General features: G+C 65.1%; 50 protein-coding genes, 4 tRNA genes and 1 pseudogene (1 of these 55 cut by a window edge). 38 read left to right on the top strand and 17 right to left on the bottom strand.

Going from position 1 to position 41,412, the window contains the following annotated elements; translation table 11 throughout:
* The 3 genes and pseudogenes from CV1CTNOD_RS14370 to CV1CTNOD_RS14360 all read right to left on the bottom strand — a co-directional run.
* Positions 1-550: pseudogene (locus CV1CTNOD_RS14370) on the bottom strand (transposase); the annotation flags it as partial.
* Between the two features lie 301 nt (positions 551-851).
* Positions 852-1,052, bottom strand: a complete 201-nt coding sequence (locus CV1CTNOD_RS14365) for a hypothetical protein (RefSeq protein WP_131786592.1) — start codon at positions 1,050-1,052, stop codon at positions 852-854.
* 598 nt (positions 1,053-1,650) lie between these two features.
* Positions 1,651-2,091, bottom strand: a complete 441-nt coding sequence (locus CV1CTNOD_RS14360) for a PPOX class F420-dependent oxidoreductase (protein WP_131786591.1) — start codon at positions 2,089-2,091, stop codon at positions 1,651-1,653.
* Between the two features lie 126 nt (positions 2,092-2,217).
* On the opposite strand from CV1CTNOD_RS14360, the gene CV1CTNOD_RS14355 reads away from it, so the two are divergent.
* Entirely contained in the window at positions 2,218-2,706 is a 489-nt protein-coding gene (locus CV1CTNOD_RS14355; protein WP_131786590.1) for a MarR family winged helix-turn-helix transcriptional regulator, read from the top strand.
* 617 nt (positions 2,707-3,323) lie between these two features.
* A complete protein-coding gene (locus tag CV1CTNOD_RS26680; protein WP_242606689.1) occupies positions 3,324-3,704 on the top strand; it encodes an AlbA family DNA-binding domain-containing protein in 381 nt (126 codons plus the stop codon).
* 73 nt (positions 3,705-3,777) lie between these two features.
* On the opposite strand, the gene CV1CTNOD_RS26675 is transcribed toward CV1CTNOD_RS26680, so the two are convergent.
* Positions 3,778-3,939, bottom strand: a complete 162-nt coding sequence (locus tag CV1CTNOD_RS26675; protein WP_242606686.1) for a hypothetical protein — start codon at positions 3,937-3,939, stop codon at positions 3,778-3,780.
* Positions 3,940-4,060: 121 nt separating this feature from the next.
* On the opposite strand from CV1CTNOD_RS26675, the gene CV1CTNOD_RS26670 reads away from it, so the two are divergent.
* A complete protein-coding gene (locus CV1CTNOD_RS26670) occupies positions 4,061-4,570 on the top strand; it encodes an ATP-binding protein (RefSeq protein ID WP_242606685.1) in 510 nt (169 codons plus the stop codon).
* A 387-nt stretch (positions 4,571-4,957) separates the two neighbouring features.
* Here the strand turns inward: CV1CTNOD_RS26670 and CV1CTNOD_RS28370 are convergent, their stop codons facing one another.
* Positions 4,958-5,257 (bottom strand): PIN domain-containing protein, encoded by a 300-nt coding sequence (locus CV1CTNOD_RS28370; RefSeq protein WP_165485515.1) that lies wholly within the window; start codon positions 5,255-5,257, stop codon positions 4,958-4,960.
* 462 nt (positions 5,258-5,719) lie between these two features.
* On the opposite strand from CV1CTNOD_RS28370, the gene CV1CTNOD_RS14340 reads away from it, so the two are divergent.
* From CV1CTNOD_RS14340 to CV1CTNOD_RS14330, 3 genes are all read left to right on the top strand, one after another.
* Complete coding sequence (locus CV1CTNOD_RS14340) at positions 5,720-6,019, top strand: helix-turn-helix domain-containing protein (RefSeq protein ID WP_131786588.1); 300 nt, start codon at positions 5,720-5,722, stop codon at positions 6,017-6,019.
* A gap of 267 nt (positions 6,020-6,286) precedes the next feature.
* Positions 6,287-7,237, top strand: a complete 951-nt coding sequence (locus tag CV1CTNOD_RS14335) for a site-specific DNA-methyltransferase (protein ID WP_131786604.1) — start codon at positions 6,287-6,289, stop codon at positions 7,235-7,237.
* Between the two features lie 81 nt (positions 7,238-7,318).
* Positions 7,319-7,648 carry a hypothetical protein gene (locus tag CV1CTNOD_RS14330; protein ID WP_207386440.1) on the top strand — a complete coding sequence of 110 codons (330 nt, stop codon included), beginning with the start codon at positions 7,319-7,321 and terminating at the stop codon, positions 7,646-7,648.
* Between the two features lie 187 nt (positions 7,649-7,835).
* Here the strand turns inward: CV1CTNOD_RS14330 and CV1CTNOD_RS14325 are convergent, their stop codons facing one another.
* Positions 7,836-8,222: a hypothetical protein gene (locus tag CV1CTNOD_RS14325; RefSeq protein ID WP_131786586.1), complete on the bottom strand. Its 387-nt coding sequence runs from the start codon at positions 8,220-8,222 to the stop codon at positions 7,836-7,838.
* Positions 8,223-8,427: 205 nt separating this feature from the next.
* Here CV1CTNOD_RS14325 and CV1CTNOD_RS14320 point away from each other — a divergent pair, with 205 nt between their 5' ends.
* The gene (locus tag CV1CTNOD_RS14320) at positions 8,428-10,395 is read left to right on the top strand and encodes a cutinase family protein (protein WP_131786585.1); all 1,968 of its coding nucleotides are present in this window, start codon (positions 8,428-8,430) and stop codon (positions 10,393-10,395) included.
* Between the two features lie 275 nt (positions 10,396-10,670).
* Here CV1CTNOD_RS14320 and CV1CTNOD_RS27875 read toward each other — a convergent pair whose 3' ends face one another.
* Positions 10,671-11,072, bottom strand: coding sequence for a helix-turn-helix domain-containing protein (locus CV1CTNOD_RS27875; RefSeq protein ID WP_131786584.1), 402 nt, complete (start codon positions 11,070-11,072; stop codon positions 10,671-10,673).
* Between CV1CTNOD_RS27875 and CV1CTNOD_RS14310 the strand changes: the two genes are divergently transcribed.
* Positions 10,981-11,442 carry a hypothetical protein gene (locus CV1CTNOD_RS14310; protein WP_165485506.1) on the top strand — a complete coding sequence of 154 codons (462 nt, stop codon included), beginning with the start codon at positions 10,981-10,983 and terminating at the stop codon, positions 11,440-11,442. The two genes, CV1CTNOD_RS27875 and CV1CTNOD_RS14310, sit on opposite strands and share 92 nt — an antisense overlap.
* Here CV1CTNOD_RS14310 and CV1CTNOD_RS14305 read toward each other — a convergent pair.
* Both CV1CTNOD_RS14305 and CV1CTNOD_RS25765 read right to left on the bottom strand, forming a co-directional pair.
* A complete protein-coding gene (locus tag CV1CTNOD_RS14305) occupies positions 11,430-11,951 on the bottom strand; it encodes an NUDIX domain-containing protein (protein ID WP_131786582.1) in 522 nt (173 codons plus the stop codon). The two genes, CV1CTNOD_RS14310 and CV1CTNOD_RS14305, sit on opposite strands and share 13 nt — an antisense overlap.
* Entirely contained in the window at positions 11,951-13,426 is a 1,476-nt protein-coding gene (locus tag CV1CTNOD_RS25765) for a hypothetical protein (RefSeq protein ID WP_207386438.1), read from the bottom strand. The genes CV1CTNOD_RS14305 and CV1CTNOD_RS25765 overlap by 1 nt, the downstream gene beginning before the upstream one ends.
* 179 nt (positions 13,427-13,605) lie before the next feature.
* Between CV1CTNOD_RS25765 and CV1CTNOD_RS14295 the strand changes: the two genes are divergently transcribed.
* Genes CV1CTNOD_RS14295 through tmk form a run of 6 tightly spaced genes read left to right on the top strand, consistent with a single transcriptional unit; the run spans position 13,606 to position 17,800 of the window.
* Positions 13,606-13,800, top strand: coding sequence for a hypothetical protein (locus CV1CTNOD_RS14295; protein ID WP_131786581.1), 195 nt, complete (start codon positions 13,606-13,608; stop codon positions 13,798-13,800).
* 29 nt (positions 13,801-13,829) lie between these two features.
* Complete coding sequence (locus tag CV1CTNOD_RS24775; protein ID WP_165485513.1) at positions 13,830-14,294, top strand: recombinase family protein; 465 nt, start codon at positions 13,830-13,832, stop codon at positions 14,292-14,294.
* Positions 14,236-14,865: an ATP-binding protein gene (locus CV1CTNOD_RS14290; protein ID WP_131786580.1), complete on the top strand. Its 630-nt coding sequence runs from the start codon at positions 14,236-14,238 to the stop codon at positions 14,863-14,865. The genes CV1CTNOD_RS24775 and CV1CTNOD_RS14290 overlap by 59 nt, the downstream gene beginning before the upstream one ends.
* A 52-nt stretch (positions 14,866-14,917) precedes the next feature.
* On the top strand, positions 14,918-15,724 hold the full coding sequence (locus CV1CTNOD_RS14285) for a hypothetical protein (RefSeq protein ID WP_207386437.1): 807 nt from the start codon (positions 14,918-14,920) through the stop codon (positions 15,722-15,724).
* Entirely contained in the window at positions 15,708-17,177 is a 1,470-nt protein-coding gene (locus CV1CTNOD_RS14280) for a B12-binding domain-containing radical SAM protein (RefSeq protein ID WP_131786579.1), read from the top strand. The genes CV1CTNOD_RS14285 and CV1CTNOD_RS14280 overlap by 17 nt, the downstream gene beginning before the upstream one ends.
* Positions 17,174-17,800 carry a dTMP kinase gene (tmk, locus tag CV1CTNOD_RS14275; RefSeq protein WP_131786578.1) on the top strand — a complete coding sequence of 209 codons (627 nt, stop codon included), beginning with the start codon at positions 17,174-17,176 and terminating at the stop codon, positions 17,798-17,800. Before CV1CTNOD_RS14280 ends, tmk begins: the two co-directional genes overlap by 4 nt.
* On the opposite strand, the gene cyaB is transcribed toward tmk, so the two are convergent.
* On the bottom strand, positions 17,792-18,334 hold the full coding sequence (gene cyaB / locus CV1CTNOD_RS14270; RefSeq protein WP_131786577.1) for a class IV adenylate cyclase: 543 nt from the start codon (positions 18,332-18,334) through the stop codon (positions 17,792-17,794). The two genes, tmk and cyaB, sit on opposite strands and share 9 nt — an antisense overlap.
* A 441-nt stretch (positions 18,335-18,775) precedes the next feature.
* Between cyaB and CV1CTNOD_RS14265 the strand changes: the two genes are divergently transcribed.
* Positions 18,776-19,180 (top strand): hypothetical protein, encoded by a 405-nt coding sequence (locus CV1CTNOD_RS14265; protein ID WP_131786576.1) that lies wholly within the window; start codon positions 18,776-18,778, stop codon positions 19,178-19,180.
* Between the two features lie 92 nt (positions 19,181-19,272).
* On the opposite strand, the gene CV1CTNOD_RS14260 is transcribed toward CV1CTNOD_RS14265, so the two are convergent.
* Positions 19,273-19,737 (bottom strand): hypothetical protein, encoded by a 465-nt coding sequence (locus CV1CTNOD_RS14260; RefSeq protein WP_131786575.1) that lies wholly within the window; start codon positions 19,735-19,737, stop codon positions 19,273-19,275.
* A 278-nt stretch (positions 19,738-20,015) separates the two neighbouring features.
* On the opposite strand from CV1CTNOD_RS14260, the gene CV1CTNOD_RS14255 reads away from it, so the two are divergent.
* From CV1CTNOD_RS14255 to CV1CTNOD_RS28365, 13 genes are all read left to right on the top strand, one after another.
* A complete protein-coding gene (locus CV1CTNOD_RS14255; RefSeq protein ID WP_131786574.1) occupies positions 20,016-20,267 on the top strand; it encodes a hypothetical protein in 252 nt (83 codons plus the stop codon).
* Positions 20,267-20,638, top strand: a complete 372-nt coding sequence (locus tag CV1CTNOD_RS14250; protein WP_131786573.1) for a hypothetical protein — start codon at positions 20,267-20,269, stop codon at positions 20,636-20,638. The genes CV1CTNOD_RS14255 and CV1CTNOD_RS14250 overlap by 1 nt, the downstream gene beginning before the upstream one ends.
* Positions 20,639-20,668: 30 nt before the next feature.
* Entirely contained in the window at positions 20,669-20,881 is a 213-nt protein-coding gene (locus CV1CTNOD_RS14245; RefSeq protein WP_131786572.1) for a hypothetical protein, read from the top strand.
* Positions 20,878-21,072 (top strand): hypothetical protein, encoded by a 195-nt coding sequence (locus tag CV1CTNOD_RS14240; RefSeq protein WP_131786571.1) that lies wholly within the window; start codon positions 20,878-20,880, stop codon positions 21,070-21,072. The genes CV1CTNOD_RS14245 and CV1CTNOD_RS14240 overlap by 4 nt, the downstream gene beginning before the upstream one ends.
* Positions 21,069-21,242 carry a hypothetical protein gene (locus CV1CTNOD_RS24770; RefSeq protein ID WP_165485512.1) on the top strand — a complete coding sequence of 58 codons (174 nt, stop codon included), beginning with the start codon at positions 21,069-21,071 and terminating at the stop codon, positions 21,240-21,242. The genes CV1CTNOD_RS14240 and CV1CTNOD_RS24770 overlap by 4 nt, the downstream gene beginning before the upstream one ends.
* Positions 21,243-21,497: 255 nt before the next feature.
* On the top strand, positions 21,498-21,680 hold the full coding sequence (locus tag CV1CTNOD_RS14235) for a hypothetical protein (protein ID WP_131786570.1): 183 nt from the start codon (positions 21,498-21,500) through the stop codon (positions 21,678-21,680).
* A 144-nt stretch (positions 21,681-21,824) separates the two neighbouring features.
* The gene (locus CV1CTNOD_RS14230) at positions 21,825-22,031 is read left to right on the top strand and encodes a hypothetical protein (protein ID WP_131786569.1); all 207 of its coding nucleotides are present in this window, start codon (positions 21,825-21,827) and stop codon (positions 22,029-22,031) included.
* Positions 22,028-24,250 carry a type IV secretory system conjugative DNA transfer family protein gene (locus CV1CTNOD_RS14225; RefSeq protein WP_131786568.1) on the top strand — a complete coding sequence of 741 codons (2,223 nt, stop codon included), beginning with the start codon at positions 22,028-22,030 and terminating at the stop codon, positions 24,248-24,250. The genes CV1CTNOD_RS14230 and CV1CTNOD_RS14225 overlap by 4 nt, the downstream gene beginning before the upstream one ends.
* Entirely contained in the window at positions 24,247-25,176 is a 930-nt protein-coding gene (locus tag CV1CTNOD_RS14220) for a replication-relaxation family protein (protein WP_131786567.1), read from the top strand. The genes CV1CTNOD_RS14225 and CV1CTNOD_RS14220 overlap by 4 nt, the downstream gene beginning before the upstream one ends.
* The gene (locus tag CV1CTNOD_RS14215) at positions 25,166-25,801 is read left to right on the top strand and encodes a DUF2637 domain-containing protein (RefSeq protein WP_207386436.1); all 636 of its coding nucleotides are present in this window, start codon (positions 25,166-25,168) and stop codon (positions 25,799-25,801) included. Before CV1CTNOD_RS14220 ends, CV1CTNOD_RS14215 begins: the two co-directional genes overlap by 11 nt.
* 72 nt (positions 25,802-25,873) lie before the next feature.
* Positions 25,874-26,218: a helix-turn-helix domain-containing protein gene (locus CV1CTNOD_RS14210; RefSeq protein WP_165485511.1), complete on the top strand. Its 345-nt coding sequence runs from the start codon at positions 25,874-25,876 to the stop codon at positions 26,216-26,218.
* Positions 26,219-26,244: 26 nt separating this feature from the next.
* On the top strand, positions 26,245-26,913 hold the full coding sequence (locus CV1CTNOD_RS14205) for an ImmA/IrrE family metallo-endopeptidase (protein WP_131786565.1): 669 nt from the start codon (positions 26,245-26,247) through the stop codon (positions 26,911-26,913).
* Positions 26,914-26,925: 12 nt separating this feature from the next.
* Positions 26,926-28,689: a recombinase family protein gene (locus CV1CTNOD_RS28365; RefSeq protein ID WP_431607116.1), complete on the top strand. Its 1,764-nt coding sequence runs from the start codon at positions 26,926-26,928 to the stop codon at positions 28,687-28,689.
* On the opposite strand, the gene CV1CTNOD_RS14190 is transcribed toward CV1CTNOD_RS28365, so the two are convergent.
* The 3 genes from CV1CTNOD_RS14190 to CV1CTNOD_RS14180 all read right to left on the bottom strand — a co-directional run bounded on the left by CV1CTNOD_RS14190 (position 28,640) and on the right by CV1CTNOD_RS14180 (position 28,934).
* A tRNA-Val gene (locus tag CV1CTNOD_RS14190) sits at positions 28,640-28,714 on the bottom strand. The two genes, CV1CTNOD_RS28365 and CV1CTNOD_RS14190, sit on opposite strands and share 50 nt — an antisense overlap.
* A gap of 31 nt (positions 28,715-28,745) precedes the next feature.
* Positions 28,746-28,817, bottom strand: a tRNA-Cys gene (locus tag CV1CTNOD_RS14185).
* A gap of 44 nt (positions 28,818-28,861) precedes the next feature.
* Positions 28,862-28,934 (bottom strand) — tRNA-Gly (locus CV1CTNOD_RS14180).
* 199 nt (positions 28,935-29,133) lie between these two features.
* Between CV1CTNOD_RS14180 and CV1CTNOD_RS14175 the strand changes: the two genes are divergently transcribed.
* Positions 29,134-30,285, top strand: a complete 1,152-nt coding sequence (locus CV1CTNOD_RS14175) for a chorismate-binding protein (protein WP_242606681.1) — start codon at positions 29,134-29,136, stop codon at positions 30,283-30,285.
* A 236-nt stretch (positions 30,286-30,521) separates the two neighbouring features.
* Here the strand turns inward: CV1CTNOD_RS14175 and CV1CTNOD_RS14170 are convergent, their stop codons facing one another.
* Positions 30,522-30,953, bottom strand: a complete 432-nt coding sequence (locus tag CV1CTNOD_RS14170; RefSeq protein ID WP_013873844.1) for an SsgA family sporulation/cell division regulator — start codon at positions 30,951-30,953, stop codon at positions 30,522-30,524.
* Positions 30,954-31,467: 514 nt separating this feature from the next.
* Between CV1CTNOD_RS14170 and CV1CTNOD_RS14165 the strand changes: the two genes are divergently transcribed.
* Positions 31,468-31,539, top strand: a tRNA-Val gene (locus CV1CTNOD_RS14165).
* Positions 31,540-31,676: 137 nt separating this feature from the next.
* Here the strand turns inward: CV1CTNOD_RS14165 and CV1CTNOD_RS14160 are convergent.
* Positions 31,677-33,200, bottom strand: coding sequence for a cytochrome P450 (locus CV1CTNOD_RS14160; RefSeq protein WP_131786564.1), 1,524 nt, complete (start codon positions 33,198-33,200; stop codon positions 31,677-31,679).
* Here CV1CTNOD_RS14160 and CV1CTNOD_RS25760 point away from each other — a divergent pair.
* Positions 33,124-33,294: a hypothetical protein gene (locus tag CV1CTNOD_RS25760; RefSeq protein WP_207386442.1), complete on the top strand. Its 171-nt coding sequence runs from the start codon at positions 33,124-33,126 to the stop codon at positions 33,292-33,294. The genes CV1CTNOD_RS14160 and CV1CTNOD_RS25760 overlap by 77 nt on opposite strands.
* A 735-nt stretch (positions 33,295-34,029) precedes the next feature.
* Positions 34,030-34,590 (top strand): HIT family protein, encoded by a 561-nt coding sequence (locus tag CV1CTNOD_RS14155; RefSeq protein WP_131786563.1) that lies wholly within the window; start codon positions 34,030-34,032, stop codon positions 34,588-34,590.
* 208 nt (positions 34,591-34,798) lie between these two features.
* Here CV1CTNOD_RS14155 and CV1CTNOD_RS14150 read toward each other — a convergent pair whose 3' ends face one another.
* Positions 34,799-37,024 carry an elongation factor G-like protein EF-G2 gene (locus CV1CTNOD_RS14150; protein WP_165485518.1) on the bottom strand — a complete coding sequence of 742 codons (2,226 nt, stop codon included), beginning with the start codon at positions 37,022-37,024 and terminating at the stop codon, positions 34,799-34,801.
* 106 nt (positions 37,025-37,130) lie between these two features.
* Here CV1CTNOD_RS14150 and CV1CTNOD_RS14145 point away from each other — a divergent pair, with 106 nt between their 5' ends.
* From CV1CTNOD_RS14145 to pdxS, 6 genes are all read left to right on the top strand, one after another.
* Positions 37,131-37,409, top strand: coding sequence for a hypothetical protein (locus tag CV1CTNOD_RS14145; RefSeq protein ID WP_131786561.1), 279 nt, complete (start codon positions 37,131-37,133; stop codon positions 37,407-37,409).
* A gap of 91 nt (positions 37,410-37,500) precedes the next feature.
* Complete coding sequence (pgsA, locus tag CV1CTNOD_RS14140; RefSeq protein ID WP_131786560.1) at positions 37,501-38,187, top strand: phosphatidylinositol phosphate synthase; 687 nt, start codon at positions 37,501-37,503, stop codon at positions 38,185-38,187.
* 32 nt (positions 38,188-38,219) lie between these two features.
* A complete protein-coding gene (locus tag CV1CTNOD_RS14135) occupies positions 38,220-39,089 on the top strand; it encodes a phosphatidylinositol mannoside acyltransferase (RefSeq protein WP_165485510.1) in 870 nt (289 codons plus the stop codon).
* Positions 39,086-40,219 carry a glycosyltransferase family 4 protein gene (locus CV1CTNOD_RS14130; RefSeq protein WP_131786559.1) on the top strand — a complete coding sequence of 378 codons (1,134 nt, stop codon included), beginning with the start codon at positions 39,086-39,088 and terminating at the stop codon, positions 40,217-40,219. Before CV1CTNOD_RS14135 ends, CV1CTNOD_RS14130 begins: the two co-directional genes overlap by 4 nt.
* A 182-nt stretch (positions 40,220-40,401) precedes the next feature.
* Positions 40,402-41,097, top strand: a complete 696-nt coding sequence (locus CV1CTNOD_RS14125) for a hypothetical protein (protein WP_131786558.1) — start codon at positions 40,402-40,404, stop codon at positions 41,095-41,097.
* A 209-nt stretch (positions 41,098-41,306) separates the two neighbouring features.
* Positions 41,307-41,412: the beginning of a pyridoxal 5'-phosphate synthase lyase subunit PdxS gene (gene pdxS / locus CV1CTNOD_RS14120; RefSeq protein WP_131786557.1), read on the top strand. The gene runs 872 nt beyond the window's last position; only the first 106 of its 978 coding nucleotides appear in the window; the start codon lies at positions 41,307-41,309; its stop codon lies off the right edge, out of view.

Genomic DNA, 41,412 nt, shown 5'->3' with positions numbered 1-41,412 from the left:
AGGTGGACCTTGCTGGTCTGCCCGCCCCGCGACCGTCCGAGCAGGGCGGCTGTCAGGCGGAGTTTTCGCCGACGCCGGATACGTCGTCGCTCCTCCCGCGCGGGATCGGCTTCGGCGCCGTGCCCGTTTTGTTCTTCGACGCTGCCCCCTTTGACCCGGTCTTCTCCTCCTCGGCGGCAGCCTTCTCCAGGGCGGTGATGACGTCGCGGTCCAGGTGCATCCCGGCAGCGTCGTGGTGAGCACGCGCGGTGGTGGAGTCGATGCTGACCAGGGACAGGTCCACCGCACCCCGCTGCACGGCCTCCGCGATCAGACCCTCCAGCAGGGCCTCGAACACGCCTGCGTCGCGCCACTGCCGGAAGCGGTTGTGGACGGTCGACCAGGCGCCGAACTCTCGCGGCATCTCCCGCCACTGCCCGCCCGTCCGGAACCGCCAGAGCACACCCTCGAACGGCCACCGCAGCCGCTGCGGGTACGGGCCGAACCCGCCGATCGGCAGGTAGGGCTCGATGAACGCCCACTCCTGGTCTGTCAGTTGCGCCCGCGTCATGCACGACGGTCTACCCGATCAGACCCGCCACACGAACGAACCCCACAGATCGATCACAACCCGATACACGCCCTAGAGCCACAGCCCCTTACAGCGGCAGCCAGACTCAAGAACCAACGTCAGCAGGCGCTGAAGGCCACAGCCCAGAGGCCGGTTTACAAGATCGTCGACTGGTCCGACAGAGCTGTTCCACTTCCAAGGTTGTTGCGGAACACCACGTTTTCCAAGGTTGCAGAACACCACGTTCGAGGATCCTCAACAAGGTTCCACCCGGCACCACCGTCACAAGGGCGACAGGCCATCAGGTAATCAACACGATTTCCCCGGTCGCGAGATGATGCCAGGTGATGGTGCGCCGCCGCATCGCATCGACGATCAATATTTCGACCCGGCGCACGTCACGGGCGGGGGAGCCGAGATAGAAGGTCTGCCCGTTGACGGTCAGCTGCAGCAGCGCGTCTCCCCCTCGGGGTGTCCGCTGACGCCCCGCTTCCGTCGGCATCACCAGTACGGCGTGACACTGGCGATCCCGGCCGACACCCGCGCTTACGGAGCCGTTGAAGAGTCAAGGGCGTTGGTCGGCCAGGATAATGATCAAGATCAAGCTACTCTCATTTGATCAAGATGGTGCGATCCCCCGGACGGGCATAGTAGGCCTCACGCTCGTTCAAGTACTGATCTCGCACAAGTACTGATCTCGCCCGGACCGCAGACGCCCGCGACCCTGCCCTGTGGTGATGATCATAACCAGCCAGTGGCGAGGGATACCGCTACCTAACGTCCAGTCCCGCGGACGAATGACGGGCAAATGATCATTGGGAAGATGATCACTGCTGCCCTCATCCTCCCGCACGTCGGACACGACCGGACCACCTGATCGCTCCACGCTGGAACCGAACCTGCGAGACGCGGCCTGCTACCGGGCCGGGCAGCGTGCCCTCTTGGACAGCGCCCTTCTCACCGTTCTCCGTGGTAACGCCGGGCTTCCACGCGCCACGGCCGGGTGAACGGTCCGGTGCCGGATGATGGGCCGACGATCCCGGCGCGGGTAACGGCAGCAGCCATCTGGTGTCGCCGCAGGCCCGACGGCCTTTCGCGGGTTATAGGACGGCCGGACTCGGCGACTGGCTGGTGTGTACCGTTCTGCGGGGGGCGAAGGAGCCGGCGTTGCCTGGGCCGAAGGGCTGTCCAGCGAGGTTCCAGCTCCATGAGACGTGGGGCGTGATCTCGAGATAGCGGGCGGAGTCGAACCGGCCGGCTCGACTGATCAGTTCGGCGGTGCCGTAGACGCGGACGAAGCGCGGTGTCCAGGGATCGGTGGAGACGAGGTCGTCGATGACAAGGGCGACCTTGGTGTGGCCGGCGGCGACGTTGCGGAACTTGCGGGTGTTCTCGGGGTTGTGGCCGCCGATGTAGAAGCGTGTGCCGTCGAACTCGAAGCCGACAGGGACGGCGTCCGGCTGCCCGTCCGGGCCGACTGTCGCGAGGCGGGCCAGGTGCTGGGACTGTAGGTAGGCGATCTCTTCGCTGGTGAACGACATCGGGCCTCCTGATCGGATCGGGTGAGGGCCGGTTCCCGCGCCTCTCACATAGTGCGTATTGTACGTTCCGCGTACTATAGGTGCAGCGTACTATGAAGCAGCGATGCACTACCGGGAGGTGTGGCGATGGAAACCTGCGACCCAGAGACGATCGGAGTGGCGGCCGGCCTGGTCCGGGTGTCGTTTCTGGTGCAGGGGATCTACGCGCGGGCAGCCGGACGGCACGGTCTCACGCCGGCGCAGGCGCGGCTGCTGTGCATCCTGCTCGACGCGCCGCGCGGGATGGCCGAGCTCGCCGGCCTGCTCGGCGTGGAGAAGGCCGGTCTGACCGGACTGGTCGACCGCGTCGAACACCGGGGGTTCGTGCGGCGCACAGCCGTGCCGGGCGACAGGCGGGTCCTGCAACCCACCCTCACCCCCGCCGGCCGACGGGTGGCGGGGGCGTTTCACGGCGAGGTGACCGGTGAACTGACCGCCCTCGTCGCCGACATGTCACCCGTCGACCAGGAGCGGTTTCGGTGTGCTCTGGCCCGGATCGTCCAGGTGCACGACGTCCCGGCAGTCTTCGCAACCGTCGAACCGGGGGATGCGGCGACACGGGCCGGTGGCGCCTGAGCCCACCTGGCGGCGAACCGCGAAGCCTACAAACCGCCCACAACCCCAACCACAGGAACGTGGGGGTGCGATTCCCAGGGCCACCCGGCAGGCTCGGCCCCCCGGGTAGACATCACAACCACCGATGAAGCTGAACACAGTTCAGTGACCATACCAAACCAGCCCGTGGATCTGACGTACCACATACGAACCACTATCCCATTGTGCCAGGTCCGACGATCATCCGCGGCGGCACCAGCGGCACGCCATCTACCTGCGAAAACGCCGACCGGCCAGATAACGCCGGCCAGATAACGCCGGGCTCCACAACCGGAACGGTTTCCGCTCAACAACACCTGGACGAGTCGCGCGAACCGCTAAAAAACCGCGACCCGAAGGTGATCTGACAGAAATGGCTTCGGTACACCCCGATGCTCGGCTGTCGACATTGACGGGCTTAACCTGTGGCCCGCGCAACAATCTTGGACGGAATGCGCGGTGGTACGACCCCCGGATCCCGGACCTGCCACCATGAGCGCTGACCCGCGAAGCGGCCACAAATGTAACCACGGGAGACGTAATGTAATAATGTAACTGGCTTGTGGTTACATTTGCCTGTGGTCATCGACGTGAGCGGGATGATCGCCAAGCTGCGAGCAGCCGGCGGGGACACAACCGACGTGGAGGTCAAGTTGGCTGCGGGCGGGCTGCCAGTCTCGTTGACCGCGACGCTGAGCGCACTGGCGAACCTGCCGGGCGGCGGTACGATCATCCTGGGTCTCGACGAGCGGGTCGGATTCCGACCGGTCCGGATCGCCGAGCCGCAGCCCCTCAAACAGAGCCTGGCGGCCAAAGCCCGCGCGTTCACACCCCCCGTCCGCCTCACGATCGACGACGGGATCGTCGACGGCGAGCCTGTCGTCGTCGCTCGCGTGCACGAATGCGACCGTTCCGCCAAGCCCTGCCGTGTCACGGCGACCGGCGCGTCGTACCGGCGCGTCGTACCTGCGCGGGTATGACGGCGACTACGCCCTGTCAGACCTGGAGGAGCAGGGGTTCCTCGCCGCGCGCCGACCGCCGTTGTTCGACCGTTCACCGGTCGAAGGCGCACGCCTCGACGACCTCGACACCGAGCTCGTGGACGCGTTCCTGGATGCCGTCCGCGAACGCGACCCGAGCGGACTCGGCCGTTTCGACGACGACGCCGAACTCCTGCGCCGCACGGGTGTTTACCTTCGCCGGCGGCCAGCCCACCGTCGCGGGCCTGCTCGCGCTCGGCGTCCACCCCCAGCAGTGGTTTCCCCGGTACGTCATTCAAGCGTCGGCGCAACCCCTGCCAGGGGATCCCGCCGGAACACGCGCTCGAAACCAGACCATGATCACAGGGTCGATCCCGCGGATGCTCGACGCCGCGCTGCTGTGGGCCCGACGCACGTTCGACACCACCATCGTCTCCGAGCCGGACGGCACGGTGCACGACCGTCCTGCCTACCCACTCGTCGCTTTCCGCGAGCTGGTAGTTAACGCCCTCATCCACCGCGACCTCGATCACTGGTCCACCGGCCTGGCCATCGAGGTCCGACTACGCCGCGACCGTCTCGTCGTCTCGAACCCCGGCGGGCTCTACGGCATCACCGTTGACCGGCTCGGCAGGGACGCCGTGACATCCGCGCACAACGCCCGGCTCGTCGCCATCTGCCAACACGTCCGCTTCCCGCAGACCGGCGCCCGCGTCATCGCGAAGCCCTCGCCAGCGGCATCCCGATCATTACCGAAGCGCTCGCTGACCACCGCCTACCCCCGGCCTACTACATCGACAGCGGCATCCGGTTCACCGTCGTCCTGCACCAGCCAACAGCCGCCGCACCCGCCGGACCCGGCCTGAATACAACCGAACTACGGATCTACCAGGCACTCGCCAACCGAGCACGGACCGTCGCCGGCCTGGAGCAAGAACTCAATCTGACTGGTCCCAACATCCGGAAAGCACTTCGCGGTCTGCGCACCCGAGGACTGCTCACCCAGCACGGCGGCAGAGGACGGCCCATCACCTATCAACGGACCAGTGGGTAAACGGACAGGACCTGAATAGGAACAGCCTCCCGTCCCATCCGCCACCGTAGCGCCTGAAGATCAGGATCTTACGACGGTTCAGGCGCCCTGGCTATGACCGACTACTCCTCTGCACAGATCCCTACTGCACGCAGCCATCCGGCGCGGGCTGATTATCGCCACGCGCTGGAGCCTTTGGCCCGCCACGTCATCGCGCTCATCAAACCGACGCGTCGAGGGCTCCGAGCGGGAGGCTGTCGTATCGGCGGACCAGGTCTGCCATCCTTCGAAGATCGCCTTTCTGTAGCTCGACGAGCCGAAGCTCGTCAGCGGCCAACGCGTCAAGGAAGGCCGCCTCGGCTTGAGCACCCCGTTCGCGCTCAAGTAACCAGCACACATCAGTCAGTACCGGCGCCGGAACCAGAAGCGGCCCTGGATGGCGCTCCAACAGATCCAAACATCGCTTGTGGTCTGCGTCGTCAGCATCGAGGGCCGCAACGAGCGGCCCCGTGTCGACCACTAACACGTAGGACGACCCAGCTCCACGCGGATGATCTCCTCGGACCGGACGGCAAGATCCCCGCAACCGCTATGAAGCATACCCGCGAATGACAGGCGACGCACCGGCTGCTCGGCGATAGTCCTATCCCGGTCCTCAGCGGCTGGCCCGCCCGCCGACACCGAGCTCACAAGGTGACGCACGACTTCCCCAAACCCGCACCAGCCTGCTCCGGGGTCAGACGGTCCACCAGTTCGTGGAGTTCCGCATACGCCATCTGCATAGGAGCATGGTAAGTGGCCGAGCAGACGCTAAGGCATACAACGAAAGAGGAAAGATCAACAACTAGCGTGGACGAAGCCCGCATTGAGGAACATCCCAGCCACAGGACCCTGGGGGTTCCGGGGAGCTCGGCCCCCCGGGGCAGACATCACGGCCCCCGGCGAAGCTGCCCGAAGGTCAGCGAGCAGGCCAAGCCGGCGCGTGGACCTTCTGTCCGCCTATTCGAACCGTCAAGCCCAGCTTGAGGGTATGGAAGACGTGCTCGCTCGCATCGCAGAGAGCGACAAGGCGGACTTGCCCGGCATAGGCGCGAGCGAAGCGAGAACCCGCTGGTGGAGCATGACCGACCGGCTGAGCGCTGCCGACATTGAGACGCTGGCTGAGCGCTACCGCTCGGGCGTCAAGGCCGCCCATCTCGCCGCCGAGTACAACATCAGTCTCAGCAGCGTCAAGCGCCTGCTTCGAGCGCGCGGCGTCCGACGTCGGGAGGCTCGATCATGACACGGCCCCAGCAAGCTGCCGGAGTACGCCACACGAGCCGTGGTCCGTAAGAGCGAGACAGTGAGCCCAGCCTGCCGCACGGGTGGATACCGCCCGTGCGGCACCCCCTCAACAACTTAAACAGAGAACCCAACTATGCAACCACCTACACACCAAGGAGGTGATCTTCAAGGCGGTCCGCGACCAGCGGACGCCGGGAGTCTCCCTCGTAACACCATCCTCATCGGCGACGTCCGTGAACGCTTGGCCGAACTACCAGCCGCGTCCGTGGACACCGTCATCACCAGCCCGCCGTACTTCGGTGTGCGGAATTACGGCCATGACCAGCAGCTCGGAGCCGAACCCGACGTTGACGGCTGGGTCACTGAGCTGCGTGACATCGCCCGCAACCTGGCCCGCGTCCTGCGCCCGACTGGCTCTCTCTGGCTCAACCTCGGTGACAGCTTCTCCCGCCGTTCGCCCGAGGGCGCACCTACCAAGAGCCTGCTCCTCGGCCCGTCCCGCGTTGCCTTGGCCCTCGTGAAAGACGGTTGGACGCTCCGTAACCAGGTCATCTGGGCAAAGTCGAACCCGATGCCCTCCAGCGTGACTAACCGCCTGAGCACCACGCACGAGGTCATCTACTTCTTCACTCGTTCGCCCCGGTACTACTTCAACCTCGATGCGATCCGGCAGCCGCTCGTCACCACGAAGCGGCAGACCACCCGTGATCCCAGCCGGACGTACCCACCACCGGGTTTTGGCGCAGTCAACCGCCAAGGCTCGACGCTCAACGACAACCGTGGCTTATCCCGTCTCAAGGCCTCTGGCCTGGCCGGTCACCCACTGGGTAAGAATCCTGGCGACGTCTGGACGCTGCCGACTGCTGGCTTCCGGGGCGGTCACTTCGCCGCCTTCCCGCTGTCCCTGGCTGAGCGTCCCTTGCTCGCCACCTGCCCGGAACGGGTCTGCGCGGTTTGCGGTACGTCCTGGCAACGAGCCCTGGCCCGCCGACACGGGCGGCTGCTGGCTGTGGGCGAGCTACAACCGACGTGCTCGTGCAACGCCGAAGGCGTGCCCGGCGTGGTGCTCGACCCGTTCATGGGCACTGGCACAACAGCGCTGGCCGCTGAGAAGCACGGCCGTGACTGGCTGGGCGTCGAGCTGAATACGGCGTACGCCCAGATGGCCGAGGAACGCATCACCGCAGCGCGACACAAGCATCACCGCGCGGCCTGACGCCTCCTCGGCGTCATGCGGCCGTCGTCGTCATCCCAGCTCAAAGGGATGGCCGGCCGCACCAACACCGAGGAGGCTTCCGTGAACGCGGAAACCCGCAATGGCGGCGTGAAGACGCTGGGCATCAAGGTGCCGGACGCCCTGCACGCCCAGTTCACCCTGGTGGCTCAGCTCGACGGCATCTCTCTGGGCGACGCCGCCCTGCGAGCGGTCGAGCTGTACGTTGCCACCAAGAAGGCCGAGCCGGACTTCGCGGCTCGCGCCAAGGCAGCGCTTGAGGAGATCGAGCGCGAAGCTGCCGCACGTCGCGGCGCGATCCAGGGGCTGTTCGGGGCCGACGCCCCGGCGGCCGAGGCTGCCGAGCCGACCACCAGTCAGGCACGGCGGCGAAGCGGTGAGGCTTCCAAGTAAGCGCTGAAGCCCACGCTGCACCGGAACGGAGTGGCGGCCAACTCTGGCCGCCCTCCGTTCCACATCTCACGTACTGAGTGCCCGTCACCCGAGCCAGGCTTTAGGACGACGGGCACGAATAAGGCCCGTCCTGGTCCTTGTGGAGTGGCTGGGGCGGGGCCTTCAATCGTTAGCCAGTGTTGCTCTTCTACTTGGCTAATTTGCGCCCAGAGCCTGCCAACCCTTTTAACAGGATGGCGAGCGCAAGTATGAGCGCCACGGATAGGACGCCGTTCAAGAGTGATGAATTACCGTCGGTCAGCATAAAGACAAGCCCTAGCGCTGTCCACGAACCATAGAAAGCAAGTTGCAGTATTGAGTTAACCAGCGACAGCTTCTCGCCAGGATAAGCCCTGTTCATGTACGGCGCCAGAAGCGGCAAGAAGAACAATCCAATCAGCACAGCCCACATTGTTGGTGCGCCATATCCAGTCTGCGCCAAGAGACCGTGCCTCCACATGAACAGCAGTACGACGGCACCGACCCATAAAGTTGCAACGAGACTAACGATGGTTGAGATCTTCTTGGTAATCATCAAGGTTGATTCCTGCTAAATAACTATCATTAGAGTAAATGAAGATCACCTGAATGACAAGCGCGTCGCCCACGCTTTGCAAAAATGCCAGCACGGGCATGTAGTGCGACTCTTGAATTTATTCAGAATAATGTTATTGTAATTTGACAGCCCACACTGAATGTGACTCGGGCTTCGAAACTTGACAACTAGAGAGAGGTGAACTATGCGCATTTATGCGCAGGGCCGACTGCGGACTTTCCTGCTTTGCATGGCAATGCTGTGCAGCAGTATGGGTCTTACGGTCTTCGGACCGGCGAGTCCAGCAAAGGCCGATCCAGCCTGCCTCACGAATGGCGGGTTCTACATCGTATTCGTACGAGGATCTGCCGAGAAGATCTACGACAAGCGAGCGGAGGCGTTCCACGACTACGTCATCGCGGCGTTGTGGCCCCCACCCCGGATACCCAGCAACACCGAATGGGCCGAGATCGGCAATCTCGACGGAGACACTCCGCCCGGTGGGAGTCCGAATGAAGGCGGCGAATATCCAGCGGTAAACGCTGCGTGGGCAGCCGTCATGCCTCCCGTGTACTACAACAGCGTAGGCCAAGGGGTGGACGAGCTGACTACCCACCTGAACGACCGCGCGAGTCGTTGCCCCAAGGAGTCAATAATCCTGGGTGGCTACTCGCAAGGCGCTCACGTCATCGGGTGGACCCTCCAACTCGGCGGCCTCACGCAGACAGCCAAGAACCACATCGGATATGTCGCCTTGTACGGCGATCCTCGGTTCAACCCTGGCCCCATCGTCGATCGTCAGAACCACAACAACTTCGACAGTCACTGGTGGGTCAGGGGCGACGACACTGGATGGAAGAACGTACCGCCCCTCGGTGCATTCTCCAAGGCCGGACTCCTCGGAATGCGCAATCCGTATATTTCTGCGGAGTTCAAGGGCCGCTTCGGTAGCTGGTGTGCCTACGGAGATGGCATTTGCAGTTCAGACCAGTCTGACCAACCGAGTTTTCCAGTCCACAGCTCCGCGTACGACGGGCACTGGATCTGGGACTCAGCTCGTGAGATCGCCAGCAGGGCAACCGCGAAGCGAAACGAGCTAAACCCCAGCTCGCCGCCAATAGAGGTTCTGCCCTACACGATCGCGAACGCCGACAGCACTGGGACCACGCCCGAGACACCACCGCCGCCGGTGGTCAAATCCGTCAAGCGAACAGCAGGACCGGACGGAACTCGTCAGGTCTACGCAGCGACCAAGTCGGCTGTGACCGAAGCATGGTGGCGACCGGGCGGTGATGGCGTCCATAACAGCGAGATGATCAACATCTCCCAGGACAACATCGTTGGCTTCGACAAGGTCAACGAGCCGGATGGGGCGACGCAGTCACTCTACACGGCGGTGCCGGACGGAGTGTGGGAGACGTGGTGGCGACCGAACGAAGGCACGCATAGTGCCAAGATCGTCACCGGGCTCACCGGCGTTCGCCAGGTCATCGCTGATCCAGTGAACGACAGTGGTCAGTACACCCACCGCCTGTACCTCCTCGCGGAGGATGGGCCGTACGAAGTCTGGTGGCGCGAAGGCGGGGACGGCATCCACATGAGCCGTCTCAACAACATCGCCGGACCGGTCACGATGGACAAGTCCCGTGGCCCGGACGGCACGGACCAACTCTACGTCGCGACACCGACGTGGGTCTACGAACTGTGGTGGCACCCGGGTGAGAGCGTGCATAGCGGCACGATCATCAACATCACCCAAGGCGACATCCGCAGTCTGGACAAGGGAGACAACCTACCCGACGGCGGTCAGCTTCTGTACACCGGTACGAGCACCACGGCGTGGCAGAGCTACTGGCTGAACAGCGCGCCTTCGCACGGCACGATTGCAACGAGTCAAACCAACGCCATACAGATCAAGAAGACCGTGTACAACGGTGTCCACGAACTGTATCTGGCCACGGGCGACCACGTGCAGGAATACTGGTGGAGCGGCTCCAGCAGCGGTGGTGGCGAGCTGATCCGCATTTCACAGAACAACATCACGTCCTTCGACAAGTCCAACGACGGTGCGGATCAGCAGATCTACACCGCATCGGGCGACCTCGTGTACGAGACGTGGTGGAGGGCTGGGAACGGCCCCAATACGTCGGTGCTGTTCAAGGTCGCGCGCTGAGGTAGCCGAAAGGCTCCAGTACAACCAGCCCCAAGAAGGCTGCGGCTCAAGCTGGCCGGGCGATACGTCGCCGCCAGCGATGACGCCCGGCCACGCTTGGTCACTTGAATCTCTTGTTTCAAAGACAGACTCGCCCCTCACAGGGCTTGAGGCGATGACCTGCTTATGTGAGCAGGTCCTTTTTAATGCAACCGGATTGCGTCAGGTGCGGGGCATGTATTTTGCACCTACTGATAGATCGACAGGCATGCATGTCCATCCTAGACCCATAGGAGTCAGAATGGCTTGAACAGCTCAGCAAGAGATACGCCTACTACCTTTGCAATTCGGTGTACGACGCCAACTGATGGGTTTCTCTGGCCACGCTCCACATAGCCTATGTAGCTTCTGTCCACGCCAACTAGCTCAGCCAATTTCTCTTGCGTTAGCGCTCGCTTGCGTCGCAGCTCCGCAATTCTGCTGCCGAACTTCTTTAGAAATCTGTATTCATTACTCACACCCCGAGTGTGACCGTAAGTCTTACTTGTTTCGAGCGACAGTTTGTCCCATAATCGGAGGCAAACAGGTAAGCAGGATCGTGAAGGAATGAGCCAGGCAAGCCCAAAGATTGAAGTGCGGAAAGTCAACGAACCGAAGGACGTGCCATTGAATATTGCTCGTGACCTCAAGCGGCGCATCGAGTCTGGCAAGGCTTTGGTTGCTGTTGAGCGCCCGATTATCGCTCTCTCACTGATTCGCAAGCGCTGGGCGCAGCTCGTGCGAGAGATTAGGGTTGCGCACGCATCCACGTTGAACAGATGGCGGCGTGAGGAGTTGTCGATGCAGGCAACGCGCATGGAGTGGACAGAGTTTACCGCGACCGACTATGAGGCTTTCGCCGACGTGTATGTCGCTGAGCCGTCTAAAGCTGCTCAGCTTGTGGATCAAGCGGCAACCATATATGTCGCAATACCGTTGAGCGACTCCGGCTTGAAAAAGCTGCTGCGTAAGATGGAACCCGATACGCTTGTCATCCGCTACGAGTTTGAAGCGGATCAGCGCGAATAGCCATCCAGCAGATATTGCACATGCCCAGTCTTTAGCGCGTCCAGGGCAACAGCGACCCGACGCCACACATAAGGCCGGAGCCGTTGCTGTGCCTGCTCGGGAGTGCAGAACTCAAATGCAGACAGCTCATCATCCGAAATCTTGAGTCCGGCTACTTGCTCGTCGGCCAGCTCGCCACCGTCAAAAATGAACGCGAGCAAGTCATCCCAGGGGCCGTGCGGCGACACCCAATCGACCACCAGCAGCCCAGTGACATGTACGTCCATGCCGAGTTCTTCCCGCAGCTCGCGGCGCACGGCTTCATCCGGCGGCTCGTTGGCTTCCGCCATGCCGCCGGGCATGTCCCAGTCTGGCTTGTACTGCGGATCAACGAGGAGAATCCGCCCCTCACGATCACGAAGGAGAACGTCAGCGCTCACGCGCTTGCGCGGCTGCTTGGCGTTGCCCTCTGCCAAGTAGGCCTGCCACGCCTCCGGGTCACGCTCATACAGCGGAGCGTCAGCATTCACTATCTCTCCCCGAGCGCCGTTCCATCGCTACGTCCGTCCTGTGTGAGCCACTGATAGAGCCACATCCGTTCCCTGAGCGCTTCATCGAGGCAGCTCAAGAACTCGGCCACCACCCGAGTACCCCGGTGCGGCTCCAGCAAGCGCCTGAGATCAAGAAGCTGCTGGATGACGAGGTAGGAACCGAGCTGCTGGGTCGCGTCCAGCACCTCTTGAGCGATGGCACAGGCTTCGTCGGGCCTGCCCTGGGCGATCAACACAGTCACAAGGATGAGCTGTCCAAATGCCCGGCTGCGCGTGCGGTCTCCCGGCCGCAGTTCGATGACGCGCTCGGCCTGCCGTTCCGCCTGGGCCAGATCACCAAGCTGGCGCAGACACCGGGCGGCCTCGTTCGCAAGCGAGCCTTCATCGAAGTGGCTGACCCACAGGGATCGTTCCTCGGCCGGCTGTGCTTCGAGCGTCCGCTCTGCCTGTACGAGCAGTTGCGTGCAGTCGTCGGATCGTCGCAGCGCAGCGAAGCCACGGGCCTGCATCGCAAGAAGCCGAGCTTCGAGTTCAGGCAACCGCGGACCACGGGCCAGCACCTCGCGTCCTCGTCGCGCGTACTGGATGGCGTCGGCTGGCTTGCCCTGGTGGTGGGCCAGATGACTCATGCTGGCCAGGATGTGTACGCCGAGCTGGCGGTCATGGCCGAGCTTGACCAGATCAAGGGAGCGCGCGAAGTGCTGTTCGGCGGCCTGGTCTCGTCCAGCGTCGTGAGCCATCCATCCGGCCATCTCGGTCAAGGCGGCTGCGGCCGTGAACGCCAACCGCCCATCACTGCCGTGATCGACTCCGAACATGCGCGGCGCGACTTCGGCTTGCAGATACTTGACGACGGTGGCGTAGAGGTGGCCGCCGCCAACCTGACGATCCGCCGCCCGAAACGACTGCATCGCGGAGGCGTAGCCGTTGCCGCCACCAAGCGGCAGCCCGAGCGACGGAGCCTGAAGCAGTACAGGCCGTGGCCGGGCTTGCTGCGGTATAGCCGCCCTCTCCACCTCGGCCGTACGGCCGTTGCTACTTACAGGCGACTCACCAGGCAGTTTGAACCACAGTAGATGCTCGGGAATGCGAAGCGTCCGCGCCCAGTGAGTCAGGCTGTCGAGATGTCGGACGGGCGCACCATTCTCGATGCGACTAATTTGAGCTTGCGTCAATCCGAGCCAACCGGCCACGACGCCCTGTGGAACGCCATCTTTGCCGTACACGGCGATGTGCTGCGGGTGCTTGCGATATGCCCGCGAGACGTGGCCGATGTGCTGGGCAGTAAAGGCATCCCGGAACTGATCGGTGTCCCAGAAGCCGTCAGGCAACTCCGGCGGCTGAATGATGAAGTCGCGCGCCTTGGTCTGGCACGGGGCGCACTGGCCGCTCTTGTTGTCTCGGGCAAGGCGCGTCCCGCAGCGGCAGTAACGTGCCGAGCGGTTCGCGTCCATGATCGTCCTGACTTTCGATGCGGCATCCCTGACCAGCAATTCTAGAACCTGGCCACCCTACGGGGCGGGCCGCATACATGTCATGTATGGCGCGTATACCCCCGCGATCATGCCCGGTACGGCCCAACCGCCTCACTCTCGGGTTACCCGGACACGTCCCCAACCAGGGAGAACGATCCATGACCCGCCAGGCGCAGGCCACGACCGTACTGACCCCAACCGACTACTTCCCGCCGGAGTTGCAGCAGCTGTGCAGGACCGCAGTGCGGGTGCTGCACGAGCACGTCGAGGTGGGCGGTCTGTGCGTGGTCTGTGCTGTGAGCTGGCCGTGCGAGCCCATCCGGCTCGCGGATCACAACCTGGCGCTGCTGTGAGTGTCCGTCCCAAGTCGGCCGGACCGGCGATGCTGCTCCCCGAAGCCGTCGCCGGTCTGGCCCTCCACGTGCCTCCCGGAGGGGCGCCGCTAACTATGCAACCGCTTGTCTACGGCTACATCCGCCTCAACCCGGCCGACCCGCAACACGTTGGCGATTGTCTGATGCGCGATCTCGCGGCATACGCGGGGCGGGAAGGGCTGACGCTGGCTGACGTCTTCACCGACCGTGATGCAGGAATAGGGGACCAATTCGGCCGGAGCGGCTTTGTCGTGATGGTCGAGACGCTACGCCGCCCCGGCGTTGATGGGGTCTTGATTCCGTCGCTCAACCACTTCTCAAGATTTCCTGGTGTCCATGAGGCCATGCGCGCCCTCATTGAGCTGGAAACCGGGGCACGGGTTTTTGTAATGGGCCACCCTCGGGAGGAACGCCATGACCGTTTTGGCAGAACGACCGGCGCAGGTGGCCATGACCCGTCCCCCTCGCCCTGAGCTTCGCGTACGCAGCGAAATGCAGCTTGCAGCGCTCTCAACGGCCACCGTCTGCGCGCAACTCTTTACCAAGTACACGCTCCAAGCGTGGCGACTCGACCACCTTATTGAGCCGGTCGAAAAGCTGACGACTGAACTTGTCACCCGAGCTGTCCGCACGACCGGCATTATTGAGCCAAATCCCCGGTGGACAGAGCTGGATGGCCTGAAACTCATTTTGGTGCGGCTTGTCGTTCTTGGGGACAACCTAATTGTCGAAGTCGCCGACAGCGATCCAGAGTTCACGGCGACAGGCGGGGATATTCCGCTCACACGCTCACTTGGCAAGCGGTGGAATTACTATAAGCCGCCCGCTGGGGGCAAGATCGTATGGTGCGAACTGCCCTTGTCGGCTTCAAGCAGTTCACTCGACCAAACCCAAGAGATACCGCGTGTACTGCCGCGCCGCACCCGTAAGCCAGTGCCAAAAGGCGTTGAGCCGATCGAGGTCATGAACGACCCTGGCATGTTGCGGCGCGTCATGGACGGGCTTCGCAACCTCGACGGTGAATCCGGGGAGGGGACGACATGAGATAATCAACTCATCCCAAGCTATAAACCAACCGTTCGGAGACTTCACCACCATGCACGACGCCTTTGACTTCGTGATGACTGAGCACGCCGCCTGGCAGCAGGCCGACGGCGGCGCGCAGCGCGTCTTCGCCCTGAACGACGGTGGCCGATGGCTCGCCACGCTCCAGGACGGCAGGCTGACGCTCGACCGCCTGAGCGGTGCGGGGGTCGAGCCGGTACGCGATGTCTTCACGACGCCGAAGGTGTTTGCAGGCGTTCCCGAGCTTGCAACTTCGCTGCGCTCCTTGGGTTCAGTCGTGCGTTTTCGCAACGCGGACCTATGGGATGCAATCGGTACGTCGATTATCCGGCAGGTCATTCGCGCCGGACAGTCAAAGAAGTTGTACCGAGCATTTTGCCGAGCGCATGGTGAAAAGGTTGCTCTGCCGGACGGTAACTCGTACGCGCTTTTTCCGGCACCAGAGGTTGTGCTTGGGCTGAGCGACGACCAGTTCAGTTCTCACGGTATGGCCTTCAAGCGTCGCCCGCTCAAGGCGGCTGCTGAAGCTTATCTGGAACACGGAGCGAAGTGGCGTGAGCTTGCGCCCGACACGCTCATTGCCGAACTTCAGTCCGTGCCGCGCATTGGTCCCTGGACCGCGCACGCCACTGTGGCCGACTGGAGTAACGAGTGGTCGCTCTACCCCTACGCCGATCTCGCGGTGCGGACCTGGGCCAAGCGAGCTGCACCCTCACACGACTGGCCGGCCGATGAACCGGCCTTTGGTCAGACCTGGCGGGCGCTCGCTGGCGAACATCTCTGCTCGCTCACGCTCTTGACGCTCGCTTGGGGTTCTCAACATGGAGATATCGGCTGACCGTGCCGTGGCTGGCGCGGACCTTGCTCGCCCGCTCGACGCCCTGTTCATCAACGCGCCCTTGCGCGACTACAGCCTTCGGCCTCGCGTGAACGACTTCACGCTGCCCGTGCTCGGCATGGGCTACATCGCCACCTACGCCAAGCACCAGGGCTTCAACGTCGGTGTCATCGACGCGGAAGCCCTGGGGCTGGGCCTCGACCAGACCGCGCAGCTCGTCAGTCAACTGTCGCCGCGCTGGGCGGGCTTCAATCTGCTTGCCCCGACGTACGAGATCAGCGCCCGCCTCGCCTCTGGACTTGACCCGTCGATCAACGTCATGGTCGGCGGGCACCAGGCCAAGGCCATGCCGACTGAGACCTTGACCGACCCACGGTTCGCGCGCTGTGAGGCTCTGGTGTTGGGCGAAGGCGAGACCCGCGTAGCCGAACTGCTGAAGGATCGCCGCTACCGCAACGAGCTTCCGGGCGTGATGTGGCTGGACCCCATCATGGGTACGCCGGTCACGGGCGGCAGCATGGGCGCCGGGCATCATCTCGCGCCCGACATCGACAGCCTGCCTTTCGTAGACCGCACGTTCCTCGCAGACGACCCGTACCGCGCCAGCGACGGACGGCTAGAGGCCAACATGGTCGGCGCTCGGGGCTGCCCCTACGACTGTTCGTTCTGCGGCGCGGCCGTGTCAGCCAACCCGGACATCACCATTCGCACTCGCACGCCCGAGAACATCATCGAGGAGATGACGGACCTGCACACGCGCTACGGTGTGACGGCCTTCCGCTTCGTCGATGACCTGTTCCTCGGCTACGAGCGCTTCATCCGCTCGTGCATGGCCGCCTTCACCGGCGCGGGCATCGGTAACCGCTACGTCTGGGACGCCACCGGCCGCATCAACATCCTGCACCGCATGAGCGACGACATGTTGGAGCTGCTGAAGCTCAACGGCTGCCGGGAGGTAGCGCTCGGCGTCGAGTCCGGGAGCGAGCGGCTACTGAAGCACATGGGCAAGCGCATCACCGCTGACATGACGCGCTCGGTCGTCCGGCGACTGACGGAGCGCGGCATCTCCGTCAAGGGGTACTTCATCCTCGGCTTCCCAACCGAAACGCGCGAGGAGCTGCATGACACGGTACGGCTGGTCTACGACCTGTGGGACATCACCGACCGCCAGCCCGGCCGCTTCCGCGCCAGCGTGTTCGAGTTCCGGCCCTACCCCGGCACGCCGGAGTGGCACCGGCTCATCGCCACGGGCCAGTACCAGCCTCAACAACTCCTCGACTACACGGCCGTCGACCTCACGGCCGGTGGCGTCGATGAGGCCATGCGCGGGCGCGACGAGTTCAACTTCTCCGTCAACATCCAATTCGGCGAGGCCACCGTAGACGAGGTGCGCGCTCGGCTCACCGAACTGTCACGCGAACAGTTCCAGCGTTCGACGGCGGTGGCCGCATGAATCAGGGGCCGGGATTCTTCGTGGTCATCGAAGGTCCGAGCGGGGTTGGCAAGAGCACGGTTGTCGAGCACCTGCGCGCCGAGCTGACGGCGCGTAGCGTCCCGGTCGTCGCTACAAAGGAGCCTTCTGACTCGGCACTCGGCAAGCTGGCACGGCAGGGAACCGACGAGTACCGCGGGTTGGTGCTTGCCTGCCTGGTAGCTGCGGATCGGTACTACCACTTGGAGCACGACATCCGACCCGCGCTCCGGGCTGGCTACGTGGTCGTCTGCGATCGCTACGTGCCGACATCCCTTGTGCTGCAAAGAATCGACGGCGTAGAGCCAGGATTCTTGGCTCAGCTCAACCAGTACGCCGAGAAGCCCGACCTCACGGTGGTGCTGACGGGAGAGCCGAAGCGCTCGGAGCAGCGCGCGGCAGATCGTGGCATCTACAGCCGGTTCCACCGTGGCGGTACGGCAGCTCGCGCAGTTGAAGACCGGCTGTACCGAGATGTCGTGCGCCAGCTCCAAGGGGCTGGCTCAGCTGTCCTTCACCATGAGGTCGCAGACGAACCAGCCGAGGCCGTGGCTACCGTCGTGCTCGATGCTGTGCTTGAGCGGCTGGGACAGCCGTCAGGGTGACGTCAAGGCGGCACGTACCAGGGAGTCGTACGTCTCGTCCGTGCGCGTGGCGTCGATCTCCAGCGAAGCGACGAACGCCGCCAGCTCGGCCTGAACCGCCTCACCCGGCGCGTCGTCGGACACCATGCGTTCCAGCTCAAGGAACGTGCCCAGGCCGGCCACCTCGTCCACGCACAGCTCGAGGTCGGGCAGCGCGGCAGTTCGGCGCACCTTCACGATGCGGACCGTGGCGCGGAAGCCCATAGCCAGGATGGCGCTGTGCATCTGGTCGCGGTCGGCTACCGCCGTCTCGTATTCGTCGCACGACAAGGCGTTCTCGGCCGGACGCTTGAGCGTGAAGGTGTGCTGACCGTCCACAGTGCGCAGGCGCACGAAGGAGACGCCGAGCTTGCCGTCACCGTACGACCAGCCCACGGGCGCGTACGCCTGGTCGTCCTGGGTAACCGGCGCGCTCAGCTCGATGTCACGCGCCTTGAGCGCCACCAGCAACGCTTCCGTGTCCTGGACCTGGTACTTGACCTCAACCTCGCGCACTGCGCCTCCGTTGTTGCTACAAGCCGACCGCACACCATTGCACAAACGAATAGTGACAGCAAGGCGACACGCCAAAGGCGAGATTGTGAGATTCCGTGATGGCAAAAGGGCAAGTAGAGGACCGCGCTGTATTCCTGCTGTCGGCACTGCTTGCGGCGGCGCTTCCGATGGCTCGCTATGTGCAGCGGCATGGCAATGGTGAAGACAGGGAGAAGCTGCGCCGACTGACTGGCAGTCGGGAGTACGAGGAATTGACTAATATCCTCATGCAATTGCGTAAGTAAGTTGGTCGCTTAATATTGACCAACTGTACCGTTTGTGTCTCAATATCAGTGCGTCCCGTTGTCGCCCACTTTCGGGCCTCATTCGTTCTCGCCTGCGCCGCAAGCTTCCATTGCTGCTCACGCGAGGGCGGATGGACTGCCCAGGAAGTGAGGCGCTATGGACGACAATGATAGGCGAAGGCTCATCGAGTTTCACGTCACGCCGCTGATCGAGCATGCAGTGGAAGAGCTTCGGGCTCTCATCCCGAAGGGCGACAACATCAAAGCCATAGAAAAGTTTCTCTTCCTGGAGGTGGGTTCCGAATCGCTGAAGCTCAACAAGCAACAACGAGCAGCGTTCGAGTTCCTTCTCACAACGGTGGCTTACCACCGTTCCTTGATTGTTCAGGCGTGGCCGAACATGGAGAGGCGAAGCCGGAAACGGTCCTATGCGGCCGACCTACCCCAGTACGGTGTTCACGCTCTCGGGATGTTTCTCGAAGACATGGAGCGGAAGCTTCGAGTCGAGATATGGGACCTTGGCGACAAGGCTGGCATTAGGGCCGTCAAGATCAACGCTTAGCCCGCCTCGGCAGCACATTTCTCGCCTTATCCGCCCGCCGACCCGGAGAAATAATAGGTCGGCACCCAACCCAGGAGCTGGATTCTTGTAGATCAAGCTGCTGGGTTGTCTTCATCGCCCTCGTCGCCCGCAGGCTCCTGATTCGGAGGCTCGACCGGAGGTGCTTGCTCTGAATTCATTACGCCACGAATAGCAATCCCTAGCTCAAGCATCAGCTCGTCCCAGATGTAGCTGCGTCGTAGCGTGTCGGCTTGAACGCCGTACTGGCCTAGAAGCGCGCCCGCCTTTTCGCGGCGGAGGCTCAGCGTTTGCCAGTCGCTACCAGGAGCAAAAGCGCAGAGGATTTCCAGCACCTGGCCAGTCGGTTGACCTATTGCTGCGCAGGCGCGTCGAATCAACTGCTCGGCTGCGTTGGCTCGATCGCCGTTTGCGACCTCCGGGCAGAGCAGGAGCGCCAGTTCACGGGCATACGTATGTAGCGCGATGGCCCGTACGCCACGACGCCTTCTCAGCGCCGTATTCAGTTGTGCGGCGATGATCTCCGGCTCTCCCACCATGAGCCGAGGCACAAACCAAGCCCGAAGCGGCGAGGTCCATCCTGCGACGCGCACCCAGCTGGTGGCCGAGGGATCACGCTCAGTATTCAGTTAGGCGGTTGTGGCCGGTACGGCCGAGCTTTGTGACGAGAGACAACCGAGTGCGTGCCTCCATCGTGCCAAGAACCTGCCACTTCTGTCCACAGACTCTTACCGCCCAGCTCAGGCAGCGTCTTCCCTGCCGCACGGAGTCAACCTCGGGGCCATCGCCTCCCCTCCGTAGCGGCAGGGAGGTGTGTATGAGCGACCTGATCCCCTTCGCTAGCGGCGAGGTCGCCAAGACGCGGCGTGACATCAAGATCGCGCTGCTCAAGTTGGACGGCCTGGCCGAGTTCAACGACCGCGCGGCTGAGTACCTGGTCGATCTCGACCGGCGGCGTCAGCTTCGCGCTCAGGCCGACCCCGGCCTTCAGCCGATCATGGCTGACTTGCTTCTCAACTTCTACCTGGACGCGGTAGCGCTCCAGCACGGCATGTACCGGAGGCACTGATGGAAGAGATCATCGAGGGCTGCTTCAAGCTGTTCTTCGCCATCGTGTTCTTCCTGTGCGCGCCTGTGATCGCGCTCTACTACCTCTTCCTCGGCATCCGGTGGTTGCTGAAGGAGATCGCGATGTGGTGGGCGGCCAACGGGACGCACGTCATGGTCGGCCTGGCCTTGGTACTCGTGGCCGTGGTGCTGGTGTTCATCGTCAGCATTGCTGCCCGCCACTGGTGGGAGCTGCATCAAGCCAAGAGCCAGCGACGGCACGCAGTTCGGCAGCTTGACCGTCACTACCGGCAGACCGTGAAACGCATAAATGAGGCCGGACGTCCGCTTCCGCCTGGTGGCGGTCAGCTCGCCGCCATTCCGAAGAAGTAATCACCGATTTCAAAGAGAAGGAGCACGCCGATGACGCTCACCAACTACTACACCCTGCTCGCTCTCGAACTGGCCACGCTCGCCCTACTGGTCCTGCCGCCGGTCGCGCAGCTCTTCCAGATCATCCGAGAAGGCGAACAGGAGACCGAGGACGCCAAGCGGCGCATCGCCGCCCGAGCGCTCGCGCCCGCCAACCTGCCCGCTCTCCCCGACATCGGGCCAGATCCCGAGGAGCTGACATGAACGACGTGATCACCCCGGAGCAGGCGGAGCTCCTGCTTATGTTCGGCTCGCTCATCCTCGTGGCCCTCGTGACGCGCCTGGTCGGCTCGGCCACCTGGCGCAAGTGGTTCGGGGACGCACCCGATGACGACAACCTGACGCAGGAAGAGCGCGACGACCGCCGGATTGCTCGCAAGAGGCGGCCGAGATGAGCCGCTACCAGCCGTACAGAGGAGTTCACGGGCGCCGCTACCAGGTCGTCATGAAGTCCTGGCGCAGGCTGCGCCACAGCGAGGACGAGGCCGTAGGTCACCACCGGTCCCGTCGCCGGCACCTCTTGGAGGAGTTGCGCGTGCTGGACCTCGAAACGGCCGACGAGTAGTCCGACTCGATTCGGCTCCATTCGAAATCTCACCATTGCAATGCGTCGGCGGGCAGCGCTATGTCCGCCGACGCCCAAACCCAGGTTGGAGGAATGGCTATGGCTAAAGGCGGTAAGTGCCCGCAGTGCGGCTACTACCTGTTCGTGAAGGACGAGAAGTGGGAGCCCAAGGGCACGACGGTTTGGTATCAGTGCGCCAATCGTCGGTGCCGGTACGCGATCAAGACGTTTATTTCAAACGGGAAGTAGGCAGTCATGAGACCAGGAATAGGCAGCAAGGCGCTAGCCAGCGTGTTCGGTGCGCTGCTGCTCGTGCTTCTGGTGGCCGGGGTGGCGCGGGTGGCTTACGAGCTGCTCGCGCCGCTCGTCCCGATCCTCGAAACGGCGGTCGCCTTGGGCGTTATTTATTGGGTGATCTTCAGGGGTATTCGCCGGTAGTAAAGCCGCAGCGTTGTCGATTCCGCAGCTCCAAAACCCTTGACCAAAATCAGCTTAATCGGCATAAGAATAAACAGGAGGTGTTCGCCGTGGAGAACACCCCGGCTTCCGTTCCCATCAACGAAAACATCGAGAGGAGAAACTATGCCCAAAGAAAGGCAGATACGAGTATACGGCGTGCAGCGCGAAGACATCGACATCGACCTTATGACGCAGATCGTCATGCAGATGGGCCGCCAACTCGCCCAGGAGACCATGACCGACGAGGTCGCCCCATTGCCGTCCATGATGGTCGCCTACGAAGAGGAGCCGGCCGAGGAGCCCGACAACAGGACTGAGGCGGACTCATGACCGCCGCCTTGTTCCTGCTGGCGGGCGGCCTGAGCATTCTCGGCCTGATACTTGCCGCCCGCGCCTTGGATGGCTGGTCCTGGCATCGTTCACTCGTGGCCTACCGGCTACGTATGCCAAGCCAGGCGACCGCCGACGACGTGACGCGCTGGCTCGGAACGGTTGCAGTACACGGGTACGCCCCGTCCTCGGCGCTGCTGCCGTCGCCGCCGGTCGTCCTGGAGGTCGAGGCCACCAAGACCGGCATTCAGTTCTTCGTCCTGACGCCGCACCGCTCCCAGGACGCGCTCCTGGTTGGCGTTCGCGCGGCGCTGCCTGGCGCGCGACTGGAAGAGGCGCCGGACTACCTCTCGGCGAAGCGTCGATTCAGTGTCGCTAGCGAGTTCTGGCTGACGCACGCGCAGCGCCCGCTTGCTGTTGACCGTGCCGACGCCTCGTCGACCGCGCTGCTGGCCGCGCTCCAGCCGCTTCACGGCGACGAGCGGATACGTCTGCAATGGATCGTGACTGGTGGCGGGACGGCTCCTGTTCTTCCGGCAACCACCGACGATCCACGGGCCACCAAGCTCAAGCAGGCTGAGCCACTACTTCGCGTCGTCGGACGGCTGGGAGTCGCGGCCCCGCGCCGGGATCGGGCCTGGAGCCTGTTCGGGCGCGTCCGTTCATCGCTGCGTGCCCTGAACGCGCCGGGCGTGCAGGTGAGTCGCCGGTTCGTTACCTCGGGCAGTGCAGTTGCTCGCCTGGAGCGGCGCTCGCTGCCGCTGACCCGCTGGCCGTTGCCGCTCAATGCCCGCGAGGCGGCCGGGTTGTTCGGCTTGGTGTCTACCGTGCCGTTGCCGGGGTTGAGCGCTGGCACCGCGCGGCAGTTGCCACCGTCGCCAGTTCAGCCGAGCCGTGGGCTGGTGGTGGCCGAGTCCAACTATCCGGGCATCACACGGTCGCTCGCGCTGAGCGCGGAGGACCGGCTGCGTCATACATGGGTGGTCGGGCCAACGGGCGTGGGCAAGTCCACGCTCATCGCCAACATGGTCTTGCAGGACATCCGCGCCGGCTACGGCACGGTGGTCATCGACCCGAAGGGCGATCTCGTAGCCGACATCTTGGAGCGCATCCCGGACGAGCGGACTGACGACGTGATCGTGCTGGACCCGTCCGCGGTGCATCAGCCGGTCGGCTTCAACCCCTTGCGGGCGTCCGGCGGGGAGCTTGCCCGCGAGCTGGCGATGGACCATCTCATCCACGTGTTCGGTTCGATCTGGCGGTCGTCGTGGGGGCCACGCACGGCTGACGTTCTCCGCAATGGGCTGCTCACGCTCATGAACACCAAGGCCCCGGACGGTTCGGCCTTCACGCTCGTGGAACTCGCGCCGCTGCTGCTTGATCCGTCGTTCCGGCGCTCCGTCCTAGCGCAATCCACCGTCCCGCAGGCGGTACGGCCGTTCTGGACGCGGTACGAGGCTATGAGTGAGGCGGAACGGGCGCAGGTGATCGCGCCGAGCCTGAACAAGCTCGACGCGCTGACTACCACCTCCAGCACGCGGCTGCTGCTCGGACAGAGTGAAGGTATCGACCTGAGCGCGGTCTTCCGGGGACGCAAGACGCTGCTCGTCTCGCTGGCCAAGGGCGCGGTCGGCACCGAGACGGCGCAGCTGCTCGGCGCGCTCCTGGTGGCCTCGCTGTGGCAAGCCACGCTCGCCCGCGTCGCTATGCCCGCAGCCAAGCGGCGGCCGGTCTTCATGTACCTGGACGAGTTTCAGGACGTGCTCAAGCTGCCGCTCGAACTGGCCGACATGCTTGCCCAGGCGCGCGGGCTTGGCGTCGGCCTGGTGCTGGCTCATCAGCACCTTGGCCAGCTTCCCGACGCCGTGAAGACCGCCGTGCTCGGCACTGCCCGCACACAGATCACTTTCCAGCTCGACCACGACGACGCCCGCGCCCTGGAACGCCGCCTCGCTCCGCTGACGGCCGCCGACCTCATGGGCTTGGAGGCGTACGAGATCGCCATGCGCCCCAGCGTCGGCGGGGCAACGCTCGGGCCGGTCACTGGCCGCACCTTGCCGTTCCCCGAGTCCGTACGCGACGGGGTGGCCTTGGCCGAACAGAGCCGTAGCCGCTACGGCACGGTGCGGACCGACGTGGAGGCTGCCCTTGACGCGCGCCTCAACGCTGGCAATGTCGGCTCGCCCGGTCGTCGTCCACGGCAAGGCGGTGCGTCATGAGCCGTTCTGTTCGCCGTTCTCGTCGTGTCGAACGCGACCAGTCGTCCTCGCTGGCCAGCTACCGAGGGAGTGTCGGTAACGACGGCGAAACTCCTGCTGCTCTTCAGCTCACCAGTCGTCTCCGGGTGCGGGCGGCTTACGTCGCTGCTGTAGCCAAGGAACTGAGCGAGCGAGATCGAGCGGTCATTGGGACGGTGCGGCTGCTTCATGCGGTCAGCGGGGCTCAGCTTGAGCGGCTGCACTTCGTTGATCTTGCTGCATCTTCGCGGCCGGTCATGCGTCGGCGAGTGCTCGCCCGGCTCGTGCGTCTCCGGCTTCTGGTCACGCTGGAGCGGCGCATCGGCGGCGTTCGAGCTGGCTCAGCCGGGCTGGTCTACGCCCTCGACACCGCAGGACAACGGCTCACGGCTGACGGAGAGGGCGGCAAGGCGACCCGCCGGCCGTGGACGCCTTCCGCTCGCTTCTTGGATCACCGTCTGGCCGGGAGCGAGCTGTACGTCCAACTCAGGGAGGCTGAACGGCACCGCGGCCTTGAACTGCTCCGGTTTCTCGCTGAGCCGGACTCCTGGCAGCAGACCGCAACGCTCGGACTACTCAAGCCGGACGCCTACGCCGTCGTGGCCAGTGACAGCGTGGAGGATGCCTGGTGGATCGAGATCGACCAGGGCACGGAGAGCGTGCCGACCCTGCGCCGCAAGCTGCACGTCTACCTCGATGCCGCCCGTGCTGGCCACCTCGGGCCGGACGGCGTTCTGCCGCGCGTACTCGTGGCCGTGAACAGCGAACAGCGGCGGGAAGCGGTCGAAGACCTCATCTCCCGGCTACCAGCGCCCGCAAGCGCACTCCTGTGTGTCGAGACCCAAGCGGACGCCGCCGCGTTCATCCTCAACACCCTCCACGACCAGGACGCGGCAGATGGCCAGTAGGCGCGACTGGTGGGTGATTCTCGGCATGACCGTCACCGCTCTGTCAGCGGCCGTCAGCAGCTTCTCGGGCCTGCGCTCACTGGCGGCGGCCACCGGCTGGCCGGAAGTCTTGACGCCGCTGTTTCCGCTGACCGTGGACGCCTACGCCATGACCGCTACGCGAGTATGGCTGTCCGGCTCGACTGGCTCAGTGCGGGCGCGGCGGTTCGCTCGCTGGAACGCTGGCCTGGCCATCGGGCTATCGCTGGTCGGCAACGCCGTCTGGCACCTGATCGCCGCGCACGTCCTCACGGTCACGTGGGTGACGATCGTGCTGGTCGGCGCTGTACCGCCCGCCGTCCTCGGGCTGCTCTCGCATCTGGCCGTCCTACGCGGCGAGGCCGACGAGGACGAGGGCACGTCAGCCGGTACGGAGCTGTACGAGCATCAGGACGAGGCCGACGCCGACGCCGACAAGGACGAACTCCTTGAGGCAGCCCGCGCCGCCGCCGACGCTCACCGTGCCGAGCACGGCAAGCCAATCACGCGCGACCAGCTACGCAAGCGGCTCCACGTGAGTAGCGACCGGGCGAGCCAAATACTGCGAACTCTTCGCAATTCCAGATACGAAAGCGATAATCCTTGATCGTTGTCAATTCTACGTTCGCCCCAGCGAACGAAATCGCATATAATGAAATCAATAAGGGAGGACAAGAAAGTGACGGAAAGTGAACAAGAAATCACGCTCGGCTCGTATCTTCGGAGCCAGCGAGAAATAGCTGAACTCTCCATACGCGAGCTAGCAAGACTAAGCGGCGTACCGGCGAGCTACATCACGGAGATCGAGGGCGGAAAGAAAACTCATCCATCGGCCGAAATCTTGCAGAAGCTTGCAACTGTCTTGGAGCTTGATACAGCCGACCTGTTCGCCTTCATAGGCGTTATAGCACCGCAAGGACTGCCGAGCGTAGCTCCGTACTTGCGAGCCAAGTACAAGTTGAGCGGCGACGCACTGCGTGAGGCAGAGCAACAACTAACACGCATCATCGAACAACACAACTAATCCGTTCATGGAGAGGAGAACTGCTTATGAACGAACACCCACAATCAATCATCCGGCAGCTTCGCTCCCTCATGCCTACGCGACCACTTGAGGAGCACGAAGCACGCGGCGTCGCCGAACGCCAAGCAATCAAACTCTTGGAACTGCTCGGCCAGCACGAGCCGAGCGTCAATGTCAGCCTCATCGCGGAGCTACCCCGTCTTGAAGTTAAGGTGAAAAGAAGCCAGCACCTAACCGCCAGCGGTACTTCTGGGTTTGCGCAGTGGAGCCGTGGTCGCTGGCTCGTCGTGGTAAATCGCGACGACGCCCCAACCCGTCGTCGTTTCACGCTCAGCCACGAGTTCAAGCATGTTCTTGACCATCCGTTCGTGAGTGTCATCTACAGCAACCTTGGCGAGAATGAGGATGAACGCAACGACATGACGGAGAGAATCTGCGACTACTTCGCAGGCTGCCTGCTCATGCCGCGCAACTGGATCAAGCGAGCCTGGGCCAACGGCGTCCAGGATCAAGCCACCCTCGCCGCGATGTTCGACGTTTCCGAGATGGCAATGGCTGTCCGGCTCCGACAGATCGGCCTCACCGAGCCACGCACCCGCCATGCACGCTTTCGCGGCATAGCTCGTCCAGTTCGCAGTTACTTCCGCAAGGCACCAGTAACCACGCAGCCCGCCGCCTACGGGCTCGCGGCGTAAGAGGAGACGCCCATGAACACAACCAACCGACAGATCCGCGACGCCGCCGCTGGCGTGCGCGCCCCCAAGCGAGCGGTGATCTACCTTCGCGTCTCAACACCCAGCCAGGTCAACACGGACTACAACCCCGAGGGCATCTCAATTCCCGCCCAACGCGAAGCAGGCGAGCGCAAGGCCACTGAACTCGGAGCCAAAGTCGTCAACGAATTCGTGGAGCCAGGACGGACGGCCACAAATATCGACAAGCGCCCCGTCTTTCAGGAGATGCTCGCCTGGGTCAAGGCACAGAAAGACGTCGACTACATAATCGTCTACCACTTCAACCGCATCTTCCGAAACAGCATCGACGCGGCTATCACCAAGCGCGATCTGAGCAAGATGGGCGTCCGTATCGTCTCCACTGTTCTCGATATGGGTGAGTCGCCAGAAAGCCAGATGGTTGAGACCATCATTCACGCTGTTGACCAGTACCAGTCACAGGCCAGCGGCGCAGACATCGCCTACAAGATGAGTCAGAAGGTCAAGAACGGCGGCAGCGTCGGTAAAGCCAAGATCGGCTACCTCAATGTCCGGGAACACATCGACGGGCGCGAGATACGCACCGTCGCCCTGGACGAGAAGCGGGCACCGCTCGTCCTCAAAGCCTTCGAGTTGTATGCCACAGGCGACTACACCGGCGAGCAGGTACATCAGGCCGTGACGGCCGCCGGACTGACGAGCCGTCCAACGAAACGCACACCCGAGCAACCAACCTCGCTTAACACGCTCTACGAAATGCTCCAGGACCGCTATTACGTCGGTTACGTGACCTACAAGGGCGACGAGTACGAAGGTCGCCACCCGGCTATCGTCACGTCCGAGCTGTTCGACCGAGTACAGCGTGTCCTCGCGCTCCGGCACGGCGGCGGCACGAGAGAGCGCCAACACCACCACTACCTCAAAGGCGCGATCTGGTGCGCCCGCTGCGATCGCCGGTTCACCATTCAGAAAGCCAACGGCAACGGCGGCACCTACTTTTACTTCTTCTGCATCGGGCGCAGTAAGGGCATCTGCGACCAGCCGTACCTGTCCATCGAGCAGGTTGAGCGTGAGGTCATCCGGCACTACGCCACGATTCGTCTCAACGAGCAGTTCCAGCAGCGCCTCCGCCGTCAGCTCGACGACGCCCTGATCTACGAGCTGCACACGATGGACACCCTGCGCAAGCAACTGACAGCCCGCCTGGAGGAACTGAGCGCCAAAGAAGACCGCTTCCTGGACCTGATCGGCGACCCCGGCTGGCCCCACAACAAGATCAAGCAGAAGCTCGCCGTCATCGACCGCGAGCGCAACGAGATCCTGTCCAAGCTCGCAGACACCACCGGCAAGATCGACGTCGGCCGCCGCTACTTCCTGACCGCCCTCGACCTCCTGCGCGACCCGCAGCACTTCTACTCCGAAGCAGGCACCAGCCTCCGGCGCGGCCTCAACAAGGTGATCTTCGACAAGCTGTACGTGGACGACGGGCACGTGACCGCCCACGCACTGAACAGCGGCCTGGATGAGCTAGTGGAAGCGGGGCAGCCCACCAGCAAGCGCTACATGCGCCGCGCAGCCCGCACCCACGCGCGAGGATGGGCCCAACACGAAGCCAGCCCCGTCCTGACGGACGAGGCTGGCGACGATTCGACCGGAGCGGGCCGACTCGACATGATCCTTTCGGGTCATGGTTCGAATAAGACCGCTCTGGTGGGCGATACTGGGATTGAACCAGTGGCCTCTACCGTGTCAAGGTAGCGCTCTCCCACTGAGCTAATCGCCCAAGTTTGTTGCAGTTTGTTGCTCTATTACCGAGGCGGAGGCGGGAATCGAACCCGCGTACAGGGCTTTGCAGGCCCTTGCCTAAACCACTCGGCCACTCCGCCAAGGAGGCCGGGACGGGCTTGACCTCTGACCTCACACACTCTCGAGCGGACGACGGGATTCGAACCCGCGACCCTCACCTTGGCAAGGTGATGCTCTACCAGCTGAGCCACGTCCGCGTGCCCCGCCTCTTGGCGGTGCAGGTAGCACTCTAGCGGACGATGGGGGGAATCGTCGAATGACCCGCCGTCCGCTGTGTCTGCGATGTGAAGTTTCTGTGTCGTTGCCCGCTCGCCGACGCCGGTTGTGCTTGCCGGCTGTCAAAACCAGCTGGTCGGGCCGCGTGCCGCAGGCCCGGACACCGGTAGCGTGATTCGGATGGACAGCGCGACTCGGGACAGTCCGGACCATAACTGGCAAACCAGGCCGGGCGGCGTCTTCGTCGGTGCTGGGAAGCCGGCGGCGCAGGCCGCAGGGGGTCGGGCGGAGGTTCGGCGCCGCCCGCCGTGGCGGACGGAGTCCTTCGTGGTTGCCGGCGGCAGGCTCGCAACCGGCGTGATCGATGTCACCGACGACCTGGCCGCACTCGACCGCGGCGGTTTCTGGGCGGTCGTGGTCGATTTCGAGGGTGAGGCGCGGTGCGTGCGTTTCGCGGATGTCCGCGCCGCCCCTCCGCTGACGGCGATCACGGGACGGCCGTGGTGCGGCCCGCCACGCGATGCATGGACGAGCAGCCTGGACCGGGACGGCTATATCGCCGGCGTGCGGCGCATCCGCGCCGAGATCGCTGCCGGTGAGGTCTATCAGGTCAATCTGTGCCGGGTGCTGTCCGTACCCATGGCCGCCGAGAGCGGTGAGGCGATCGCGGCCCTCGGCATGGCGTTGGCGTACGGCAACCCGGCCCCGTATGCGGCTGTGATGTATGTCCCGGAGGCGGACATCCGGCTGGTCAGCGCATCCCCGGAGTTGTTCCTGTCGCGCCGGGGCGATGTGGTGCGGTCGGGGCCGATCAAGGGGACGGGACGGGTCGCGGCCGACCTGCTGGAGAAGGACGTCGCCGAGAACATCATGATTGTCGATCTGGTGCGCAACGACCTGGGCCGGGTCGCCTGCCCGGGCGGGGTGAGCGTCCCGACGCTGTGCTCGGTCGAGGCCCATCCGGGTCTGGTGCATCTGGTGTCCACTGTCGAGGCGCGGCTGCGGCCGTATGTCGGCTGGCCCGAACTGTTCGCCGCGAGCTTCCCACCCGGGTCGGTGTCGGGTGCTCCGAAGCTGAGCGCGCTACATGTCATCCAGGACCTGGAGCCGTCGGCGCGTGGACCGTACTGCGGCGCGATCGGCTGGGTCGATGCCGACCAGGGGCTGGGCGAGCTTGCGGTCGGCATTCGAACGTTCTGGTTCGCAGCCGAACGGCTGCGCTTCGGTTCCGGTGCCGGAATCACCTGGGGTAGTGACCCGGAAGGAGAATGGCGTGAAACGGAGCTCAAGGCCGAACGTCTGGTGGGGATCTGCTCGTCCGTCCCGACCTGACACGGCCATGGGCGTCGTGTGGAGTTGCTTGAAGTGACTCGTGACTGACGGCGTCCTGTCCGGACGCCGTACCGTCCGGATCACTCTCGTTCGGGGGCCCGCTTGGTAGGAGGATCGACCTGGGCGGCCCGACGCTGAGCACGTCAACTCGCCCGGTGGGTACATCGACCACGGAGAAGATCTGCGTTAGGCGCACTGGTCAGGCCGGGACGGCTGCCTGCCCCGGCCTGTCGACATCACGTCTGTGGGCCACCCCAGATGAGCAGCGCAAGTTCCGCGTCCAGATCGACGACTTCGCTTTCCCCACCGAGAGGCACCACCGAGTAGGTGCGGCGCAGGAACGACAGCACCTCGGACCGCGGCATCTCGAACAGCGCATGGCCGGATGGACTGGACAGCGACAGGCAGACGATCCGTCCGCCGGACTGGGCTGCCGGCCACACCTGTACATCACCGTCGCCGGCCGGACGCCGGACACCGTCGCTGAGCAGTTGGCGGGCAAACGTCCACTCGACAACCTCGTCCGCGCCGGTACGGAACCCGATGCTGACCGCATAGGGGTCTGCCGGTTCGTAGCGCATTGTCGCCGCGACCGGGACGGGCGCTCCACCGGGAACGACGAGCCGAAGTGCGAGCTCTGCTGTGATGGAATCATGACGAATTGTCATCGGGCGGCCTCTCAGTGCTGCGGTGGTTCGGGCGAGCACCCGTGTAACGAGATAGTTCCCTCTTTGAGGCTCGTTGGAAACAAGGTTATGCGAATTGAACATCCGTTACGCCGGTTCGGGAGAGTTACCCGGCATGGCGCAGGTGTGCGGAGCGCGGCCGTCCGGCAGAGGCGATCGCGTACGCCATCCGTGATCGCCTGAGTCGGTGAGCGTCATGTGGCAGAACCCCCGTAGGTCGATTACCCTTCGTATTCGGATTGCAACTGTTGTTGTGCCTGCTGGGATGAGGTCTACCCCTCCCTCGGTCGTCCCAATCGGGGCGAGTTGTGTTCGGATCGTGACCGACGAAACTCCGCTCCGCAAGCCCTGATGTGGCCGACATCATGGGTTGTTTCAGGCGGTCCGTCGACCCCGTCGCCGCTGCCTCGCCGGCTCTCCCGCCTTGTTGGGGCGGCGTTGATGGGTCGCCCCACCAGGCTCGCCACGGCGACGTAGTAGGCTTCAGAAGCCTTACGGGCGTATAGCTCAGTGGTAGAGCGCTGCCTTCACACGGCAGAGGTCCGTGGTTCGAAACCACGTACGCCCACGCGCCGGCTTCGCCTGCTTGCTGGCCTGCGGTCGGCTTCGCCGGGGCCGCGGTGTCTACCCGGGGGTCGAGCCCTCCGGACCCCCACGTTCCTATGGCTGAGGACGACCCCTGGGCCCGGTGTTTGATTGTGGGTGTCAGTGGTCGCGGCGATGGGCGATCATCGGTACTCCGAGGCGGGGGCGCAACGTGACTCGGGGGAGTGGGACTACCGGGGCACCCGCAACGGGGTCCAGGCGCCAGCGACGGCAGATCGTAGCCAGTATGATCGCGGCCTCGAGCTCGGCGAACGTGTTGCCGATGCACTGACGGGTACCGCCCCCGAACGGGAAGAACGCGTACTTCGGCCGGGTGACCGCGGATCCTGGTCCTGTGGACGTCGCCGCAACGGACGCCGTTGGTCCGGTTGCCGGGGGCGCGGTCGTGGACGGCTCCAGCCATCGTTGCGGTACGAACCCGTCGGGATCGGGCCAGTACTCGGGATCGCGATGCATGACCCACTGGCTGACCAGCACCGTCGAACCCGCGGGGATGTCGTAGCCGCCGAGATTGTGATCCACCAGTGTTCGTCGGAACATGATCCAGACTGCCGGGTACAGCCGCAGCGACTCGGTGAACACCGCCCGCGTGTAGGGAAGGCGGGGCAGGTCGTCCAGGCTGGGAAGTCGGTCGCCGAGAACCTCGTCGAGCTCGGCGTGCAGGGTTTCGCGTACCTGCGGGGCATTGCCGAGCAGATGGAAGGCCCAGCTGAGCGCGTTCGCGGTGGTCTCGTGACCGGCGAGCAGGATCGTCAGTGCTTCGTCGCGTACGGCGTCGTCATCCAGGGGTGCGCCGGTGTCGGCGTCGCGGGCTGCCAGCAGCAGCGACAGCAGGTCGTTGCCGTCGACCGTACTGCGTCGACGGTCGGCGATCATTTCCCGGATCAGCCGGTCGAGGTCAGCGCGGGAACCGCGGGCTCGCAGCGTCGTGGGCAGCGGTATTTTCTCCAGGTGCCGGCCGCCTGGGATGATTACTCGACGTGACACGCCCATGTTCGCCACGATCGCCCGCCGCACCGTCGCCACGACATCGCTGTCCAGGGGCAGGTCGAGGACGGTCCTTGTGACGATTCCGAGGGTCAGCTCGGACATTTCCGCGTGGATATCCAGCTGTTTTCCGTCGGACCACCTAGAGGCGGTTTCTTCAGCCAGTGTGGCGAATGTTCTGCCGTAGGCGGAGATGCGCTGACGGTGGAACAGCGGTTGTATGAGTCGCCGGCGAATCCGGTGCAACTCGCCGGCGCTGGTGAGAAGACCCGAACCCAGCAGAAGGGCCAGCGGCTGTATCCCCTCGTTGACCGGCATCTGTTTTCTATGAATACCCTTGGCAAAGGCCCGCTGGGAATTCACCAGGACCTCCTGCACCGCGGCCGGGTCATTGATCAGGTAGACGGAGCTGCGGCCCAGGGGGACGCGCACGATCGGACCATATTCATGGCGCAGTCTGGTGAGCAGGTCAAGCGGGTTGGTCAGAAACGCATACGCGGTACGTAGCGGCTGTCCGGTCGGGCCCGGAGGGTGCGGGCTCCGCCGGAGGGCCGCACCGTTGGCCGTGCCGTCCGTCCTTGCCTGGCGCGCGCTCCCGGCCGGGTTGTCGACGGCTCTGGCCTGGGATGATGTCATCGTCTACTCCCGGTTCGGCGGGTTGGAGCACAGCATCCGTCATGGCTGGGTCGCGGCACACATCCGGCAGCAGGACCCGGACGCGGGGGAATGACGTGCGTCCGGAGGGCCGAAGGCGACGCGATCATGTTTCTTTCGCGACCGGGGTTCCTGGCGCAGCCAGGGTCCGGAAGCCGATCTGGCAGGTCCGGGAGGCGCAGTTCCCCGGGTCACTGTGGGGACAACTCCTACCGGCCCCGCCGTGGTTCCTCGGTCGGCAACAGGTACGTCCTGAACCAGGTATGACGGTCTGTCCCGGCAGCGACACGCTGAATGATTCTGGTCATAGTACGGGCGCCGTGGTTCGAAACGGCTTACGCTACCGGGGAGAGGTTGACGGCGACCCCCCCACGTCGTCAACCTCTCCTATGGTTGACCGGAAGGTCGACGATCATGATGCGGGATCGTGAAGCGACTGAATGGAGTAGTCATCTGCGGCTGGCGCCTGTGCGCATCCCAAGGCTGGTGATGCAGTGTCCAACCAGGCATCCCGGATCGTAGCGGCGTTTTGACGTGATGCCCGGGTCGGAGTAGGTAGATGTATATCAGCGCGCGGGCCGCGATGGTGGTGCTGGTGGATGCGCCGTCTCCAGCCTGGTCGGCCCACGTACCCAGCCAGCTTCCGGACGTATCGGGAGGCCCCGCCAGTGACACGCCACCAGAGTGGTCCTAGGTCTGCGACTCCGCAGCCCGGGAACACTCCGCAGCCCGGGAACACTCCGCAGCCCGGGAACACTCCGCCGCCCGGCAACATTGCGTTGCCCGGGAGCACCGTAGGAACGGGCAGTTCGTGGACGTGACGCCGACCACGCCGGAGGGTGTTCCCCTTGAGCTGCAGGCCGGTGTCGGCAGCCCGGACGCGTTCCGCCGGCTCTACACACCGCACCGGATGGCGTATATCAAGGGGGAGCGGCCTGCCGGCCAGGAGTGTCCGTTCTGCGAGATCCCGTCCCTGTCGGACGAGGACGGCCTGGTCGTCGCGAGAGGCGAGACCGTGTACGCCGTCCTCAACCTCTACCCGTACAATTCCGGGCATCTCATGGTTGTGCCGTACCGGCACATTCCGGACTATGTCGACTTCGTGGACGCCGAAACCATCGAGATGGCCCTGTTCACCCAGCATGCGCTGCGGGCGCTGCGGCGGGCGAGCGGCGCGCACGGTTTCAACGTCGGAATGAACCTCGGTGTCGTCGCGGGTGCCGGTATCGCCGAACACGTCCACCAGCACGTCGTACCGCGCTGGGGTGGTGACACCAACTTCATGCCGGTCGTAGGCGGTACGAAAGTGCTGCCTGCGCTGCTGGGCCAGACCCGTGAGATCACCGCCGCCGCGTGGAAGGAAACCGAATAGGTATCGGTTTCCACCGCCCCGTCGTCACGTTTCTCCCGGTGTCGTGCTGGACTTGAATCGTTCCCGCGCCGGGCTCGAATCAATGCCGCGCCGGGTCCGAATCGACATTGATTCGGCACCGGCGCGGTGGGCCGGGCCGGGCCGGGCCGGGCCGGGCCGGGCCGGGCCGGATATGCTGTAGGCCCGGCCGGCTGGCGGGGAACCGGCGCTACTCGGTTCCGCCGGGCCTTTCGCCGAGCTGTTCGGCGGCAATGTACTCGGGCACCGGTTCATAGCGCAGATGGTTGCGGGTGAAGGTTCCAGTGCCCTGGGTCAGCGACCGGATGTCCACCGCGTATCGCAGCATCTCCTTCTCGGGCACCTCGGCCCGCACCACGGTGCGGCCCTTGGCAGCCCCGGGTGGTGGTGCCTGCCCGCCTGCAGCCGGCTCCCCGCTGCCGACGGGCTCGATGCCGACGACCCGCCCGCGCCGTGCCGCGAGATCACTGGTCACCGTCCCGACGTGCTCGTCGGGGGTGAGCACGCAGACGGCGAGCACTGGTTCGAGCAGGACGATTCCGGCGGCTCGGGCGGCGTTCTTCACCGCCAGCGCACCGGCGGCCTGGAAGGCGATGTCGGAGGAGTCCACCGAGTGAGCCTTGCCGTCCACCAGCCGCACCCGGATGTCGACGAGCGGATAACCGGCCGCCACCCCGAGATCGAGCTGGCGCAGCACGCCCTTTTCCACCGAGGGGATGAAGTGGCGGGGGACCGCGCCGCCGACCACCTCGTCGAGGAATTCCCGGCCGGTTCCGGTCGGGAGCGGTTCCACCTCGACATGACATATTGCGTACTGACCATGACCACCGGACTGCTTGACGTGCCGGCCGGTTCCCCGCGCCGGTCCGCGCAGCGTCTCCCGCAGCGGGACCCGGGGCGACACACGGTCGACGTCCACGCCGTAGCGGGTCCGCAGCCGGTCGATGACGACGTCGCTGTGTGCCTCGCCCATACACCACAGCACGAGCTGACCGGTTTCGGTGCCGTACTCCACGGTCAGGGTCGGGTCCTCCGCGACGAGGCGGGCGAGCGCCGTCGACAGCTTGTCCTCCGCGCTCTTCGTCTGCGCGTGGATCGCCACGGGCAGCTGCGGCTGCGGCATCGACCACGCTTCGAACAGGATGGGATCGTCCGGGCTCGACAGGGTGTCGCCGGTCTCCGCGGTGGCCAGTTTCGCCACGACACAGAGGTCGCCGGCACGGCAGGTCTGCGCCGGCTGCTGCCCGGACCGGCCGACGGGTCGGGAGACCCCTGCGATCTTCCCGTCGTCGTCGTGGTCGGGATGGCCGCGCTCAGCCCGACCGTGCCCACAGATGTGCACGGTCATGTCCGAGCGCAGCGTTCCGGAGAACACCCTGACCAGCGAGATGCGTCCTACGTAGGGATCGGTCGTGGTCTTGATGACTTCGGCGGCCAGCGGACCGTCGGGGTCGGCCGACAGCGATGGGCCCGACGATCCGTCGGGCCGGGTGCTGACCGGCAGGCGGTGTTCGGCAGGGGACGGGAACGCCTGCGCGAACAGGTTCAGCAGCTCGGTGGTGCCCAGCGCGTCGCCGGTCGTGCCGGCAGGGCTGGTGGTCCCGACGGAACCGGCCGGGCCGGCCGCGCCGACCACGGGCAGGACCGGGTGGAAGCGACCGCGAGTGACCGCGGTCTCCAGGTCGCCGAGCAGCAGTTGCGGTGGCAGGGGGTCACCGGCGAGGTACTGCTCGAGCAGGGACTCGTCCTCGCTCTCGGCGATGATTCCCTCGATCAGGGCGTTGCGGGCGGTGGTGACCGTCTCACCACCGCCGTTCCCGCCCGCGTGGTCGGTGCCGTTTGCCGACAGCAGGTCGACCAGCCGGTACCCGCCGTGCCCCGGCGCGGGCTCGCCCGCGTGCGGCAGGCGCACCGGCAGGTACAGCGGCAGCACACCCGGGCCGAACAGCTCCTGGCAGGTGGCGACGGTCGTGGCGAAGTCGGCCCGGGGACGGTCGAGCTTGGTGATCACAATCGCGCGGGGCGTGCCGGCGGCGGCGCACTCCTCCCACAGCAGACGGGTGAAGCCGTCGACGCCGTCGAGGGCACTGACCACGAACAGGGCCGCATCCCCTCCGCGCAGACCGGCGCGCAGATCACCGATGAAGTCGGCGAGCCCAGGGGTGTCGAGAAGGTTGATCCGGATGCCCTGGTGCGTGGTGGACAGCACCGTCAGGTTGATCGTGCGCTGGCGGTGCTCGACGTCGTCATGATCGGTATGCCGCGGTGAGGCGGGACGGCTGTGCGGCGCCTCGCCGTTGCCGGCCGCGGCCAGCAGGTTCTCGGCAAGGGTCGTCTTACCCGCACCGGTGTGGCCGACAAGAATGACGTTGCGCACGTCGGTCGCCTGCCGACGATCGGCACGATCGTCGCACATGGTTGCTTTCACCTGCGCCTCCCCGGTGAGACACGGCCACTCGGTGGCCCGGTGATGGCCACTGGGCGGCTGGAACCAGTGGACGCCTGAGTGACTGGACGAGCGTGTGACGGACCGATCCGACCCGTTCCCAGCGGTCGGTGGCGGATCGCGTGATCGTGCCGTGACGGTGGTTGTGTGGGCGATGGTGGTTGTGCGGGTGCGGCGAACGGTCCGGCTGTTGTGGGTGAACGGTCTGCGGCGAACTGCTGTCAGTGGCCTGGGGACCTGGGACTGCCGGACCTCCCGGATCGGCAGGAACCTCGAGCGCGGGAAGAACATGATCGCGCTGCTTTTGGCCCTCGGGCAACTCGTGGGAACAGGTTCCCCCTCTACGGGCGTGTGAACAACCCGTGTCGGTCCGGCAAGGCACTGGTTGCCGATGGTGGCAGCGGTAATGTGAAGGGGCAGCACCGGACGTACACGACGGGACGTACATGCTCGCTAGCAAGGCGCGGCCGCAGATTCAACGGGTGCTCGATCCCCTGGGCGAGCGGTTGGCCCGGTCGTCGGTGTCGCCGGATGCGGTGACGATCGTGGGCACCATCGGCGTGACCGGCGCCGCCCTGGGCTTCTTCACCCGCGGGGTCTTCTTCGTCGGCACGCTTGTGATCACACTGTTCGTCTTCTCCGATCTCCTTGACGGTCTGATCGCTCGCGCCCGCGGAATTTCCTCCCGGTGGGGTGCGTTCCTGGACTCGACCTCCGACCGGGTCGGGGACGGTGCCATCTTCGGCTCGTTGATCCTGTGGTACGCCGGTGACGGTGACTCGCTGCCGCTGTGTGCGGCTGCTCTGATCTGCCTGGTGGCCGGTTCGATCACCTCCTACGTCAAGGCGCGGGCCGAAGGGCTCGGACTGCGTTGTGACGTGGGGTTCGCCGAACGCGGCGAGCGCCTGCTGATCGTCCTGGTCGCGGCCGGTCTCTACGGCCTGGGCGTGCCGTATCTGCTGCCAGCGGCATTGTGGTTCCTCGCCGCTGCCACCGTCCTGACAGTGACGCAGCGCATCATTCATGTGTACCGGCAGTATCTGCGGGGTGTCGGGGAGGCCGGGAGCGCAGGGAAGGCCGTGGCTGCCGGCGTCCCATCGGCCGAACCGGCTGCCGGCACGCAGGTCCGCTGACGGGAACGGTATTGGGTATCCCGCGTGCGCGGATGACCGACCTGGCATACGCGGCGGGTTGGCGGATGGTCCGGCTGCTGCCCGAGCGTGTCGCGGCCGTGGCGTTCATGGCAGCCGCCGACGTCGCCGCCCGTCGGGGTGGTCGCGGTGCCCGGCGGCTGCGTTCCAACCTGGCCCGTGTCGTCCCACCCGGCACCGACCTCGACCGGCTCACCCGGGTGGCCATGCGTTCCTACGCCCGCTACTGGCTGGAGGTCTTCCGCCTACAGGACATCTCCCGTGACCGGATCATCGGGGGAATGCGCATGCTGGACGAACCGCGCCTGCGTGACGCCCTTGCGTCCAGTCACGGGACCATCGCCGCGTTGCCGCACATGGGAAACTGGGAGCACGCCGGTGCCTGGCTCGCCGCCAACGGAGAGCCGTTCACGACCGTGGCAGAACGCCTGGAGCCGGCATCGCTGTTCGACCGGTTCATCCGGTTCCGCTCGGCGCTCGGCATGGAGGTCATCCCCCTGACCGGGGGTGAGCAACCCCCCTTCGACCTGCTGGCCGACCGCCTCAACAAGGGCGGCACGGTCTGTCTGCTGGCCGACCGCGACCTGTCCGCGGACGGCGTGCCGGTGGTGTTCTTCGGTGCGACGGCCACGATGCCGTCGGGACCGGCCGCCCTCGCATTACGGACCGGCGCGACCCTGCTACCGGCCACGCTCTGGTTCGACCGGGACGGCTGGAGCGTGCGAATCCACCCCGCGGTGCCGCACACCGACGTGGCGCGGATGACCCAGGCGTTGGCCGACGCCTTTGCCGAGGGCATCGCGGCCCATCCCGCGGACTGGCACATGCTCCAGCGCATCTGGCGGGACGAGCAGCCGGCGGCGCGGACGGGGACGGGAACATGAAGATCGGCCTTGCCTGCCCCTACACCTGGGACGTGCCCGGAGGGGTCCAGATCCACGTGCGTGATCTGGCGGAGGCCCTGGTCGATCTGGGTCACGACGTATCGGTGATCACTCCGGTGGGTAACGAGGCCGAGCTCCCGCCGTACGCGGTGGACGCCGGCCACGCTGTGCCGGTGCCCTACAACGGCTCGGTTGCCCGGCTGCTGATGGGGCCGGTGTCCGCGGCGCGGGTGCGCCGGTGGCTGCGCGAGCACGACTTCGACCTCCTGCACGTGCACGAACCGACGGCGCCGAGCGTCAGCCTGCTCGCCTGCATGCTCGCGGACGGCCCGATCGTCGCCACGTTCCACACGTCCAATCCGCGTTCGAAGATCCTCACAGCCGCGCACGGGGCGCTGCAGCCGTCCATGGAGAAGGTCCGGGCGAGGATCGCGGTGTCCGAAGCGGCCCGCCGCACGCTCGTCGAGCATCTCGGCGTGGATGCGATCCTCATTCCCAACGGCGTGTCGATACCCACCTTCCAGCGGGCGGTACCGCTGCCCGAACCGGTCTCGAACGGCTCCACGGTCGTCTTCCTCGGGCGTATCGACGAGCCGCGCAAGGGTCTGGACGTGCTGCTTGCGGCGTTGCCGACCCTGGTGGCGCGGTGCGCCGACGCCAGGCTGCTGGTCGCCGGCCCCGGCGACGGGGAGGCGGTGCTCGGCCGGGTGGAGCCGGACCTGCGCAACCGCGTCCACCTGCTCGGTCTCGTCTCCGACGCGGACAAACCCCGGGTGTTCCGCTCGGGGGAGGTCTACTGCGCGCCCAACACGGGGCAGGAGAGCTTCGGCATCGTCCTGCTGGAGGCGATGGCCGCGGGTGTTCCGGTGGTGGCCAGCGACATCGACGCCTTCCGCCGGGTCCTGGACGACGGCCACGCCGGCCGGCTTTTCCCGGTCGCCGACGCGGCGAGCCTCGCTCACACCCTCGCCGATCTGCTGGCCGATCCCGCGCAACGCGGGCGGCTGGCCGGGCGGGGCCGGGCGGTGGTGGCCGCCTACGACTGGACGGTGATCGCGAAGCAGATCGTCGGAGTGTACGAGATGGTCGTCGGCGACAGGCCCGTGTCGCTGGCGGCGAACAGCGCCTAGCGGGCCGACGGCAGCGCGATCATGTTCTTTTCGCGCTCGGGGCCCGGGGGCCGATCCGAGGGTCGATCTTGAGGTCCGGGAGGCTCAGGTTCCTGGGCCGCTCGGAGGCCGTCCGCCATCCGGTGTGAGGAGGTTCATGCCCGCTGGCGCGCTCCCACCCCCTGTTGACTACGCTGCGCGAGGTGACCCTCGTCGTTGTTACGGTCGTGGTTGTCGTGGCGATCGCCACCTATCTCACCTGGCTGGCAAGCCGTCTGGACCGCCTGGCGGTCCGGGTGGACGACGCCCGGGCGGGTCTGGTCGGCCAGCTGGCGCTGCGGGTGGACGTGGCCGGGGAACTGGCCCGGCGGTGCGAGCTGGTGGAGCTGGGCGAGGCGGTGGAGCGGGCCCGGGCGGCACATGTGGCCCCCGCGGCGGGCGGCCCGCTGGACAACGACACCGAGGCGGCGGAGAACAGCCTCAGCCGGGCCCTGCGCTCCCCGGCGGTCGCGGCGACCGCGGATCGGGCGCCGGACGCCCTGCACGCGGTGGATGTCGCCGCCGCCCGGGTCGCTCTCGCCCGCCAGTTGCACAACGACGCCGTACGCGACGTGCGGGCGCTGCGTGCCAGACGGATCGTGCGGGTGCTGCGATTGTCCGGCCGCAGCCCCCTGTCCGCCTACTTCGAGATCGACGACGCGCTTCCGATACGCGGCGACATCGGGGGCAGGGACGACATCGGGGGCAGGAACGAGCACTCCGGCGTCGGCGGCTCCGATGATGACGGTACGCATGACGGCGCTACGCATGACGGCGCTACGCATGACGGCGCTACGCATGACGGCGCTACGCATGACGGCGCTACGCATGACGATGACATGTCCAGGTTTGCACCGTAGATTTTTCTGTACTGTCGGTCGTAATCGCCGTCCCGTCCGGGACGGGCTTCCGGTCGTAGGATGGGATGTCTTCCGCCCGGGTTGAATTTCGCGCGTCCGACGTGGTTCCGCCCGTGGAAGCCGCGGTTTGTCGGCGTCCGTCCAACCGGGACGTTCGCTGCGGACTGATTCCTGCCCACCGATCCAGTCTGCGTACAGAGAGGCATGCCATGTCCGAGGGCCTGACCGCTGCCGAGCCCGTCCAGCCGGACCACGGATCCGCACGGGCGGCCGCGCTGCCCGGCGGAGCCGGTGCCGGGGGCGGTGCTTACGTGG

It is taken from the genome of Protofrankia symbiont of Coriaria ruscifolia (assembly GCF_900634745.1).
GTDB lineage: Bacteria > Actinomycetota > Actinomycetes > Frankiales > Frankiaceae > Protofrankia > Protofrankia californiensis.
The sequence above is the reverse complement of the archived record's forward strand: the minus strand, read 5'-3'. Positions and strand labels throughout refer to the sequence as shown.

Bases quoted from the DNA above. Each gene is read 5' to 3' on its own strand.
- CV1CTNOD_RS14365 (WP_131786592.1), bottom strand. From the start codon at position 1,052: ATGCCGACGGAAGCGGGGCGTCAGCGGACACCCCGAGGGGGAGACGCG.
- CV1CTNOD_RS14360 (WP_131786591.1), bottom strand. From the start codon at position 2,091: ATGTCGTTCACCAGCGAAGAGATCGCCTACCTACAGTCCCAGCACCTG.
- CV1CTNOD_RS14355 (WP_131786590.1), top strand. From the start codon at position 2,218: ATGGAAACCTGCGACCCAGAGACGATCGGAGTGGCGGCCGGCCTGGTC.
- CV1CTNOD_RS26680 (WP_242606689.1), top strand. From the start codon at position 3,324: ATGATCGCCAAGCTGCGAGCAGCCGGCGGGGACACAACCGACGTGGAG.
- CV1CTNOD_RS26670 (WP_242606685.1), top strand. From the start codon at position 4,061: ATGATCACAGGGTCGATCCCGCGGATGCTCGACGCCGCGCTGCTGTGG.
- CV1CTNOD_RS14325 (WP_131786586.1), bottom strand. From the start codon at position 8,222: ATGATTACCAAGAAGATCTCAACCATCGTTAGTCTCGTTGCAACTTTA.
- CV1CTNOD_RS14320 (WP_131786585.1), top strand. From the start codon at position 8,428: ATGCGCATTTATGCGCAGGGCCGACTGCGGACTTTCCTGCTTTGCATG.
- CV1CTNOD_RS14310 (WP_165485506.1), top strand. From the start codon at position 10,981: ATGAGCCAGGCAAGCCCAAAGATTGAAGTGCGGAAAGTCAACGAACCG.
- CV1CTNOD_RS27875 (WP_131786584.1), bottom strand. From the start codon at position 11,072: ATGCGCCGCTTGAGGTCACGAGCAATATTCAATGGCACGTCCTTCGGT.
- CV1CTNOD_RS25765 (WP_207386438.1), bottom strand. From the start codon at position 13,426: ATGGACGCGAACCGCTCGGCACGTTACTGCCGCTGCGGGACGCGCCTT.
- CV1CTNOD_RS14295 (WP_131786581.1), top strand. From the start codon at position 13,606: ATGACCCGCCAGGCGCAGGCCACGACCGTACTGACCCCAACCGACTAC.
- CV1CTNOD_RS24775 (WP_165485513.1), top strand. From the start codon at position 13,830: ATGCTGCTCCCCGAAGCCGTCGCCGGTCTGGCCCTCCACGTGCCTCCC.
- CV1CTNOD_RS14290 (WP_131786580.1), top strand. From the start codon at position 14,236: ATGACCGTTTTGGCAGAACGACCGGCGCAGGTGGCCATGACCCGTCCC.
- CV1CTNOD_RS14285 (WP_207386437.1), top strand. From the start codon at position 14,918: ATGCACGACGCCTTTGACTTCGTGATGACTGAGCACGCCGCCTGGCAG.
- CV1CTNOD_RS14280 (WP_131786579.1), top strand. From the start codon at position 15,708: ATGGAGATATCGGCTGACCGTGCCGTGGCTGGCGCGGACCTTGCTCGC.
- tmk (WP_131786578.1), top strand. From the start codon at position 17,174: ATGAATCAGGGGCCGGGATTCTTCGTGGTCATCGAAGGTCCGAGCGGG.
- CV1CTNOD_RS14265 (WP_131786576.1), top strand. From the start codon at position 18,776: ATGGACGACAATGATAGGCGAAGGCTCATCGAGTTTCACGTCACGCCG.
- CV1CTNOD_RS14260 (WP_131786575.1), bottom strand. From the start codon at position 19,737: ATGGTGGGAGAGCCGGAGATCATCGCCGCACAACTGAATACGGCGCTG.
- CV1CTNOD_RS14255 (WP_131786574.1), top strand. From the start codon at position 20,016: ATGAGCGACCTGATCCCCTTCGCTAGCGGCGAGGTCGCCAAGACGCGG.
- CV1CTNOD_RS14250 (WP_131786573.1), top strand. From the start codon at position 20,267: ATGGAAGAGATCATCGAGGGCTGCTTCAAGCTGTTCTTCGCCATCGTG.
- CV1CTNOD_RS14245 (WP_131786572.1), top strand. From the start codon at position 20,669: ATGACGCTCACCAACTACTACACCCTGCTCGCTCTCGAACTGGCCACG.
- CV1CTNOD_RS14240 (WP_131786571.1), top strand. From the start codon at position 20,878: ATGAACGACGTGATCACCCCGGAGCAGGCGGAGCTCCTGCTTATGTTC.
- CV1CTNOD_RS24770 (WP_165485512.1), top strand. From the start codon at position 21,069: ATGAGCCGCTACCAGCCGTACAGAGGAGTTCACGGGCGCCGCTACCAG.
- CV1CTNOD_RS14235 (WP_131786570.1), top strand. From the start codon at position 21,498: ATGAGACCAGGAATAGGCAGCAAGGCGCTAGCCAGCGTGTTCGGTGCG.
- CV1CTNOD_RS14230 (WP_131786569.1), top strand. From the start codon at position 21,825: ATGCCCAAAGAAAGGCAGATACGAGTATACGGCGTGCAGCGCGAAGAC.
- CV1CTNOD_RS14225 (WP_131786568.1), top strand. From the start codon at position 22,028: ATGACCGCCGCCTTGTTCCTGCTGGCGGGCGGCCTGAGCATTCTCGGC.
- CV1CTNOD_RS14220 (WP_131786567.1), top strand. From the start codon at position 24,247: ATGAGCCGTTCTGTTCGCCGTTCTCGTCGTGTCGAACGCGACCAGTCG.
- CV1CTNOD_RS14215 (WP_207386436.1), top strand. From the start codon at position 25,166: ATGGCCAGTAGGCGCGACTGGTGGGTGATTCTCGGCATGACCGTCACC.
- CV1CTNOD_RS14205 (WP_131786565.1), top strand. From the start codon at position 26,245: ATGAACGAACACCCACAATCAATCATCCGGCAGCTTCGCTCCCTCATG.
- CV1CTNOD_RS28365 (WP_431607116.1), top strand. From the start codon at position 26,926: ATGAACACAACCAACCGACAGATCCGCGACGCCGCCGCTGGCGTGCGC.
- CV1CTNOD_RS14175 (WP_242606681.1), top strand. From the start codon at position 29,134: ATGGACAGCGCGACTCGGGACAGTCCGGACCATAACTGGCAAACCAGG.
- CV1CTNOD_RS14170 (WP_013873844.1), bottom strand. From the start codon at position 30,953: ATGACAATTCGTCATGATTCCATCACAGCAGAGCTCGCACTTCGGCTC.
- CV1CTNOD_RS14160 (WP_131786564.1), bottom strand. From the start codon at position 33,200: ATGACATCATCCCAGGCCAGAGCCGTCGACAACCCGGCCGGGAGCGCG.
- CV1CTNOD_RS14150 (WP_165485518.1), bottom strand. From the start codon at position 37,024: ATGTGCGACGATCGTGCCGATCGTCGGCAGGCGACCGACGTGCGCAAC.
- pgsA (WP_131786560.1), top strand. From the start codon at position 37,501: ATGCTCGCTAGCAAGGCGCGGCCGCAGATTCAACGGGTGCTCGATCCC.
- CV1CTNOD_RS14135 (WP_165485510.1), top strand. From the start codon at position 38,220: ATGACCGACCTGGCATACGCGGCGGGTTGGCGGATGGTCCGGCTGCTG.
- CV1CTNOD_RS14130 (WP_131786559.1), top strand. From the start codon at position 39,086: ATGAAGATCGGCCTTGCCTGCCCCTACACCTGGGACGTGCCCGGAGGG.